Genomic DNA, 56,682 nt, shown 5'->3' with positions numbered 1-56,682 from the left:
GAGGCCGAGCAGGCGCTCGCCGATGCCCGCGCGGAGACCGACCGGCTGCGCAAGGAGGCCGGCGAGCAGGCCCGTACGGCGGCGGCCGAGGACACGGCGGCCCAGCTGGCGAAGGCGGCCCGCACCGCCGAGGAGGTCCTGAACAAGGCCTCGGAGGACGCCCGCGCCACCACCCGGGCGGCGTCCGAGGAGGCCGAGCGGATCCGCGGCGAGGCCGAGGCGGAGGCCGAGCGGCTGCGCGCCCAGGCCGCGGCCACGGCCGATGAGCTCAAGGGCGCCGCGAAGGACGACACGGAGGAGTACCGGGCCCGTACGGTCGAGCTCCAGGAGGAGGCCCGCCGGCTGCGCGGCGAGGCCGAGCAGCTGCGCGCGGAGGCCGTCGCCGAGGGCGAGCGGATCCGCGGCGAGGCCCGCCGCGAGGCGGTCCAGCAGATCGAGGAGGCGGCCCGCACCGCCGAGGAGCTGCTGGGCAAGTCCCGCGCCGACGCCGACGAGGTGCGCGCCGGGGCGAACGCCGAGAGCGAGCGGGTCCGCGGCGAAGCCGTCGAGCGGGCCACCACTCTGCGGAGGCAAGCCGAGGAGACCCTGGAGCGGACCCGCGCCGAGGCCGAGCGGCTGCGCGCGGAGGCCGAGGAGCAGGCGGAGTCGGTACGGGCCGAGGCGGACGCCGCGGCGGCCGTGCGGCGCGAGGAGACCGAGCGGGCCCTGTCGGCGAAGCGGGCGGAGGCCGACGAGGAGCTCGTCCGGCTGCACACCGACGCCGAGGCACGCCTGGGGACCGCCGAGCAGACGCTGCGCGATGCCCGGGCGGCCGCCGAGAACATCCGCAAGGAGACCACCGAGGAGAGCGACCGGCTCCGCGCGGAGTCCGCGGAGCGCATCCGCACGCTGCAGGCGCAGTCCGAGGCGGAGGCCGAGCAGCTGCGCACCGAGGCCGCCGAGGACGCCGGCCGGGCCCGCGCGGAGGCCGAGCAGGCCGCCGTACGGCTGACCGGCGAGGCCGAGGCGGAGGCGGAGCGGCTGCGCACCGAGGCGCAGGAGACCGCGGACCGGCTGCGCGCGGAGGCCAAGGCCGCCGCCGAGCGGGTCGCGCAGGAGGCCGCCGAGGCGCTGGCCGCCGCCCAGGAGGAGGCCGCGAGGCGCCGCCGGGAGTCCGAGGAGACCCTGGCTTCGGCGCGTACGGACGCGGAGAGCGAGCGGGCGCAGGCCCGCGAGGAGAGCGAGGAGCTCCTCGCCCAGGCCCGCAAGCGTTCCGAGGACGCCACGGCCGAGGCCGTCTGGCTCACCGAGGAGGCCGAGCGGCGCGCGTCCGAGGTGGTCGCGGCGGCCGAGGCCACCGCCCAGCAGGTGCGCGACGCCGTGGCCGGGCTGCACGAGCAGGCCGAGGAAGAGGTCGCGGGGCTGCGCAGCGCGGCCGAGCACGCGGCGGAGCGCACGAAGACGGAGGCCGAGGAGGAGTCCGGCCGGGTCCGCGCCGACGCGTACGCGGAGCGGGAGCGGGCCACCGAGGACGCCAACCGGATCCGCACCGAGGCGCGCACCGAGACGGACGCGGCGAAGGAACTGGCGGCGCGCACGGTCGGCGACGCCATCGCCGAGGCCGAGCGGCTGCGCACGGACACCGCGGCCGAGGCCGAGCAGCTGCGCACGGACACGGCGGAGTACGCGCAGCGGGTGCGTACGGAGGCCACCGACGCACTGGCCGCCTCCGAGCGCGATGCGGCCCGTACGAAGGCCGACGCCCGGGACGATGCCAACCGGATCCGCGGCGAGGCCGCGGAGTCCCTGGAGGCCGCCCGCGCCGAGGGCGGCCGGATCCTCGCGGAGGCCACGGCCGCGGCGGAGCTGCGCACCGAGGAGACCCGCGCGGCCAACGAGGCCACGGTCACCGCGGCCGCCGCGGAGGCGGAGCGGCTGACGGCCGAGGCAGAGGCCGCCGCCGAGGCGACCCGTACCGAGGCCGCGGGCACGCTGGACGAGGCCCGCTCCGAGGCGAACCGGCTGCGCACGGAGGCCGCCGAGCAGGCGGACCGCCTGATCACCGAGGCCGCCTCGGAGGCGGAGCGGCTCACCGAGGAGACCCGTGCGGCCAATGCGCTGACGGTCGGTGAGGCCGGGGCCGCGGCCGAGGCGCTGCGGGCCGAGGCGGCCGCCGCCCTGGACGCGGCGAAGGCGAAGGCGGAGCAGCTCACGGCGCAGGCCGCGCAGACGCTGGCCGGGGCCGAGCGGGACGCGACGGGGATCCTCGTCGATGCGCGCACCGAGGGCGACCGGCTCGTCGAGGAGACGCGCACGGCGAACGAGGCCACCGTCGGCGAAGCGGCGGCGGAGGCCGACCGGCTGCTTGCCGAGGCGGCGCGCACCCTGGACGACGCCCGCGCGGAGGGCGGCCGGATCATCGGCGAGGCCACCGCGGAGGCGGACCGGGTCACGGTCGCGGCGAACGAGACCCTGGCGGGCGCCGAGCGGGAGTCCGAGCGGACGCTGGACGAGGCGCGCGCCGAGGCGGGCCGGATCCGTACCGAGGCCGCCGAGCAGGCGGACCACCTGGTCGGCGAGGCCGTCGCGGAGGCGGACCGGCTCACCGAGCAGACCCGCAAGGACACCGAGCGCACGGTCGGCGAGGCGGCGAACGAGGCCGAGCGGCTGCGTGCCGAGGCCGCCGAGGCGCTGTCCTCGGCGCAGGAGCACGCGACCCGTACCCGGTCCGAGGCCGAGCGGGTCAAGGCCGAGGCCGCCACCGAGGCGGAGCGGATCCGCAGCGAGGCGCGCACCGAGTCGGAGCGGGTGCTGGACGAGGCCCGCGAAGAGGCCAACAAGCGCCGCAGCGAGGCCGCGACGCAGGTCGACCGGCTCATCACGGAGGCCTCCTCGGAGGCCGAGAAGCTCACCGGGGACGCCCAGAAGCAGGCCCTGGCCGCCACGACGGCGGCCGAGGAGCAGGCGGACGCGATGGTCGACGCGGCCCGCAAGGAGGCCGCGCGGATCAGCTCGGAGGCGACCGTGGAGGGCAACTCCCTGGTGGAGAAGGCCCGTACGGACGCCGATGAACTGCTGGTCGGGGCGCGCAGCGACGCGTCGGCCATAAGGGATCGGGCGGAGGAGCTGCGCGGCCGCGTCGAGGCGGAGGTCGAGGAGCTGCACGAGCGGGCCCGCCGGGAGTCGGCCGAGCAGATGAAGTCGGCCGGCGAGCGCGTGGACAAGCTGGTGCGGGCGGCGACCGAGCAGAGCGTCGAGGCCGACGCGAAGGCCAAGTCGCTGGTGTCGGACGCGAGCAGCGAGGCGAGCAAGGTCCGCATCGCGGCGGTGCGCAAGGCGGAGGCGCTGCTCAAGGAGGCCGAGCAGAAGAAGGCCGAACTGGTCCGGGCCGCCGAGGGCAAGCTCGCGGAGGCCACGGCGGAGGCCGAGCGGCTCGTCGACGAGGGCCGCCGCGAGCTGGAGGTGCTCGTGCGCAGGCGCGAGGACATTCAGGCGGAGATCTCCCGTGTCCAGGACGTTCTTGAGGCGTTGGAATCATTCGAGGCGCCTTCGGGTGGCGGAAAGACCGGGGTCGGCGGCCAGGGCGCGGGGGGCGTGAAGGCCGGTGCGACAGCGGGTTCCACTCGTTCGGGTGGCAAGACGTCAGAGGGCTAGTCAGCACGCTCGACTCTGTGCTCCTGATGGAGGTTCAGGCGAACGAGTGACAAGCATTCTGTCGCCTTGCCACTCAAAAGGGGTGTCATTGTCCAGATCAAACGCGGATTGACTCGATGACACGCCGTCCTGGCGCCTAGGATTCCCCTTAACACCTAACACCCCGCGTAGCACCTCATCGGTCTCATTCGACAGGAACCCCATGAGCGACACATCCTCCCCCTTCGGCTTCGAGCTCGTGCGGCGTGGTTACGACCGCGGTCAGGTGGACGACCGCATCACCAAGCTGGTCTCCGACCGTGACAGCGCCCTCGGACGTATCAACTCTCTGGAAAAGCGGATCGAGGAGTTGCACCTCGAGACGCAGAACGCCCAGGCTCAGGTGAACGACGCCGAGCCGTCGTACGCCGGTCTCGGCGCCCGGGTCGAGAAGATCCTGCGCCTGGCCGAGGAGGAGGCGAAGGACCTCCGTGAGGAGGCCCGTCGCGCGGCCGAGCAGCACCGCGAGCTCGCCGAGTCGGCCGCCCAGCAGGTGCGCAACGACGCCGAGTCGTTCGCCGCCGACCGGAAGTCGACGGCCGAGGACGAGGGTGTCCGGATCGTCGAGAAGGCCAAGGGCGACGCCGCTTCGCTGCGCACCGAGGCCCAGAAGGACGCGGCCTCCAAGCGCGAGGAGGCCGACGCGCTCTTCGAGGAGACCCGCGCCAAGGCCGCCCAGGCCGCCGCGGACTTCGAGACGAACCTGGCCAAGCGCCGCGAGCAGTCCGAGCGCGACCTGGCCGGCCGTCAGGCCAAGGCCGAGAAGCGTCTCGCGGAGATCGAGCACCGCGCGGAGCAGCTGCGCCTGGAGGCCGAGAAGCTCCGTACGGACGCCGAGCGCCGCGCCCGCCAGACCGTGGAGACCGCGCAGCGCCAGGCCGAGGACATCGTGGCCGACGCGAACGCCAAGGCCGACCGGATCCGCAGCGAGTCCGAGCGCGAGCTGGCGGCGCTCACCAACCGCCGCGACTCGATCAACGCGCAGCTCACCAACGTCCGCGAGATGCTGGCGACGCTGACGGGTGCCGCGGTCGCCGCCGCCTCCGCGCCGATCGACGACGAGCCGGTCACCCGCGGCGTTCCGGCGCAGCAGAGCCGCTAGTCGTCGGAAGGCTTCCGGCACCAGTACGCGGAAGCCAATAATCCGCTTCGACACCGAGGGCCCTTCGTCACCTGTGAGAGGTGGCGTAGGGCCCTCGGGCGTTCTAGCGTGGCGGAATGATCGAGCTCGAGGGCCTTACGAAACGATTCGGCGCGAAGACCGCCGTGGACAACCTCAGCTTCCAGGTCAGACCGGGGGTGGTCACGGGCTTCCTCGGCCCCAACGGGGCGGGCAAGTCCACGACCATGCGCATGATGCTCGACCTCGACAATCCGACCAGCGGTACGGTCCGGATCGACGGGAAGCACTACCGGGACCTGCCGGAGCCGCTGAAGTACATCGGGGCACTGCTGGACGCGAAGGCGATGAACGGCGGCCGCAGCGCCTACAACAACCTGCTCTGCCTCGCCCAGTCGAACCGGATCCCGCGCAGCCGGGTCTCCGAGGTGCTGGACCTGGTCGGTCTGACGGCCGTGGCGAACAAGAAGTCCAAGGGATTCTCGCTGGGTATGGGCCAGCGGCTCGGCATCGCCTCCGCGCTGCTCGGCGACCCGGAGATCCTGATGTTCGACGAACCCGTCAATGGTCTGGACCCGGAGGGAATTCTCTGGATCCGCAATCTGATGAAGGGGCTCGCGGCAGAGGGAAGGACGATCTTCGTTTCTTCTCACCTGATGAGCGAAATGGCCCTGACCGCCGAGCATTTGGTCGTCATCGGACAGGGAAAGCTGCTCGCCGACCTGTCCATGGCCGATTTCATCCAGCAGAACTCCCGCAGCTACGTGCGCGTGCGCACCCCGCAGCAGGAACGCCTCAAGGACGTCCTGCACGAGGCCGGGATCGACGCGATCAGCGTCCCGGCCACCGGCGCACTGGAGATCGACGGCGTGGAGTCGGAGCAGCTCGGCGAGCTGGCCGCCCAGCACCAGATCGTGCTGCACGAACTCAGCCCGCAGCGGGCTTCACTGGAGGAAGCGTTCATGCGCATGACGGCGGACTCCGTCGAGTACCACGCCCACGCACCGGGGGTGTCCGGGTTCCCGGCCGGTCCCGGCATGGCCGCGGACAACCCGGCACGCCCGGCCGACGTACCCGCCTGGGGCGCCGGATTCGATGCTCAGCGCAAGGGCGGTAAGTGACATGTCCGCCTTCCCCGCCGTCCTGCAGTCCGAGTGGACCAAGATCCGTTCGGTCGCCTCGACCGTCTGGACCCTGGCCTCGGCCGCCATCGTCACCGTCGGCATCAGCTCCCTGCTCTGCATCTTCATCAACTCCTCCTTCAAGGACATGCCCCCGCAGGAGCAGGCCACCTTCGACCCGACCCTGGCCAGCTTCGCCGGCATGTCCCTCGGCCAGCTCGCGATGATCGTGTTCGGCGTGCTGGTCGTGGGTACCGAGTACAGCTCGGGCATGATCCGCACCTCGCTCGCGGCCGTGCCCCGGCGCGGCGGCTTCCTGGCCGGCAAGCTCCTCGTCGCCACCGGGCTCGCGCTGATCGTGGGTCTGATCACCAGCTTCGCGTCCTTCTTCATCGGACAGGCGATCCTGGGCGAGCGCAGCATCGGCATCGACGAGCCGAACGTGCTGCGCGCCGTCTTCGGGGCCGGGCTGTACATGGCGATGCTCGCGCTGTTCTCCATGGGCGTGGCCACCATGCTGCGCAGCTCGATGCTCTCGCTCGGCATCCTGATGCCGTTCTTCCTCCTGGTCTCGAACATCCTCGGGGCGGTCCCGGCGACCCGGAAGGTGGCCCAGTACTTCCCCGACCAGGCCGGTTCCAAGATCATGCAGGTGATCCCGGGGGCGATGGGCAGCGAGAAGGTGCCCTACGGCCCCTGGGGCGGTTTCGGGATCATGGCCCTGTGGGTGCTGGCGGCCGTGCTCGGCGGCTACCTCGTCCTCAAGAAGAGGGACGCCTGACGGAAGGAAACGGCAGGAAGACGGACGTCTGACGTAGTACGGGAGATCCCCGGGTCGGTTCTCAGGGGTAGCTCAGGGTCGGGGACGACGTGGAACCGCAAGGGACTGGATATCCTCTTAACCCTTACGCGGGCGAGAGTCGTCCCGGCCTGGCAAGGGGCAGCAAGATGATCGAGGCAGTCGGCCTGACCAAGCGCTTCGGCGCGAAGACCGCTGTCGACGACCTTTCCTTCCAGGTCAAGCCCGGTCACGTGACGGGATTCCTGGGGCCCAACGGCTCCGGGAAGTCCACCACGATGCGCATGATCGTCGGCCTGGACCGGCCCACCGCCGGCCGGGTCACGATCAACGGCCAGCCCTTCCGGGAGCTGCCGAACGCCCAGCGGCACGTCGGAGCCCTGCTCGACGCCAAGGCCGTCCACGGCGGCCGCCGGGCCCGCACCCACCTGCTGTCGATCGCCCAGCTCTCCGGGATCCCCGAGAAGCGGGTGGACGAGGTCCTGGGCGTCGTGGGCCTGCAGGACGTGGCCCGGCAGCGCGCCAAGGGCTTCTCGCTCGGCATGGGCCAGCGGCTCGGCATCGCGACCGCCCTGCTCGGCGACCCCCAGGTGCTGCTCTTCGACGAGCCGGTCAACGGGCTCGACCCCGAGGGCATCCTCTGGGTCCGCAATCTGATGCGCCGGCTCGCCTCCGAGGGCCGCACCGTCTTCGTCTCCTCGCACCTCATGAGCGAGATGGCCCTGACCGCCGACCACCTGATCGTGATCGGCCGGGGCCGGCTGCTCGCCGACATGGGCACCCAGGACTTCATCACCCACAACTCGGCCGGATTCGCCCGGGTCCGCACGGCCGACACCGACCCGGGCGGCTGGGACACCCTCGGCTCGGTGCTCACCAAGGCCGGCGGACGGGTCCTGCGGGAGCCCGACGGGGCGCTGCGGGTGACCGGGCTGGAGCTGCCGCAGATCTCCGACCTCGCGCACGCGGCCGGCGTACGGCTGTGGGAGCTGTCGCCGCACCGGGCCTCGCTGGAGGAGGCGTACATGCGGATGACGCAGTCCTCCGTCGAGTACACCTCCACCGAGGACCCCCGTGCCGAGCTCTGGGAGCCCGAACCGCTGAGCGTCCCCAAATGGGAGGAAGAGGCGGCGGCCGAGGCCCTCCAGGTCCCGCAGGCGGGCTTCTTCGCGCCCCCGCCGCCCGGGACCGGCAGCCGGCCGTTCCTGATGCCCGGCAGCCCCGGCGAGCTGGCCGGGGCCGGACCCGAGGCCGAACCGGGCGCCACGCGCTCCCCCGACCCGGTGCGCTCCCCCGACCCCGTGCGCACCCCCGCCCAGAAGCCCGAGGACACCCGATGACCGCCCCGACGACCGCGACCGCCGGGGACCAGGGCCCGGTGGGCTACACCTCGCCCCTGCCGACCCCCAGGCCGCACCTGGGGCACGCGCTGGCCTCGGAGTGGACGAAGCTGATCTCGGTGCGCTCCACGATGTGGACGCTCGGCTCGCTGGTGCTGCTCGTCGTGGGCATCGGCGGCACGGTCATCGTGCAGACCGGGGACGTGGACTACGAGCAGATGCCGTTCATCGCTCCCGCCCTCTTCGGGCTGCTGGTCGGGCAGCTCGCGGTGATGGTGCTCGGGGTGCTGACGATCACCTCCGAGCACGGCACCGGCCTGGCCCGCACCACCTTCACGGCCGCCCCCGACCGGTACCGGGTGCTCACCGCGAAGTACCTCGTCTTCGGCCTCACCGCGTTCCTCACCACGGCCGGGTCGGTCTGCCTGGTCGGGCTCACCGCCTCGATCCTGCGCGACGGCCCCGGCGCCGGGCCGCATCCGGCTTCCGAATGGGCCTCCGGCCTGGTGGGCAGCTTCTACGTCACCCTGCTCGGCGTGCTGGCCCTGGCGATCGGGGCGCTGGTGCGGCATTCGGCGGGGGCGATCGCCGTGATGCTCGGCGTCGTCACGCTGCCGCCGGTGATAGGGGCGGTGCTCAGCATCTGGGAGGCCGTCGCCCCGGTCGGCCGGACCCTGCTCAAGTACAACGTGCCGGTGGCGATGATGGAGCTGTTCGGGATGCCGACCGACGCCGCCGACCCGGCGTCGGGCAGCAGCATGGCGCTCCCGGGCAGCCTGCACCACATGGTCCTGATCCTGCTGGTGACGGGCGCCGCGGTCGCCGCCTCGTACGTGGTGGTCGGCCGCCGGGACGTCTAGGCCGTCGCTACCGGGACGGCTAGTGCTTGGGAGCGTTGCGGGACCGCTGCACCTTGGAGGTGCGGCGGTCCTTCGCGTTCCAGCAGGCCTTGTGCCAGTGCCGGCGGTCGTCGACCCCGCCGTACTCGGGCCAGGCCACCAGGTGCGGGGTGCCCGAGGGAATCTCCTGGTCGCAGCCGGGGCAGCGGTAGCGCTTGCCCGCGGCGCTCGCGCCCGCGACGTGCCGGACCTTCCAGTCCTCGCCCTGGTACTCCTCCGTGCGCTCCAGGCCGTACCGGTCCAGGCCGCCGGGGCCCGAGCCCTGGTCCGAACGATCGGCTGGATTCTCGCCGCCCCTGGGGCGGTTGTGGCGCGGTGACACGTATACCTCACGGATGGGCGGACGGCAGTGACTTTCTCCCAGACTACGCGCAGCGAGAGCGGGTACCCGCAGGGTGGCCGAAGGACGACCACCGGACTCGGCAGCCGGTCGGCGCGACTGGCCTGACAATCCCAATAACTTTCCGGTCAGGCCGTGCCTTTGGCACGTGTCAGACGTTGTTGCCGATGAGGAAACCGGTCCACCTGGGGGAGGCCGCGTCAGCCGCGAGGAGGCTAAAGGCGATGCGCGTAGGAGCATTTGTACTGGCAGCCCAGTTCCCGGGCCAGGGACAGGGCGAGGCACTGCACCGGGCGGTGCGGACCGCCGAGGTGGCCGAGGAGGCCGGACTCGACTCGGTCTGGCTCGCCGAACACCACTTCGTCCCGTACGGGGTCTGCCCGTCGGCGGTGACCCTGGCGGCCCTGATGCTGGGCCGCACCCGGCGGCTGCGCGTGGGCACCGCGGTGAGCGTGCTGCCGAACACCCACCCGGTGGCCCTGGGCGAGCAGGCGGCCCTGCTGCACCTGGCCTCGGAGGGGCGGTTCACCCTGGGGGTCGGCCGGGGCGGTCCCTGGGTGGACCTGGAGGTCTTCGGCGGTGGGCTCGACGCGTACGAGAACCGCTTCCCGGAGGACCTGGACCTGCTGCGCCGCTGGCTGGCCGAGCCGCGCGTGGGGGCACCCGCGGCGACGGCCGGCGGCCGGGACGGCTTCCGCGAAGTGGCCGTCGTACCGCGTGCGTCGGAGGCGCTCGACGGGGACGGGACGGGGCCGGAACTGATCGTCGCCTGCACCTCCCCCCGCTCGGTACGGCTGGCCGCGGAGCGCGGACTGCCGATGCTGCTGGGCATGCACTGCGGGGACGAGGACAAGGCCGCCATGGTCGAGCTGTGGCGGCGTACGGCGCGGGCCGCGGGGCGCTCGCCGGAGGCGGGGCACGTGTCGGCCGGGGTCTGCCAGCTGGCGGACCGGACGGCGGACGCCCGCGAAACGCTGCTGAAGGCGATGCCGGGCTGGCTCAAGCAGGGCCTGGACGCGCACGTCACGGTGGACGGACGGCAGCGGGCGATGCGGGACCCGGTGGCGTACACCGAGCTCCTGTGCGACCTGCATCCCGTGGGCACGCCCGAGCTGGCGGCCGACCGGCTCGCGGCCACGTCGGAGCGTACGGGCATCACGCGGTTCGCCCTGCTGACGGAGGGATCGGGCGATCTCGCCTCCACCGAGGAGAACCTCCGGCGCCTCGGCGCCGAGGTGCTGCCCCGGCTCGGCTGAGACCAGGGCTGCCGCTCCGTTGGCACCGGAGCGGCAGCGAGGTACCGGTCGTGCGGCGATACGGTCGTACGGCCGTGCGGTGGTACGGCAGTGCGGTGGTACGGCAGTGCGGTGATGAGGTGGTGCGCAGTGCGGTGGTGCGGATCCTTCTGCTAACAGTCGCGCATTTCGGGCGACTGGTTGAGCAGCTGACCACGGATCGAAGTGAACTTGGCCAGCCGGTCGTCCACCGCGGAGTCCAGCGGGAAGACCGCTACCCGGTGGCAGTTCTGGAATGCCAGGCGCACTCCGAAGTGGCGCTGCAGCGCACCCCGTATCGCGTCACTCGCAAGGGCACGCAGCAGCTGGCCACGCGCCTGCTCGTCGGGCGGCGGCGTCTGGTTGTCGGCGAACTGTCCGCCGTCCACCTTGAGCTGGGCCACCAGCGAGCTGATCATCTCCCATGCGTAGGGCAGGGAGGTCCGGACGCAGTCGACGAAAGCGGCTTCGTCGACCTCGCCTCGCTCGGCCTGTTCGAGTAGGGCCGGTGAGACGTCGAGCGACATGGGTTCTCCTCTCGCGACTCCGGCCGATTGGGTTGCCGGAGCCTTACGGGCAGGGAGGGAGATCGCGACGCAGTGTGCACGCTTCGCAACCTCCCGCTCACCACGGTAGGCGCCCGCTGGGTACCGCACCAGGAGAATGCGCATACAACGCGCCATCCTCGAACGGGGCTTTCGGGGGCGAATCGCGTGCAGGCCTTCTCGTCGAGTAGCGTTGCCGACCATGCGTCTCGTCATTGCCCGCTGCTCCGTCGATTACGCGGGCCGGCTCACCGCCCATCTGCCCTCGGCACCCCGTCTGATCCTCGTGAAGGCCGACGGCAGTGTCTCGATCCACGCGGACGACCGAGCGTACAAACCGCTCAACTGGATGTCCCCGCCCTGCACCCTCAAGGAGGGGAGCGGCGACGACGCCGGCGTCTGGACCGTCGTCAACAAGGCGGGCGAGAAGCTCATCATCACCATGGAGGAAGTCCTCCACGACTCCTCGCACGAGCTGGGCACCGACCCGGGTCTGATCAAGGACGGGGTCGAGGCGCACCTGCAGGAGCTGCTGGCCGACCGGATCGAGACCCTCGGCGAGGGCTACACGCTGATCCGCCGCGAGTACATGACCGCGATCGGACCGGTCGACATCCTGTGCCGGGACGCCAACGGCGGGACGGTGGCGGTGGAGATCAAGCGCCGCGGCGAGATCGACGGCGTCGAACAGCTCACCCGGTACCTGGAGCTCCTGAACCGGGACCCGCACCTGGCACCCGTCAAGGGCATCTTCGCGGCCCAGGAGATCAAGCCCCAGGCCCGCGTCCTGGCGAACGACCGCGGCATGGACTGCGTCGTCCTCGACTACAACGCGATGCGCGGCATCGAGGACGACAAGCTCCGCCTGTTCTAGAGCACGACGTACGCCGCTCCGACGGCGGGCCCCGGAGGGCCTGCCGTCAGGGGGCGGCGTTCTGCGTTCCGCCCGTCTCCGCCACCGGGGGCTTCGGCTCGTCGGTCGGATCCGTCTTCGAGGGGCTCGGCGACGGGGTCGCGGACGGGCTCGGGGAAGCCGGCGGGGTGCTCACGGGCGGGGCCGAGCTCGACGCCGGCGGCGAGGTCGGGCTCGTCGGGGTCGACGACGAAGGAGTCGGCGTCGGAGTCGGCTTGCCCGAAGGGGACTTGCGCGGCGACGGGGTCGTGCCCGGTGCCTGCGCGGTCGGGGACGAGGCCTCCGGCTGCGGCGCGGGATCGCTTCCGCTCGGACCCGGAGTACTCGGCTGCGCCTCCTCCTCCGAGCTCGGGGTCGTGGAGACCGCCGGCGCCTGCGCCGGAGGCTTCTCGTCCGTGTTCATCGCCAGTGCGACCACCGTGCCCAGCACCACGGCGCCCACCGCCCCGGCCGCGGCCAGCAGCAACGGCTTGCGGCCCCGCCTCGGCTTCTGCGCGGGCAGCGGCTTGGGCGCGGGGGCCGGCTCGGGGGTGAGCGGGAAGGCGTCCTCGAACACCTCGGCCAGGGTCGCCGGCGCGACGGAGCCGGGCGGCGCCACCGCGGGCACGACCGTCGTGAAGGCCTCCGGGGGCCGCGGCGCGGCCCGCTCGGGCACGGGGCCCTCCCCGGGCAGGGCAGCGAGGGCCTTCGACAGGGTCGCCGGAGTCACCGGAGCCGCGGGAGCCACCGGAACCCCGGCAGCGGACGGCTTCCCGGGAGCACCCGGAACACCGGGAACACCGGGAACACCCGGAACCGACGGCACCCCCGCAGCACCAGCACCAGCACCAGCACCAGCACCAGCACCAGCACCAGCACCAGCACCAGCAGCCAACGAAGTCCCCGCAGCACCGGAAACGCCCGGACCGCTGCGCACCTCAGGGAACGGCATGGCCCCGGCAGGCCTGGCGGCCCCGGAAACTCCGGGTACGGGAGGAACCTGCGCAGCACCGGCGGCCCCGGGCAGTCCCGGAAGCCCGGGAGGCAGCGCGGCCCCCGCAGCCCCGGGGACCGGCGGAGCACCCGGACCGCCGAGAACCGGCGGGACGCCGGCCATGCCCGGCACGCCCGCACCACCCGGTGCCCCGGCAACCGGCGGAACACCCGCAGCAGCCACGGCACCCGCGATGCCCGACAGACCCGCCACACCCGGTATCCCCGCCACACCGGCGACACCCGCAGCCGGCCCGGCCGCCCGCGCCGCTCCCCCGGTCCCGCCACCGGCCTCGGCCGCGGTCGGCGGAGCCAGCCGCAGCGGCGGCGAGACCTGGGTCTCCGCCGCCTCCCGGTCGGTGACCAGGGCCAGCGCACGCCGTCCCGCGACGGTCCCCCGCTTGTCGGCCAGCGCACCGCGCAGCCCGGTCGAGGCCTCCAGCTCGGCCCGCGCCCGGTCGAGGCGGCCCTCGCACAGGGCCAGTACGCCCAGCTCGTGGTGGAAGTACGCCTGCTCCGCGACCTCGCCGGCCTTGCGTGCGGCCTCCGCGCCCGCGCGCAGCACCCGCTCCCAGGCCTCCCAGTGCAGGGAGGCCGCGAACGCCGGAGCCGCCGTCCGCGCCAGCAGTACCGCGGCCACCACATCGGCGCCGGCCAGCGCCGCGAGCACCGCGTCGGCCTCCGCCGCGACCCGCCCGGGGCTGACCGAGGTGTGGCCGGTCCACCAGGCGTAGTGCCGGGCGGCCGTACGGGCTTCCTCGGCCGCGGTGTCCCCGTAGCCGATGTCCTCCAGCTGTCGTGCGACCCCCGCGGCCAGCTGGTAGCGCGTCCCGACGGGGCTCAGCAGCCCGCATTCGAGGAGTTCCGCGAGGGCCGTGTCGGCGTGCGTGTCGCCGACCAGCGCGGGCAGGTGTGCGTGGTGCGGCACCTCTCCGCCCAGCGCGCAGGCGATCCGCAGCGCGGCCCGCGCCGACTCGCTGACCCGGGAGGCGAGCAGCTCCGCCGGGGCGGCGGCCTCGGCCAGCGTGGGCAGCGGCACGAAGACGGTGTCGCGCGGCTTCTCCTCGAAGACGCCGGGCTCTTCCCCGTCGTCGCCTTCGCCCTGGTCGGCGCGGTTGAGTTCGTCGCGCTGTCGCAGCAGTGCGGCCGCCTGGACGAAGCGCAGCGGCAGTCCCTCGGAGGCGAAGCTCAGGTCGCCCGCCCAGGCCGTTTCCTCGTCGGTCAGGGCCCGTCCGGTGCCCGCTTCGAGCAGGGCCACGCAGTCGGCGCGGGGCAGCCCGCCGAGGAAGACCTCTTCGAGGTGCGAGTCGTCGGAGGGGGCGCGGGTGTCGGGGGTGGCGGCCAGCAGGTAGGCGCACTCGGGCGTGGCCCGCAGCAGTTCGTCGAGGGCGGTGCCGCCCATTTCGAGGTCGTCGACGAGGACGACGGCGCCTATCTCCGCGACCCGGGCGAGGAGCCCGGAGCGGTCGGGGCGCTCGGCCGGGGCTTCGTACACGGTGGCGTACAGCGCCTGGAGCAGCTCGCCGGGCTGCTGGTGTCCTTGGGCGCAGAGCCGTACGACCCCGTCGGGGGCGAGGTCCGCGCAGGCGTCGGCGACCGCGTCGAGCAGCGCCGTGCGTCCGGATCCGGACGGTCCGGTCAGCCGTACGGAGCGGCCGCGCGCGAGGAGGCGTACGAGGCGGTCGCGCTCTTCCTCGCGGCCCAGCAGGGTCCGCGCACCGGCGGGGGCGCCCGGCGGTACGGGGGGCCGTGCGGCGGCCGCCGCGGAGGCGCGGGCGGCGGGGGTGCGCTTGACGGGGGTGGGGGCGGGCTCGCCGCCGGGGCGGTGCGTCCGGACGATCTCGCTGCCGTCGACGGGGTTCACGGTGAGGGTAAAGTCCCCGGACGTGAGCGTCACCACGCGCGCCGGCTGCTCCGCCGGCTCGGCCTGCCCCTGTGTGCTGCTCCGGTCCATGACCAAGTCCCCCGATCGCGCCGTGCGCCGTGCGCCGTCGTCCCGCCCGGCCTTCGCACGCCGCTGTCGCTACTGGTCCGGTTTCCGCCCGAACCCTAGACCGTGCCCGGCCGGAGGTGAACCGCAGGGGTGCCTTCACCACCGGACCGTTACGTTTGCGCAGGCCCTGCAAAGGAAACCGCCGCGCGTGAACCGCGTACGGGTGTCACGCGCGGGGCAGTGACTCCGCTTCCAGGCCGCCCTCGATCGCGAGGATCCGGTGCAGCCGGGTGGCCACGAGCAGCCGCTGCATCTGCGGCGGCACCCCGCGCAGGACGAGCCGCCGGCCGGTCCGGCCGGCCCGGCGGTGGGCGCCCATGATCACGCCGAGGCCCGTCGCGTCCCAGGAGTCGAGCCCGGTGAGGTCCAGCACGAGGTCGCCGTGACCGTCGTCGAGGGCGGTGTGCAGGACCGTACGGGCGTCCGCCGCGCTGCGCACGTCGAGGCGGCCCCCGACTGCGAGTTCGGCGTGGTCGCCCCTGATGTGCATGTGTACTCCCGGCAGCGCGGTACTGATTGCTTATGGTCCGACTGGTCCGTGGTCGGCAACTCTCACTGCAACTGACTGCCTCAGGGGCAGGGAAGTTGTCGACCGTGAGCGAACCGATACCTAATTCACCCCTGGGGGTGCAGGCCTTCGAACTGGTGCTCAGTGCTTGTAGAAGCCCTGACCGCTCTTGCGGCCGATGTCGCCCGCGTCGACCATGCGGCGCATCAGCTCCGGCGGCGCGAACTTCTCGTCCTGCGATTCGGTGTAGATGTTGCTGGTGGCGTGCAGCAGGATGTCGACGCCGGTGAGGTCCGCGGTGGCCAGCGGGCCCATCGCGTGCCCGAAGCCGAGCTTGCAGGCGATGTCGATGTCCTCGGCCGACGCGACGCCCGATTCGTACAGCTTCGCGGCTTCGACGACCAGGGCGGAGATGAGACGGGTCGTCACGAATCCGGCGACGTCGCGGTTGACGACGATGCAGGTCTTGCCGACGGACTCGGCGAACGCCCGGGTGGTGGCGAGGGTTTCGTCGCTCGTCTTGTAGCCGCGCACGAGCTCGCACAGCTGCATCATCGGGACCGGCGAGAAGAAGTGCGCGCCGACGACCCGCTCCGGACGCTCCGTCACGGCCGCGATCTTGGTGATCGGGATGGCGGAGGTGTTGGAGGCGAGGATCGCATCCTCGCGCACGAGCTTGTCGAGCGCGCGGAAGATCTCGTGCTTGACCTCGAGCTTCTCGAAGACGGCCTCGACGACGATGTCGGCGTCGGCGACCGCTTCCAGCTCGGTGCTCGTGGTGATGCGGGCGAGCGCCGCCTCGGCGTCCTCGGCCGTCAGCTTGCCCTTGGCGACGAACCGGTCGTAGGAGGCCTTGATCCCGTCGGTGCCGCGGGTCAGGGCGGCATCGGTGACATCGCGCAGTACGACGTCCCAACCCGCCTGAGCAGAGACCTGCGCGATTCCGGAACCCATCAGTCCGGCACCGATGACGGCGAGCTTCCCAGCCACTGCACACCCCACGTTCTTCTCTGGACACGGCCTCGGATACGGCACAGCCTCGTTCGTTCTCCGGCGGAGACTAGCGTCCACGAGGGGCCCAGTGACCGCGAAGTAACACGCGTCACGTCTCAGATGACGGACATCACACCGGGACGGCCCAGCAGTGCGCCGGGGGGCCGCAGTTGACCGCCACTAGGGTGGCGGCATGGTGAACCTCACGCGCATCTACACCCGCACCGGCGACAAGGGCACGACCGCGCTCGGCGACATGAGCCGCACGGCCAAGACCGATCTGCGGATCTCCGCGTACGCCGACGCCAACGAGGCCAACGCGGCCATCGGGACGGCCATCGCTCTCGGCTCGCTGCCCGCCGATGTCGTGAAGGTCCTGGTCCGTGTGCAGAACGACCTGTTCGACGTGGGCGCCGACCTCTGCACCCCGGTTGCCGAGAATCCCGAGTACCCGCCGCTGCGCGTCGAGCAGTTCTACGTGGACAAACTGGAGGCTGACTGCGACCTCTTCAACGGCGAACTGGAGAAGCTCCGCAGCTTCATCCTCCCCGGCGGCACCCCCGGCGCGGCCCTCCTGCACCAGGCCTGCACGGTGGTCCGGCGCGCCGAGCGCTCCACGTGGTCGGCCCTGGAGGCACACGGCGAGGTCATGAACCCGCTGACGGCCACCTACCTCAACCGCCTCTCCGACCTCCTCTTCATCCTGGCCCGCACGGCCAACAAGGAGATCGGCGACGTCCTGTGGGTCCCGGGCGGCGAGCGCTAGAGCCAGACCCGGGGGGCGGACGGCACTTTGACGACAGTTGCTAGGACGCGTCCACCGAGTCGCGCACGGCGGACTTCGCCGGTGCCCGCTTCGGCCACACCGTGTAGGTGACGGCGATCAGGGCGTGGATGCCGACCACCCGCAGGGCCGTGAGCTGCCATCCGCGCAGCACCGCGGTGTCGCCCGAGCCGCCGACGTACCAGATCGCGGCCTGGAGCAGGCCGGCCGCGACGGCCGCCGCGAGGAGGGTCCGCGCGACCAGCTTCCACTCGTGGAGGGCCCTCGCCCCGCCGTGACCGGCGCCGGCCGGCTTCGGACCCCCGGCCAGCCGGTACGCGGCGTGGCCGTCGAGCCAGCGCACGGTGTAGTGCCCGTAGGCGACGGTGTAGCCGAGGTACAGCGCGGCGAGTCCGTGCTTCCAGTCCGGCTCGGCGCCGCCGCGCAGGTCCACCGCGGTGGCCGCCAGCAGGGTCAGCTCCAGGAGCGGCTCGCACAGCAGGACGGCGGCGCCGGTCCTCGGCATCTTCGCGAGGTAGCGCAGGGCCAGGCCGCCGGCGAGCAGGACCCAGAAGCCGATTTCACAGGCGATGATCAGGGTGACGAGCACGGGAGTCTCCGTTCCTGCGGTGGGGAGGATGCCTCCAGCTTGCCGTCCGGTGCGCGCCGTTTCCTCGTCGCCAGTGACGAATGCCGCGGGGGCCGCCTGCATCCTTCGATGTACGGGCCGGTCCGAAAAGGCGGCCTCGATGGCGACGCCCGGCCCGGCCGCAGCCTGTTGGATGGGGCTCGTGACCTTGAAGATCCCGCCACCGCACCGCCACGACGTGCTGCTCGCCGTGATCAGCGTGGCCGCCGGCCTGCTCCTGTGGTCGCTCGGGGTGCACAGCTCCCCCACCCGGGACCTGCTCCCGGCTTGGGCCGCCCTGGTGCCGCTCCTCGCGCTGGGCGCGATGGAGCTGCTGCGCCGCAGCAGGCCCCGGGTGACCCTGGCGGTCGGTACGGCGGGGCTGATCGCCGACCAGTTCACCGTGGGGAACCTGGCCACCGTCCTGATCTTCACCGACCTGATGTACGCGGCCGTGGTCTACGGCACACCGGCCTTGGCCCGCCGCCTCCCGGTCCAGACCGGCCTGATCACCATCGCCGTGACCATCGCCTCCGTGGCCTGGCTGCGGACCCCGCAGGCCCTGTTGATCGGCGTGGTCACGGGCATCGTCAGCTTCGGCCCGGCGCTGACCGGGGCCACCCTGCGCAACCACCGCGAGGCCGCCATCGCCTCCCGGCTGCGCGCCGAGCAGACCGCGCTGCTGGCCGAAATGGACCGGTCGCAGGCGGTGGTCGCCGAGCGGGCGCGGATGGCCCGGGAGCTGCACGACATGGTGGCCAACCACCTCTCCGCCATCGCCATCCACTCCACCGCCGCGCTCTCCATCGACTCCCCCGCCACCAGCCGCGAGGCGCTCGGGGTGATCCGGGAGAACAGCGTCCAGGGACTGGCCGAGATGCGCCGCCTGATCGGGCTGCTGCGGGACGCGGGCGCCGGGCAGGAGGCCGTCGCCACGCCCTCGCTGGACGGGCTGGACGCCCTGCTGGAGCAGGCCCGGACGAACGGGGCCGCGAGCGGGCTGGACTTCGTGCTCCTCGACGACCGGCCGTCCGGGCAGCCCCTGCCCGCTCCGGTGGAGCTGGCGGCGTACCGGATCGTCCAGGAGTCGCTGACCAACGCCCTCAAGCACGCCGCTCCGGGCACGGTCACCGTCCGCCTGGCCCGGGACCGCGCCACGGGCGGCGGCCGGGGCGGGGCGCTGCACGTCGGGGTCGACTCCCCCTACGGGGAGCGCCCCGGCCCCCGCGCGCCCGGCTCCGGAGCCGGGCTGATCGGCATGCGCGAGCGGACGGAACTGCTGGGCGGGGCATTCGAAGCGGGCCGCGCGGACGCGGTCTGGCGGGTCCGGGCGACACTGCCCGTGGACGAGGAAGAAGGGGCGGTACGGGCATGACGATCAGGGTCGTGGTGGCGGAGGACCAGAGCGCGGTACGGGCCGGGCTGGTCCTGATCCTGCGCAGCGCCGGCGACATCGAGGTGGCGGGCGAGGCCGCGGACGGGGAGGAGGCCGTGCGCCTGGCCCGCGAGCTGCGGCCCGATCTGGTGCTCATGGACGTCCAGATGCCGCGCCTGGACGGGGTCTCGGCGACCCGTCAGGTGGTCGCGGAGGGTCTGGCCGACGTCCTCGTGCTCACCACCTTCGACCTGGACGAGTACGTCTTCGGCGCGCTGCGCGCGGGTGCGTCGGGCTTCCTCCTGAAGGACGCGGACGCGGCGCAGCTGATCGCGGCGGTACGGACCGTCGCGCGCGGGGAGGGCCTGATCGCCCCGGCGGTGACCCGCCGGCTGATCGCGGAGTTCGCGGATCCGCGGCCCGTACGGGTCCCGGTACCGGCGGCGGTGGAGTCGCTGACCCCGCGCGAGCGGGAGGTGCTGGGGTGCCTGGGCGAGGGGCTGTCGAACGCGGAGATCGCGGTGCGCCTGGAGATGGCGGAGGCGACGGCGAAGACCCACGTCAGCCGGGTGCTGGCCAAACTGGAGCTGCGCAGCCGGGTTCAAGCCGCAGTGCTGGCACAGGAGTTGGGGCTCTAGCCGGATCCGGCCGGAAATTCATCAGAGGTTGCTATGGGAGGTCTGGACCTCTTGACGGTTGGTCCAGACCTTTCTACTCTCACGCACAACTGTGGTGAGCGTGCCATGACAAAACGTCATACGGCGCACTCACGGGCGGCGCAGGTCCCACCCCCATGCAGCGGCCGGCCCCACGGCCGCTGCGGACCTCGGAGGAGCACCCTTGAGCACAGCACCCCCACGACGCGCACCGCTGTTTCGAAGAGTGGCGGCCGCACTGGCCGTCCTCACCCTGCCCCTCGCCGGACTGGTCGCCATCGCCGGTCCCGCCGAGGCGGCCGCCTCGGCCACCGCGACGTACACCAAGGTCTCCGACTGGGGCTCCGGCTTCGAGGGCAAGTGGACGGTGAAGAACACCGGCACGACCACCCTCAGCAGCTGGGCCGTGGAGTGGGACTACCCGGCCGGCACCGCCGTCACCTCCGCCTGGGACGCCACCGTCACCAGCTCGGGCACCCACTGGACCGGCAAGAACCTCGGCTGGAACGGCACCCTCGCCCCGGGCGCCACCGTCAGCTTCGGCTTCAACGGCACCGGCTCGGGCGCCCCCAGCGGCTGCAAGATCAACGGCGGCACCTGCGACGGCGGCACCACCCCCACCGACAACCCGCCCACCGCCCCCGGCACCCCCACGGCCAGCGGCGTCACGGACACCGGGCTGACCCTCGGCTGGGCCGCGGCCACCGACGACAAGGGCATCAAGAACTACGACGTCTTCCGCGGCGGCGCCAAGATCGCCACCGTGACCGGCACCTCGTACACCGACTCGGGCCTGACCAAGGGCACGTCCTACAGCTACACGGTCACCGCCCGCGACACCATCGACCAGACCGGCCCCTCCTCCGGCGCCCTCTCGGTGACCACCACCGGCGGCGGCGGTACGGATCCCGGCGACCCCGGCACCCCGGGCTCCGCGGTCAAGCTCGGCTACTTCACGAACTGGGGCGTCTACCAGCGCAACTACCACGTGAAGAACCTGGTCACCTCCGGCACCGCCGCGAAGATCACGCACATCAACTACGCCTTCGGCAACGTCCAGGGCGGCAAGTGCACGATCGGTGACGCCTACGCCGACTACCAGAAGACCTACGACGCCGGCTCCAGCGTCTCCGGCACCGCCGACACCTGGGACCAGCCCGTCGCGGGCAACTTCAACCAGCTGCGCCAGCTGAAGAAGAAGTACCCGAACATCAAGGTCCTCTACTCCTTCGGCGGCTGGACCTGGTCCGGCGGCTTCGGCCAGGCCGCGGCCAACCCCGCCGCCTTCGCCCAGTCCTGCTACGACCTGGTCGAGGACCCGCGCTGGGCCGACGTCTTCGACGGCATCGACATCGACTGGGAGTACCCGAACGCCTGCGGCCTGTCCTGCGACACCAGCGGGGCCGCCTCCCTGAAGAACGTCCTGTCCGCGCTGCGCACCAAGTTCGGCAGCAGCAACCTGGTCACCGCCGCCATCTCCGCCGACGGCTCCAACGGCGGCAAGCTCGACCTCGCCGACTACGCGGGCGCCGCCCAGTACGTCGACTTCTACAACGTCATGACGTACGACTTCTTCGGCGCGTGGGACGCCAAGGGCCCGACCGCCCCGCACTCCCCGCTCACCTCGTACACCGGCATCCCGATCGCCGGCTTCAACTCCGAGGCCGCCATCACCAAGCTCAAGGGCAAGGGCATCGCCGGTTCGAAGCTCAACCTCGGCATCGGCTTCTACGGCCGCGGCTGGACCGGCGTCACCCAGGCCACCCCCGGCGGCACCGCCACCGGCCCGGCCCCGGGCACCTACGAGCAGGGCATCGAGGACTACAAGGTCCTCAAGGGCAGCTGCCCGTCGACCGGCACCATCGCCGGCACGGCGTACGCCAAGTGCGGCAGCAACTGGTGGAGCTACGACACCCCCGCCACCATCGCCTCGAAGATGACCTGGACCAAGCAGCAGGGTCTCCGGGGAGCCTTCTACTGGGAGTTCAGCGGCGACACCGCGAACGGCGAACTGGCCCAGGCGGTCCACGCCGGCCTCTCGTAACCGCTGACCGCACCGCCCGGTGAAAGACGAAGCCGGGGAGACGGGGTCCGCCCCCCGTCTCCCCGGCTTCCTCATGTCCTACGAGGCCTGCGGCCCTCAGGCCACGTTCACCCGTTGCCCGGGCGGAGCCGCCTCCAGCCAGGCCAGGAAACCGGTCAGCGCGTCATCGCTCATCGCCAGCTCCAGGCGGGTACCGCGGTGCGCACAGCAGAGCACGACGGCGTCGGAGAGCAGGGCCAGCTCCTCCTCGCCCTCGGGCGCACGGCGGGCGATGACCTCGATGGAGGACCGCTCCAGCAGCCGGCGCGGCCGCGGGGAGTAGCTGAAGACGCGGAACCAGTCGATGCGGTCACCGCTGTAGCGCGCGACCCCGTACACCCAGCCCTTGCCGGAGACGTCCGGTTCCTCGGACACCCCCCAGCGCATGCTGCAGTCGAAGGTGCCGCCGGAGCGCTGGATCAGCCTGCGGCGCAGACCGAACACGAACAGCCCGATCACCACCACGGCGACTACGACCAGGCCGCTCACAAGCAGAGCGAGGAGCATCTTTCACCGACCTCCTCGCTCATCGAATACCAACTACGAAAAACGACCTGCATCGCCTCAGCCGCGACCCGGTCCGGAAAATTCCGGAACAGGCCGCGGCTGAGGTTTGAAACTCTTACCAGTACCGGGACTCAGCGCCCCGAAACCGCGCGCAGCCGGACATCGGCGCGACGCTCGGAGACCGAATCGGTATCCGCCTTCGCGCGCTCCAGTGCCCGCTCCGCCCGCTCGACATCGATCTCGTCGGCAAGCTCGGCGATCTCGGCCAGCAGCGACAACTTGTTGTCCGCGAACGAGATGAATCCGCCGTGCACCGCGGCGACAACAGTGTTGCCCCCGACGGTACGGATGGTCACCGGGCCCGATTCCAGCACACCGAGAAGCGGCTGGTGACCGGGCATGACGCCGATGTCGCCGGACGTGGTGCGGGCGACAACCAGGGTGGCCTCGCCGGACCAGACATTCCGGTCCGCCGCGACCAGCTCGACGTGCAGCTCAGCAGCCATGGTGGCTCCTCGGGTCACCACCCGGCGGGATGGCCGCCGGGTGTTGGGTCAAATTCTAATGGGCGTGAGGAGAGGGACGGGACACACCCGCCCCTCTCCGTCAGTCAGCTGTGCTCACGGATGAGCGCGGCTTCAGGAGACGCCCAGCTCCTTGGCGTTGGCCTTGAGGTCCTCAATGCCACCGCACAGGAAGAACGCCTGCTCGGGGAAGTGGTCGTAGTCTCCGTCGCAGATCGCGTTGAAGGCCACGATCGACTCGTCGAGCGGAACGTCCGAACCGTCGACGCCGGTGAACTGCTTGGCGACGTGCGTGTTCTGCGACAGGAAGCGCTCGACACGACGGGCACGGTGGACAACGAGCTTGTCCTCCTCGCCCAGCTCGTCGATACCGAGGATCGCGATGATGTCCTGGAGGTCCTTGTACTTCTGCAGGATCCCCTTGACGCGCATCGCCGTGGCGTAGTGGTCCGCCGCGATGTACCGCGGGTCGAGGATGCGGGACGTCGAGTCCAGCGGGTCCACGGCCGGGTAGATGCCCTTCTCGGAGATCGGACGGGAAAGAACCGTCGTCGCGTCGAGGTGGGCGAAGGTGGTGGCCGGCGCCGGGTCGGTCAGGTCGTCCGCGGGGACGTAGATCGCCTGCATCGAGGTGATCGAGTGACCACGGGTCGAGGTGATGCGCTCCTGCAGCAGACCCATCTCGTCAGCCAGGTTCGGCTGGTAACCCACGGCGGACGGCATGCGGCCCAGAAGGGTCGACACCTCCGAACCGGCCTGGGTGTAACGGAAGATGTTGTCGATGAAGAAGAGCACGTCCTGCTTCTGCACATCGCGGAAGTACTCCGCCATGGTCAGACCGGCCAGCGCGACGCGAAGACGCGTGCCCGGGGGCTCGTCCATCTGACCGAAGACGAGCGCCGTCTTGTCGATGACGCCGGACTCGGCCATTTCCTCGATGAGGTCGTTGCCCTCACGGGTACGCTCACCGACGCCCGCGAAGACCGACACACCGTCGTGGTTGTTGGCGACGCGGTAGATCATTTCCTGGATCAGAACGGTCTTGCCGACACCGGCACCACCGAACAGACCGATCTTTCCACCCTTGACGTACGGGGTGAGAAGGTCGATGACCTTGACGCCGGTCTCGAACATCTCGGTCTTCGACTCGAGCTCGTCGAAGCGGGGCGCCTTGCGGTGGATCGGCCAGCGCTCGGTGACGTTGGCGTTCTCCTCCGGGTAGTTCAGCACCTCACCGAGGGTGTTGAACACCTTGCCCTTGGTGAAGTCACCGACGGGGACGGTGATGCCCTCGCCCGTGTTGACCACCGTGGCCTGGCGGACCAGACCGTCGGTGGGCTGCATGGAGATGGTGCGGACCAGGCCGTCACCCAGGTGCTGGGCGACTTCCAGGGTCAGCGTCTTCAGCTCGCCGTCCTGGGCCGGGTCGGCCACCTGGACCTTCAGCGCGTTGTAGATCTCGGGCATGGCGTCGACGGGGAACTCCACGTCGACGACCGGGCCGATGACCCGGGCGACGCGGCCCGTGGCGGCGGCCGTCTCAACAGTGGTCGTCATTACTTGTCACTCCCCGCGGTCGCGTCTGCCATGGCGCTGGCGCCACCGACGATCTCGCTGATTTCCTGGGTGATTTCGGCCTGGCGGGCCGCGTTGGCAAGCCGGGAGAGGCTCTTGATGAGATCCCCGGCGTTGTCGGTGGCCGACTTCATCGCGCGGCGGCGGGCGGCGTGCTCGGAAGCGGCCGACTGCAGCAGTGCGTTGTAGATGCGGCTCTCGACGTAGCGCGGCAGGAGGGCGTCGAGGACGTCCTCCGCCGACGGCTCGAAGTCGAACAGCGGAAGGATCTCGCCCTTCGCGCCGGTCTCCTCTTCCACCTTGTCGAGGCTGAGCGGCAGCATCCGGCCGTCCACCGCGTTCTGCGTCATCATCGACACGAATTCCGTGTAGACGATGTGCAGCTCGTCGACGCCGCCCTCGGCCGTAACCGTCTGGATGGCCTCGATCAGCGGCGCCGCGACGCGCTTGGCGTCGGCGTAGGCCGGGCTGTCGGTGAAGCCGGTCCACGACTCCGCGACCTTGCGCTCACGGAAGCCGTAGTAGGCGACACCCTTGCGGCCGACGATGTACGTGTCGACCTCCTTGCCCTCGCCGCGCAGCCGCTCGGTGAGCCGCTCCGCCTGCTTGAGGGCGTTCGAGGAGTAGCCGCCGGCCAGACCGCGGTCGCTCGTGATGAGCAGGACCGCGGCACGCGCCGGTGCCTCGACCTCGGTGGTCAGGGCGTGCTTGGTGTTCGAGCCGGTCGCCACCGCGGTCACCGCACGGGTGAGCTCGGTCGCGTAGGGCATCGATGCCGCCACCTTGCGCTGCGCCTTGACGATGCGCGAGGCGGCGATCATTTCCATCGCCTTAGTGATCTTCTTGGTCGCCGTGACGGCACGGATGCGACGCTTGTAGACCCGGAGCTGCGCTCCCATGAGTCAGGTCCCTTCCGTCGTCACTTGGAGACGTTGACGGCCGGCGCGTCCTCGCCCAGGAGCTTGCCGTCCGAGGTCTCGAAGCCGCGCTTGAAGTCGGCAATGGCGTCACCGATGGAGGTGAGCGTGTCGTCCGACATCTTGCCGCCGTCCGCGATGGAGGTGAGGAGGTCCTTGCGCGAAACGCGCAGGTGCTCCAGCAGCTCCGACTCGAAGCGACGGATGTCGTTGACCGGGACGTCGTCCATCTTGCCGGTGGTGCCGGCCCAGACGGAGATGACCTGCTCCTCGACGGGCATCGGCTGGTACTGGCCCTGCTTCAGCAGTTCCACCAGACGCTTGCCGCGCTCCAGCGAGGACTTCGAAGCGGCGTCCAGGTCCGAACCGAAGGCGGCGAACGCCTCCAGCTCACGGTACTGGGCGAGGTCCAGGCGCAGACGGCCGGAAACCTGCTTCATGGCCTTGTGCTGGGCCGAGCCACCGACGCGGGAGACCGAGATACCGACGTTCAGCGCCGGGCGCTGGCCCGCGTTGAACAGGTCGGACTCAAGGAAGCACTGGCCGTCGGTGATGGAGATGACGTTGGTCGGGATGAACGCCGACACGTCGTTCGCCTTGGTCTCGACGATCGGCAGACCGGTCATCGAACCGGCACCCATGGCGTCGGAGAGCTTGGCGCAACGCTCCAGCAGACGCGAGTGCAGGTAGAAGACGTCGCCCGGGTAGGCCTCGCGGCCCGGCGGACGGCGCAGCAGCAGCGACACGGCGCGGTAGGCGTCGGCCTGCTTCGACAGGTCATCGAAGATGATCAGGACGTGCTTGCCGGCGTACATCCAGTGCTGGCCGATGGCCGAACCGGTGTACGGGGCCAGGTACTTGAAGCCGGCCGGGTCGGACGCCGGGGCGGCGACGATCGTCGTGTACTCGAGCGCACCGGCGTCTTCCAGGGCGCCGCGAACGGACGCGATGGTCGAGCCCTTCTGGCCGATGGCGACGTAGATGCAGCGAACCTGCTTGTTCACGTCGCCCGAGCGCCAGTTGTCGCGCTGGTTGATGATCGTGTCGACGGCAAGAGCGGTCTTGCCGGTCTGACGGTCACCGATGATCAGCTGACGCTGACCACGGCCGACCGGCACCATCGCGTCGATGGCCTTGTAGCCGGTCTGCATCGGCTCGTGGACCGACTTGCGGACCATGACGCCGGGGGCCTGCAGCTCGAGGGCGCGGCGGCCCTCGGTCGCGATCTCGCCGAGGCCGTCGATCGGGTTGCCGAGCGGGTCGACAACGCGGCCGAGGTAACCCTCGCCGACGCCGACGGAGAGCACCTCACCGGTGCGCTGCACCGGCTGGCCCTCCTCGATACCGCTGAACTCGCCGAGGACGACCGCACCGATCTCGCGCTCGTCGAGGTTCAGGGCGAGACCGAGGGTTCCGTCCTCGAACTTCAGCAGTTCGTTCGCCATGGCGGAGGGCAGGCCCTCCACCTTCGCGATGCCGTCGCCGGCAACGCTGACCGTTCCGACCTCCTCGCGCGAGGCCGCGTCCGGCTGGTACGACTGGACAAAGTTCTCCAGTGCGTCCCGGATCTCCTCCGGCCGGATCGTGAGCTCCGCCATCTGGGTTCCCTGCTCTCCTTGTTGGGCCTGAAGCTTCTTAGGGGTCTGGGGGCGACCCCCAGGAATCTTCTGCAAGTTCTGCACGGCCCAACCGGGCCGCTAGGAATGCTTCGTACTAATTTGTGGCTGGTCAGCCGGCCATGCGGCGCGACGCCTCGGCGATGCGGTCCGCGATGGTGCCGTCGATGACCTCGTCGCCGACCCGCACCGAGATCCCGCCGAGGACCGTGGGGTCCACGTCGAGGTTCAGGTGCATCGGGCGGCCGTACAGCTTGGCCAGCACCGCGCCGAGACGCTGCTTCTGGACGTCGCTGAGCGGAACCGCGGTGGTCACGGTGGCGACCATGCGGCCACGACGCTCGGCGGCGACCTTGGAAAGGGACTCGAGGCCCGCTTCCAGGCTACGTCCACGCGGGTGCGTGACGAGACGCGTGACCAGCCGCTCGGTGACGGCGTTCGCCTTGCCGCCGAGCAGGCTGCGGAGCAGCTGGCTCTTGGCGGCGACGGTGGCCGACCGGTCGGTCAGTGCTGCGCGCAGCTCGGTGTTCGAGGTGACGATCCGGCCGAAGCGGAACAGCTCGTCCTCGACGTCGTCGAGTCCGCCGGCGGCCTGGGCCGCCGTGAGGTCGGCGGTGGCCGCCAGGACCTCGAGCGAGTCCACCAGGTCACGGGACTGCGACCAGCGGGACCGGACCATGCCGGACACCAGGTCGAGGGTTTCCCCGCCCACCTGGCCGCCGAGCAGACGGCCGGCCAGCTCGGCCTTGGCCTCGCCGGACTGCGCCGGGTCCGTGATGACCCGACGCAGCGAGACCTCACGGTCGAGCAGCGCGGTGACGGCCGCCAGCTCGCCGGCGAGCTTCGCCGCGTCGACGGACGTGTTGTCCGTCAGCGCGTCGAGACGCTCGCGGGCGGTGGCCAGCGCGTCGCGGCTCGCTCCGTTCATCGGGCGGCCTCGGCCTTCTCCTCAAGCTCGCTGAGGAAGCGGTCGATCGTGCGGCTCTGCCGGGCGTGGTCCTCGAGGGACTCGCCTACGAGCTTTCCGGCCAGGTCGGTGGCAAGCTTGCCGACGTCCTGACGGAGCGCCGAAGAGGCTGCCTTGCGGTCGGCCGCAATCTGGGCGTGACCGGCAGCGATGATCTCCTCACGCTGCCGCTGGCCCTCTGCGCGCAGTTCTTCCTTGAGCGCAGTGCCCTGCTCCAGAGCGTCCTGGCGCAGGCGAGCGGCCTCGTGCCGGGCTTCGGCGAGCTGAGCCTTGTACTGCTCCAGCACGCTCTGAGCCTCGGTCTGAGCGGCCTCAGCCTTTTCGATACCGCCTTCGATCGCCTCGCGGCGCTCGTCCAGAACCTTGTTGATGTTCGGGAGGAGCTTCTTCGCGAGGAAACCGAAGACGATGACGAAGGCGATCAGACCGATGACGAGCTCGGGGATCGGCGGAATGAGGGGGTTTTCCCCGCCCTCAGCCGCGAGAACCAGGAGGTTCACATCAGTGCCTTTCGTCGATTCGGACTAGTCGTGGAGTTCGTCTTAGTAGACGAACGGCATGACGAGACCGATGAGGGCGAGCGCCTCACAGAACGCGAAGCCGAGGATCTGGTTGGCGCGGATCAGACCGGCAGCCTCGGGCTGACGGGCAAGAGCCTGCGTGCCGTTACCGAAGATGATGCCGACGCCGACACCCGGGCCGATGGCCGCGAGACCGTAGCCGACAGAGCTGAGGGAACCGGTGACGCCTTCGGCGGCAGCGAGGATCTGGGACATGCCAGTTCTTCCTTCTCTTTCATGGACCGGTGGGGGTTGGCCACCGGACGATTCGGGGGGATTGCAGGAACGAGCGGTCGCTCAGTGGTGCTCGGCGAGCGCGCCCTGCAGGAAGCTGCAGGCCAGGAGGACGAAGACGTACGCCTGGACAGCCTGGATAAAGAGTTCGAACGCGGTCATCACGATGACCATGACGAACGAGACGCCCGCGTAAGCGATGCCGATCCCGTTCAGCAGGTACCAGCTGGCGATGGTGAACAGCAGCAGCAGGGTGTGGCCGGCGAACATGTTCGCGAACAGTCGGACCGCGTGGGTGAAGGGGCGGACGATGACGTTCGAGAAGAACTCGATGACCATGACCAGCGGGAGAACCGGGCCGAGCGACTTGTCGTAGCCCGTCAGGTTCTTGAAACCGCCGACGAAGCCGTGACGCTTGAACGTCACGCTCATCCAGATCACGTAGACGATCAGCGCGAGGCCGACCGGGTACGAGAAGATCGCCGTCACCGGGAACTGGGCGATCGGAATGATCGACCAGAGGTTCAGGATCCAGACGAAGAAGAACAGCGAGACCATGAAGGGGACGTACTTCTCGCCCTCCTTCTTGCCGAGCGTCTCGTAGACGATGCCGCGGCGCACGAAGTCGTAGCCGGCTTCAGCGACCATCTGCAGCTTGCCCGGGACGACCTTCGGCTTGCGGAAGGCTGCCCAGAAGAAGGCGACGATGACGACCGTGCCGAGCAGGGCGAGCAGCATCGTCTTGTTGAAGTACGCGTTGCTGTCACCGTCCCCGAAGATCGGCTGGAACAGGAACGAGTGCAGGCCGGGAGCCGGGAATCCACAACCGTCGAAGATGTGGCAATCGGTCTCGAAGGCGAGCACCGTCGTCGGGTCAGCACTCACCGCGGGCTCCTTCAGCGTGGCGCATAGGTACGGCAACCTCGTTGTGTCGGCGCGGCGGACAGCCGCTGTTCGGCACTGGACTGGTGTAACGGGTGTGGTGGCGGCGGTCGAGTATCGAGCCTCGCGATGGGACAGGCGTCAGCTCTGATACCCGCGCCCGCATTGCCACAGTTGAAACCGGACGATAGCAGCATCCCGAACGCGTACTTATTCCGCCCCTACCCCTCACGGCTTCTGGCCCGAATTTCCGGGCTTGTCGCCCTTCATCGAGTCAGGTTCGACGTAGAGGATCTTGGCCTTCATATGAGCACGCGCCTGTGCGGCGATCCACACCAGGGTGGCGACGACGAGCGTGATGGCGAAGGCCCGGGGATTGAACAGGGTCGTGTTCTTGAACACGGCGAGAAAGACGAAGAGCAGCAGGATCTGGACCGTGTAGAGCATGAGCCCCATGGCCTGGAACAGGTGCGGAAGCGATTTCGCCGTGCGCTGCAGTACGAGGAATCCGATGCCCATGAACAGCATCACCACCAGCGTTGCGACGACGGCGCCCAGGGCCCCCTTGCCACCGGCGACGATCCCACTGATGACGGCGGCGAGAGCGCCGGCGGCAGCCGTGGGAACGGCGGATTGCAGGAGGGATCGGACGTCATCTGACCGCATGGCGGTTTGCTCCGCGTGATGGTGGGGGCACAGGGACTCGTACATGACGAGCGTAGACCCGGTCCGAGAGGGAACCTCGGGCCAATGGACCGTCGCACTACGGTCCTTCGGCTCTGTCGCCGGGTTTAGTGAACGGTATCACAAAGTATTTGATGAGAGCTTTACTCGGAGGGTGTGCCGACTGTCACACATGAGAGTGACCCTGCGCGTGTGTGCGCGACAGCCAAGTGGGTTGTCTGGTAAAGGGGGTTCATGTCCGACATGTGTGCGGGACGTCAGCGCGAGGAGCCGGCCTTACGCCGGTCGGGGAAGCGCGAACGGGGGCCAATGGCGGTCGCCCCGTTGACGCCGGACACACCCGCCGCGATCGGGCGGACGGGCTCCGGCTCCGCGGCGGCATCGTCCTGCAGGGCTGCCTCGGCGGCCCGTTCGGCGTGCCGGTAGCGCGGCGGGACCAGTCGCTCCGCCCACTGCGGGGCCCTCGGGGTGAAGCGCGGCAGCAGGAGCAGCAGTAGGCCCACGGCGCTCAGCCCGGAGATGGCGAGCACGATCCACATCGAGGCGGAATGCACGGAATACGTCACCGTGCCGAAGGCGATCAACCCTGACCAGAAGTACATGATGAGCACGGCCCGGCTGTGCGAATGCCCGAGTTCCAGAAGCCGGTGGTGGAGGTGTCCGCGGTCGGCGGCGAAGGGCGACTGGCCCTTCCAGGTGCGCCGCACGATGGCGAGGACCAGGTCCGTCATCGGGATCGCGATGATCGTGAGCGGCAGGATCAGCGGGATGAAGACCGGCAGCATCGCGTGGGTCGCGTTGCGCTCGCCGCCGACGAACAGCGCCATCGCGTCCGGGTCCACCTGTCCGGTGACGGAGATGGCGGAAGCGGCCAGCACCAGGCCGATGAGCATCGAGCCGGAGTCGCCCATGAAGATCCGGGCGGGGTGCATGTTGTGCGGCAGGAACCCGAGGCACATGCCCATCAGGATGGCGGCGAAGAGGGTGGCGGGCGCGGCCGCCTCGATCCCGTAGCCGAACCAGATCCGGTACGCGTAGAGGAAGAACGCACAGGTCGCGATGCAGACCATGCCGGCGGCGAGGCCGTCGAGGCCGTCCACGAAGTTCACCGCGTTGATGGTGATCACCACGAGGGCCACGGTCAGCAGGTTGCCCTGCCAGGGGGTGAGCGAGACCGAGCCGATGCCGGGGACCGGGATCCACAGGATGGTCAGGCCCTGCATGCACATCACGCCGGCGGAGATCATCTGGGCGCCGAGCTTGATCAGGGCGTCGAGCTCGAACTTGTCGTCGAGCACGCCGACCAGCCAGATCAGGGCCGCCCCGGAGAGCAGGGCCCGGGGCTCGTTCGACAGCTCGAAGACCCCGTTGAGGTTCTTCAGGTGGTCCGCGACGAGCAGGCCCGCGCACAGTCCGCCGAACATCGCGATGCCGCCGAGCCGCGGCGTGGGCTCCCGGTGCACGTCGCGGGCACGGATCTCCGGCATCGCGCCCACGGCGATCGCGAACTTCCGCACGGGCCCGGTGAGTAGATAAGTCACCGCGACCGTGACGCAAAGCGTCAGCAGATATTCACGCACGGGCTGCCCCAGATGTTTCGCCGGCCATCTCAGCCCCACACACTAGCTGCGATGTACTCACTGTCGGGGACGCGCAGGGGCGGTATCCCGGTTGCGGTACGTCGCACTTGCCCCGCTTAAACCCCATACGGCGGAAAACTGACCACCAGCTCGTTGACTTCGCTACGGATCTTCGCGGGCTCCCCGCCGCTCAGCGCGGCCGTGAACAGCGCGGCGATCCGGCCCATCTCCGCCTCCCCCATGCCCTGCGTGGACACCGCCGCGGTACCCAGGCGGATCCCGCGCTGGTCACCGTAGGGCAGGGCGCAGGTGTCCAGCACGATGCCGGCGGCGGCCAGCCGGCCGCGGGCGCCCGCGCCGTCGAGGCCCAGCGGCGCCGGGTCGGCGGTGATCAGGTGGGTGTCGGTCCCGCCGGTCGTGATCCCGAACCCGCGGGCGGCGAGCGCGTCGGCCAGGGCGCGGCCGTTGGCGACCACCCGGTGCGCGTAGGAGGTGAAGGCGGGCCCGGCCGCCTCGCCGAAGGCCACGGCCTTGGCGGCGATGCTGTGCATCTGCGGGCCGCCCTGGGTGAAGGGGAACACCGCCCGGTCGATCCGCTCCGCGAACTCGGCCCCGCACAGGATCATGCCGCCGCGCGGACCCCGGAGCACCTTGTGGGTGGTGGCCACGACGATGTCGGCGTAGGGCACGGGGCTGGGGGCGGCCCCGCCGGCCACGAGGCCGATGGGGTGGGCGGCGTCGGCGATCAGGAAGGCCCCGACCTCGTCGGCGATCTCCCGGAACACCGAGTACTCGGGGTGCCGCGGATAGGAGATGGACCCGCACACGATGGCCTTGGGCCGGTGCTCGTGCGCGAGCCGCTGCACCTCGGCGTAGTCGATGAGCCCCGTCCCCGCGTCCACTCCGTACCCGACGAAGTCGAACCAGCGCCCGGAGAAATTGGCGGGCGACCCGTGGGTGAGGTGTCCCCCGGAGGTGAGCGCCATGGCCAGCACGGTGTCCCCGGGGCGCAGCAGCGCGGCGTACGCGGCGAGCACGGCGGCGGATCCGGAGTGCGGCTGGACGTTCGCGTGCTCGGCGCCGAAGAGGGCGCGGGCCCGCTCGACGGCGATCTGCTCGGCGAGGTCGGCGTACTCGCAGCCGCCGTGGTGGCGGGCTCCGGGGTACCCCTCGGCGTACTTGTTGGCGAGCGCCGAGCCGAGTGCGGTGAGCACGGCGGCCGAGGTGAAGTTCTCGGCGGCGATCAGCTGCAGCCCGGTCGCCTGGCGCTGCCGTTCCCCGTCGAGGACGTCGGCCATCTGCGGGTCCTGCTGCCGCAGCAGGTCAGCGTGCGCGGCGGGCGGGGTGATGACGCTCATGGCGCGACTCCAGGGGGGTACCGCATACCGGGTACCAGCCACTGTAGGCCGCCCCTGCGCATCCCGCCCTGCGGCGCCGATCCGGCCTCGCCGGCGTGTGCGGCACGGGGGTTCGGGAGCCGCGCCCCCGACGACAGCACCGCAGGTCAGCGGGAGGTCTTGACCCCGGTCAGTGCGGTGACCACCGGCTCCAGCGCCTGGTTGATCTCGTCGCCGATCGACCGGAAGAAGGTGATCGGCGCCCCGTACGGGTCGTACACCTCATCGGCGTCGGGGGACGGCGCGAGGAGCCACCCGCGCAGGGCCGCGGCCGCACGGACCAGCGCCCGGGCCCGCTCGACCATCCCGTCCTCCAGCGGCGGCAGGGTCGCCGGGTCTATCGCCCGCACCAGCCGGGTGAACTCCTTCAGCGTGAAGGTGCGCAGCCCCGCCGAGTGCCCCATCGAGATCACCTGGGCGCGGTGGTCGCGGGTGGCGGTCAGGACCAGGTCCGCGCGTATGACGTGCTCGTCCAGGAGTTCCCGGCCGGTGAATCCGGAGGCGTCCGCCCCGAAGTCGGCCAGCACGGCGGCCGCGTTGGCCTCCATGGGCGCGCCCTCGTGGCCCCAGGTGCCCGCGCTCTCCACGATCAGGTCGCCGGTGACGGGCCCGCCGAGCCGGTGGGACAGCGCGTGCCGCGTCAGCCGCTCGGTGATGGGCGAGCGGCACACGTTGCCGGTGCTGACGTGGAGTATGCGGAAGGTGCTGTCCCCGGCTATGCCACGCCCCTCAGGGCTCACGGGGCCACCTCGAGGTCGGGTACGACCTCCCGCAGCTGCTCGGCGGTCAGGGCGCCCGCGCGCAGCAGGACGGGGACCTTCCCGGTGACGTCGACGATCGACGAGGGCTGCATGCCCGGGGTCGGGCCGCCGTCCAGGTACACGGACACGGAGTCGCCGAGCATCTCGCGCGCCGCGTCGCAGTCCTCCGGCGCCGGGTGTCCGGTCAGGTTCGCCGAGGACACCGCCATCGGGCCGACCTCGGTCAGCAGCTCGATCGCTACGGGGTGCAGGGGCATGCGTACGGCCACGGTGCCGCCGGTCTCGCCCAGGTCCCAGGCCAGCGAGGGCTGGTGCTTGGCGACGAGCGTCAGCGCACCCGGCCAGAAGGCGTCGACGAGCTCCCACGCCTGCTCGGAGAAGTCGGTGACCAGGCCGTGCAGGGTGTTCGGGGAGCCGATGAGGACGGGGGTGGGCATGTTGCGGCCGCGCCCCTTGGCGGCGAGCAGGTCGCCGACGGCCTCGACGCTGAAGGCGTCGGCGCCGATCCCGTACAGGGTGTCCGTGGGCAGCACGACGAGCTCGCCGCGGCGTACGGCGGAGGCGGCTTCGCGCAGACCCGTCTTGCGGTCCGTCGCGTCGTTGCAGTCGTATCGCCGGGCCATCAGCGGGCCTCCTCGTGCAGCAGGGGGGTGGCGGGAATGCGCGCGGTGACTGCGCCGGTCGGGGCGGGGCCGGTCACGGCAGGGCCGGTCACGGCAGGGCCTTGCGGGCGGTCGCGAAGCGCGGGCGCTTGTTGAGGTCGGGGTGGTCGGCGGCGTCGGCCCAGCCCCGCTCCTCGGCGAAGATCCACGGGACCTGTCCGCCCTGGGTGTCGGCGTGCTCGATGACGACGATGCCGCCGGGGCGCAGCAGCCGGTGGGCGGTGCGCTCGATGCCGCGGATGGTGTCCAGGCCGTCCTCGCCGGAGAACAGCGCCATCTCGGGGTCGTGGTCGCGGGCCTCGGGCGCCACGTACTCCCACTCGGTGAGCGGGATGTACGGCGGGTTGGAGATGACCAGGTCGACCTGTCCGTCCAGCTCGGGCAGGGCGCTGAGCGCGTTGCCCTGGTGGACGGTGACCCGGGAGCCCTCGGCGTTCTTACGGGTCCACTGGAGGGCGTCCTCGGACAGCTCGACGGCGTGCACGCGCGAGCGCGGCACCTCCTGCGCCATGGCGAGCGCGATGGCGCCGGAGCCGGTGCAGAGGTCCACGATCAGCGGCTCGACCACGTCCATCGCCCGGACGGCCTGTATGGCCCAGTCCACGACCGACTCGGTCTCGGGCCGGGGCACGAAGACCCCGGGCCCGACCTGGAGCTCCAGGTACCGGAAGAAGGCGCGGCCGGTGATGTGCTGGAGCGGCTCGCGCGCCTCGCGGCGGGCGATGGCCTCCCAGTAGCGGGCGTCGAAGTCCGCGTCCTTGACGTGGTGGAGTTCCCCCCGCTTGACGCCGTGCACGAAGGCCGCGAGCTCCTCCGCGTCGAAACGCGGTGAGGGCACGCCGGCGGCGGCCAGCCGCTGGGTGGCCTGGGCCACCTCGGCAAGCAGCAAGTTCACGCTGGTCCTCCGGGCTGCTGTCGTACGGGGGGTGGTGCGGGGTCCTGCGGGTCCTGCGGGACGGCTCAGTGCGCGGACGCGAGCTTGGCGGCCGAGTCCGTGTCGACGCAGGCCTGGATGACCGGGTCGAGGTCTCCGTCGAGCACCTGGTCCAAGTTGTACGCCTTGAAGCCCGTCCGGTGGTCCGAGATCCGGTTTTCCGGGTAGTTGTACGTACGGATCTTCTCGGAGCGGTCCACGGAGCGCACCTGGCTGCGGCGCACGTCGGAGGCCTCCTGCTCGGCGGCTTCCTGGGCGGCGGCCAGCAGGCGCGAGCGCAGGATGCGCATCGCCTGCTCCTTGTTCTGGAGCTGGCTCTTCTCGTTCTGGCAGGAGGCGACCACACCGGTCGGAAGGTGCGTGATGCGCACGGCCGAGTCGGTGGTGTTGACGGACTGGCCGCCGGGGCCCGAGGAGCGGTACACGTCGATGCGGAGGTCGTTCATGTTGACCTCGACCTCCACCTCCTCGGCTTCCGGGGTGACGAGCACGCCGGCGGCGGAGGTGTGGATGCGGCCCTGGGACTCGGTGGCCGGCACGCGCTGGACGCGGTGCACGCCGCCCTCGTACTTCAGGCGGGCCCAGACGCCCTGGCCGGGCTCGGTGGCGCCGTTGCCGCCCTTGGTGCGGACGGAGACCTGGACGTCCTTGTAACCGCCGAGCTCGGACTCGGTGGCGTCGATGATCTCGGTCTTCCAGCCCACGCGCTCGGCGTAGCGCAGGTACATGCGGAGCAGGTCACCGGCGAACAGGGCCGACTCGTCGCCGCCCGCACCCGCCTTGACCTCCAGGAGCACGTCCTTGTCGTCGCTGGGGTCACGCGGAACGAGCAGCAGGCGGAGCTTCTCGGTGAGCTCTTCGCGCTGTGCGGTCAGTTCCTTGACCTCGGCGATGAAGTCCGGGTCGTCGGCCGCGAACTCCTTCGCCGTCTCGATGTCCTCGGCGGACTGCTTCCAGGCTCGGAAGGTCGCGACGATCGGGGTCAGCTCCGCGTAGCGCTTGTTCAGCTTGCGCGCGTTGGCCTGATCCGAGTGGACCGAAGGGTCGGCGAGCTTCTTCTCAAGATCGGCGTGCTCGCCGATCAGTTCCTCGACCGCCTCGAACATCGGGGGCTCCTGAAGATGGTGAATGTGAAGAAAAGGGCTGCGGGACGAGAAAGGCGCCGGTCCGGCTGCCCCCGTGCGAACAGGGTGCAGCCGGTACCCGGCGCCTGAGGCTCGCTACTTCTGTGCAGCCTTGCCGAAGCGGGCCTCGAAGCGGGCCACGCGGCCACCGGTGTCGAGGATCTTCTGCTTGCCCGTGTAGAACGGGTGGCACTCGGAGCAGACCTCGGCACGAATGTTGCCTTCGGTCAGGGTGCTACGGGTGGTGAACGACGCGCCACAGGTGCAGCTGACCTGGGTCTCGACGTACTGGGGGTGAACATCGCGCTTCAAGGTGTCTCCTAGATTCGGGAGGGCGCCGGGTCGCAGGAGCCGAATTGCGCGCTGCGTGAACCGGGGCCGACAGACCAGTCTGCCAGGACCGGGCTGCCTGTCAAAATTCTGAGGACGCCTCCCTCAACGGAGGAGGGCCGGCATCTATTCCACCGCCCGGCGGAACCGGTCCGACCGGGCGGTTCGGGCGGCTGGACCTGCCGGGCCCGAAGGGCCTGCGGGGCCCAAGGGGCCTGCGGGGCCCAGGGGCCGGACCTACTGGACGACCGTGCCGGCGGTGCCCTTGTCGCCGGCCGAGTTCGCGGTGGCCTCGGCGGGGACCTGCCGGTCGGCCAGCAGGGCGTCCCAGACCATCGTGGACTCCTTGGTGAGCGGCACGACCCGGTTGGGGTCACGGGTGTCGCCGGTCACCGGCAGCGTGATCATCTGCATGTTCTCGGGGCTGATGCCCTCCAGGCCCTGGGCGAAGCCCATGAGGGACTTCACGTCACCGAGGGCCTTGTCCGTGGTGATGGCCTTGGTGGCGGTGTCGGCCACGTCGAGCAGCTTCTTCGGGTTGTCGAAGACGCCGATGCTCTTGACCTGCTTGATCAGCGCCTTGATGAAGGCCTGCTGGAGCTGTATTCGGCCCAGGTCGCCGCCGTCGCCGACGCCGTGGCGGGTACGGACGAGGCCGAGGGCCTGCTCGCCGTTCAGCCGGTTGGTCCCGGCGGGCAGGTCGAGGTGGCTGTAGTCGTCCTTGATCGGCTTGGTGGTCGTCACCTCGACGCCGCCGAGCTTGTCGATGATCTCCTTGAAGCCCGTGAAGTCGACTTCCAGGTAGTGATCCATGCGGATCCCCGACATCTTCTCCACGGTCGCGACGGCGCAGGCGGCCCCGCCGACGGTGAACGACTCGTTGAACATCTTGCGCGGGCCGCCCAGGTCGCTCTTGCCGTTCGGGAGCTTGCAGGAGGGCCTGGTCACGAGGGTGTCGCGGGGTATCGACACGACGGTGGCCTTGGTGTGGCCCTCGTTGAGGTGGACGATCATCGCCGTGTCGGAGCGTGCGGAGCCGCCGTCGTCCTGGCCGTACTCCCCGTTGGCGCCGCCGCGGGAGTCGGAGCCGAGGACGAGGATGTCCATCGAGCCGTTGTCCACGTTCTGCGGGCGGTTCGAGCCGAGGGCCGCGTCGATGTCGACCGTCTTGAGGTTGCCGTTGAACTTGAAGTAGAAGTAGCCGAGCCCCGCCCCGCCCAGGAGGACCACACCGGCGGCGGTCCACGCGGCGATGACGACGGCCCTGCGGCCCGTGGCCGGCTTCCGTCGGCGTCTGCCCGCACCGGCCCTGCGGCCGTGACCCCTGTTGTCCTGGCTCATGCTCTCCTCTGCCGCCTGTCTGTGCTCGGTTCGACTCCCCGATCCCTCTGACAGAGACGGTCGGACGCTGCCCAGGGTTCCACGGCAGCCTGTGCGTCCGGTGTGCGTCCCGGGTGCGGCCCGCCCCGTGCGCCCGCCGCGTCCGGCCGGGGCGGACCCCCCGCGCCCCCGCGCCTACCTGCGGTTTCCCCGTACGCGCGGGGGGAGGCACCCGGGGCCTGGCGGGGTACGGAGTGTGGCAAAGGTCGCACCCGCGCACGAAGCCCCGTAGACGGCCCGGACCACCCGCCTACGACGCGACCGCCCCCGTCGCTGGTGCGGCGGGGGCGGTCGGGGTCACGCAGGTGGTGCTACGGGGAGACGTCAGTCGTCGTTCTTGCCCGACGGGGTCGTCTTCGCGATCTGCATGAGGAACTCGGCGTTCGACTTCGTCTGCTTCATCTTGTCGAGGAGCAGCTCGATGGCCTGCTGCGAGTCGAGCGCGTGCAGCACCCGGCGCAGCTTCCAGACGATGGCGAGCTCCTCGCTGTTGAGGAGGATCTCCTCCTTGCGGGTGCCCGAGGGGTCCACGTCCACGGCCGGGAAGATGCGCTTGTCGGCGAGCTTCCGGTCGAGCTTGAGCTCCATGTTGCCGGTGCCCTTGAACTCCTCGAAGATCACCTCGTCCATGCGCGAGCCGGTGTCGACCAGCGCGGTGGCCAGGATGGTCAGCGAGCCGCCGTCCTCGATGTTGCGCGCGGCACCGAAGAAGCGCTTCGGCGGGTACAGCGCGGTCGAGTCGACACCACCGGACAGGATGCGGCCGGAGGCGGGGGCGGCGAGGTTGTACGCGCGTCCCAGGCGGGTGATGGAGTCCAGCAGGACGACCACGTCGTGGCCGAGCTCGACGAGACGCTTGGCGCGCTCGATGGCCAGCTCGGCGACGGTGGTGTGGTCCTCGGCCGGGCGGTCGAAGGTCGAGGAGATGACCTCGCCCTTCACCGACCGCTGCATGTCGGTGACCTCTTCCGGACGCTCGTCGACCAGGACGACCATCAGGTGGCACTCGGGGTTGTTGACCGTGATCGCGTTGGCGATCGCCTGCATGATCATGGTCTTACCGGTCTTCGGCGGGGCCACGATCAGACCGCGCTGGCCCTTACCGATCGGCGACACGAGGTCGATGATGCGGGTGGTCAGCACGCCCGGGTCGGTCTCCAGGCGGAGCCGGTCCTGCGGGTACAGCGGGGTCAGCTTCTGGAACTCCGGTCGGCCGCGGCCGGATTCGGGCGCCATGCCGTTGACGGAGTCCAGGCGCACGAGCGCGTTGAACTTCTCGCGGCGCTCGCCGTCCTTGGGCTGCCGGACGGCGCCGGTGGTGTGGTCGCCCTTGCGCAGACCCGCCTTGCGGACCTGGGCGAGGGAGACGTACACGTCGTTCGGGCCGGGCAGGTAGCCCGAGGTCCGGATGAACGCGTAGTTGTCGAGGATGTCGAGGATGCCCGCGACGGGGATCAGGACGTCGTCGTCGGCGACCGGGGTCTCCACCGGGGCGAACTCGTCGCGTCCGCGACGGCCACGGCGGTCGCGGTAGCGACCACGGCGGCCGCGACGGCCGTCCTCGTCGAAGTCGTCCTGGGGGCCGTTGTCCTGACGGTCCCGGTCCTGACGGCCGCCCTGCTGACCCTGACCCTGGCCCTGACCCTGACCCTGACCGCGGCCGCCCTGCTGGCGGTCCTGACGGTCGGTCCGGTCCTGACGGCCGCCCTGCTGGCCCTGGCCCTGGCTCTGGCCCTGGCCACCCTGACCGGCCTGGCTCTGGCTCTGGCCCTGGCTCTGACCCTGGGCGCCCTGGCCCTGGTCGTCGGCCTTGGCACCGCGGTCACGGCGCTCGCGACGGCCGTCGGCGCGGTCGTTGCCCCGCTCGCGGCGGTCGCGACGGCCGCGGCCCTCGCCTTCCTGGCCCTGGGCCTGGGCGGCGGGAGCGGTGGCGGCCTCGGCCTTCGCCTCGGCCTGGGCGGCCGGAGCGACGGTCTCGGGCTTCTGCTCCACCTGCACGGCGGCGGCGGGGGCCGAACCCTCGGGGCTGCCGGAGGGGGCGGTGGCACGCCGGCGGCGGCGCTCGCCGACCGGGGCGTCCTCTCCCCCACGCTCGGCTTCGCTCGCGCGGGAGGGGCCCCCTGCGGGCTGGCCCGGGATGTCGATCTGGGCCTGCGTGGCCGTCTTCTCGGCGGGCGCCTCGGCGGCGGCCTCGCCCGTACGGGCCTTGCTGGTGGCGCGGCGCTTCGGCTTGGTCTCGCCGCTTTCGGCGGGCGCGGCGGCCGGCGCGGAGGCCGCGGCCTTGGGGGCGCTGCTTCCCGCCTGCGCCTCCTTGATGACCTCGATCAGCTGGCCCTTGCGCATCCGCGCGGTGCCCCTGATGCCGAGGCCCGACGCGACCTGCTGGAGCTCGGCCAGGACCATGCCGTCAAGGCCGGTGCCGGAGCGGCGGCGCTTGGTCGGCGCTGCGCCCTCGGCGGGGGCACTGGTGTCGACGTTGGTGTCGGCAGCGCCCATCAGATCGGTGGTGTCGCTCACGAAGGGTCCTTCCCTGGAGCGGACGTCGGCCTGTCTGGCTCGGCGACCGGTTGTGCTGTCCGACGGCAGTCTGCGACTTGATGAGGCAGGGGTTGCAGCCGGGGCGGTGGTCCGCCGATAGAGATACGGCGGAGAGAAACGTGCATGTGCATGGGTGGTTCCGGCGAGAAGCCCCCGAGCTGAAAGCGTGGGAATGTCACGCCGATTCCGGAGCGTGCTCGAAACTGCTGGCAGCGATCAAAGCAGTCGGGGAGGCTCCCGGAAGAAAGGTGGTCCCTGATAGGGACACTGAGCACCAAGCCATGGCGGCTTCGGATGCGCACTTGAGACTAACACTACCGGATCCAACAGACATTCCCCCTCTCCATCACCGGCTGTAGAGCCCATCCGCGCAAGTTCGCGCGGGCTCCGCGCGGGCGGCCTGCCCTGGCCGCCCGCCCCTGGCCGGCTGTGTCCTCTACTGAACGGATCAGCCGCCCTGGGTTCCCAGCGGAAGTACGCTCGCGCCCGCTGCGTCGAGTGCGAGCCGGTTGGCCGCCCACCCCTCGCCCGCGAGCCGTGCGACCTTGTCGGCCGCACCGTTGTCGACCAGCGCGAGGACCGTGGGGCCCGCGCCGGAGATCACCGCAGGGATGCCGTCCGCCCGCAGTCGGGCCACGAGCGCCACGCTCTCGGGCATCGCCGGGGACCGGTACTCCTGGTGGAGACGGTCCTCGGTGGCCGGCAGCAGGAACTCGGGACGCCTGGTCAGGGCCTCTACGAGCAGGCCTGCGCGGCCGGCGTTGACGGCCGCGTCCACGTGCGGGACGGTGCGCGGCAGCAGGCCGCGCGCCGTCTCCGTCAGGACCGGCTTGGAGGGGACGAAGACCACCGGAACGATGGAATCGGCGGGCTCCATGCGGATCGCCTTGGCGCTGCCGCCGTCCATCCACGCGAGGGTGAAACCGCCGAGGAGACAGGCGGCGACGTTGTCGGGGTGGCCCTCGATCTCGGTGGCGAGCTCCAGCAGCGCGGTGTCGTCGAGCTTGGCCTCTCCGCCTATGGTCACGGCGCGGGCGGCCACGATGCCCGCGCAGATGGCGGCGGAGGAGGAGCCGAGGCCGCGGCCGTGCGGGATGCGGTTGGCGCAGACGACCTCGAGGCCGCGCGGCTGGCCGCCCAGCAGGTCGAAGGCGGTGCGCATGGAACGTACGAGGAGGTGGCTCTCGTCCCGGGGAAGGGTGTCGGCACCTTCGCCCGCGATGTCGATGTTCAGGCCTGAATCGGCCACGCGTACGACGACATCGTCGTAGAGCCCCAAGGCCAGGCCGAAGGCGTCGAAGCCCGGGCCGAGGTTGGCACTGCTGGCGGGAACGCGCACCCGTACGGCGGCGGCGCGGAAGGCGGGACCGGCCATCTTCCGATGACACTCCTTGTGACTGTGCGAGACGGGATCTTCGCTGGCTCGCTGTGAATGTACTGGAGAACGTACGACACCCGAAGGCCCTGTGGGCAGCACCGCGGTCATATGCGCGGCGGCGGATGTAAGTACAGCCTATCGAAGGAAGGTTCTTCTCCGACATAGGGCGCACAGCAGGCGCACGATGCGTGTCGCGGGCTCCCGCGGATCCTGCCGGGTTTCCGCGGGAATATCCACCGGCTTTCCGTGCGCTTTTGTGCCGTACGGCCCGAGTTGCCGGATTCTTCAGCCTTCGAAAGACTTCCGGAATCCGGCAACTCGGTTACTGCGGTACTGCTGGCCCACCGGCCGGCCTACGTCCGGGACGGCCGGCCCGCGGCTCCCGGTCAGACGAGACCGAGGCGGATGGCGGCGGCCTCGGCGTCGACCGGAATGGTGACCGGCTGCGGAGCTCCGGCGACCGCCCAGTCGGGGTCCTTCAGGCCGTTGCCGGTGACGGTGCACACGATCTTCTGGCCGGGGTCGACCAGACCGAGCTCGGCGGCCTTGAGCAGGCCTGCCACGGACGCGGCCGAGGCGGGCTCGACGAAGACGCCCTCCTGAGCGGCCAACAGGCGGTAGGCCGCCAGGATCTGGCGGTCCGTCACCTCGTCGATGAAGCCGCCCGACTCGTCCCGGGCCTGCAGGGCGTAGTCCCACGAGGCCGGGTTGCCGATGCGGATCGCGGTGGCGATGGTGTGCGGCTCCTTGACGATCTCCCCGCGCACGATCGGCGCGGAGCCGGAAGCCTGGAAACCCCACACGCGGGGCGTACGGGAGGCCAGGCCGTCGGCCTTGTACTCCTTGAAGCCCTTCCAGTACGCCGTGATGTTGCCGGCGTTGCCGACGGGCAGCACGTGGATGTCGGGGGCGTCGCCGAGCGCGTCCACGATCTCGAACGCGGCCGTCTTCTGGCCCTCGATGCGTACCGGGTTGACGGAATTGACCAGCGCCACCGGGTAGTTGTCGGACAGCGCGCGGGCCAGGTCCAGGCAGTCGTCGAAGTTGCCGTCGACCTGAAGGATCTTGGCGCCGTGCACGAGCGCCTGGCCCATCTTGCCGAGCGCGATCTTGCCGCGGGGCACGAGGACCGCGCAGACCATCCCGGCGCGCACCGCGTAGGCGGCGGCGGAGGCCGAGGTGTTGCCCGTGGAGGCGCAGATGACGGCCTTGGCGCCGTCCTCCTTCGCCTTCGTGATCGCCATGGTCATGCCGCGGTCCTTGAAGGACCCGGTGGGGTTGGCCCCCTCGACCTTGAGGTGTACCTCGCAGCCGGTGCGCTCGGAGAGCACCTGGGCGGGGACGAGGGGAGTGCCGCCCTCACGGAGCGAGACCACCGGAGTCGTGGCCGTGACCGGCAGGCGGTCCCGGTACTCCTCGATGATGCCGCGCCACTGGTGGGTGCGATTGCTGCTCATGGGTCCTTACTCCCCTTCAACACGCATGATGCTGGCGACACCGCGGACGGTGTCCAGCTTCCGCAGCGCCTCGACGGTCCCCGAGAGGGCCGCGTCGGGCGCACGGTGGGTGACGACGACGAGGGAGGCCTCGCCGTCCTTTCCCTGCTGGCGGACGGTGTCGATGGAGACACCGTGCTCCGCGAAGGTGGTCGCCACCTGGGCGAGGACGCCCGGCTTGTCCGCCACATCGAGGCTGATGTGGTAGCGGGTGACGACATCCCCCATGGGGCTGACCGGCAGCTGGGTGTACGCCGACTCGCCCGGCCCCTTTGCCTCGGCGAGCTTGTTGCGGCAGACGGCGACGAGGTCGCCGAGCACCGCCGACGCGGTGGGCGCGCCGCCCGCGCCGGGACCGTAGAACATGAGCCGCCCGGCGGCCTCCGCCTCGACGAAGACCGCGTTGTACGCCTCGCGGACGGAGGCGAGCGGGTGGGTCAGCGGGATCATCGCCGGGTGGACGCGCGCGGTGACGGACTCGCCGTCGGCGGCGCGCTCCAGGATGGCGAGGAGCTTGATGGTGCAGCCCATGCGCTTGGCGGACGCGAAGTCCGCGGCGCTGACCTCGGTCATGCCCTCGCGGTAGACGTCGTCGAGGCGGACCCGGGTGTGGAAGGCGATGCCGGCCAGGATCGCGGCCTTGGCGGCGGCGTCGTAGCCCTCCACGTCGGCCGTGGGGTCGGCCTCGGCGTACCCGAGGGCGGTGGCCTCGTCGAGGGCCTCCTGGTACCCGGCGCCGGTGGAGTCCATCTTGTCGAGGATGAAGTTCGTCGTGCCGTTGACGATGCCCATCACCCGGTTGATCTTGTCGCCCGCGAGGGACTCGCGCATGGGGCGGACCAGCGGGATGGCGCCGGCGACGGCGGCCTCGTAGTACAGGTCCAGCCCGGCGGCCTCGGCGGCGGCGTGCAGCGCGGCGCCGTCCTGGGCGAGCAGCGCCTTGTTCGCCGAGACCACGGAGATGCCGTGCTCGAAAGCGGTGGTGATCAGGGTGCGGGCGGGCTCGATGCCGCCGATGACCTCGATCGCGATGTCGATGTCACCGCGTTTGAGCAGGGCGGTCGCATCCGTGGTGACCAGGGCCGGGTCGATGCCCTCGCGCACCTTGGAGGGGCGGCGCACGGCCACGCCCGCGAGCTCCACGGGCGCGCCGATCCTGGCCGTCAGGTCGTCGGCGTGCGTCGTCATGATGCGGGCAACTTCCGAGCCGACCACTCCACAGCCCAGCAGCGCCACCTTCAGCGGACGCGTACGCATCATTCGACCTACGCCTTTCGATCTTCACATCAGTACCTGTTGCGCGGTTTGCACCCCAGGTGTGAACCAGTCTCACTCAATGGACAACAGTTTCCACCCTCGGTCCATTGAGTGAGACACCTATTCGGGGGTCCGGGGGCCGTCCCCCAGAAGAATGCGTGTCACCCGACGTCGAGACGCAGGAGATCCTCCTCCGTCTCGCGGCGGACGATGACGCGGGCCTCTCCGTCGCGCACGGCGACGACCGGCGGGCGGAGCACGTGGTTGTAGTTGCTCGCCATGGAACGGCAGTACGCGCCGGTCGCCGGGACCGCGAGGAGGTCCCCGGGGGCGATGTCGGCGGGCAGGAAGGCGTCCTTGACCACGATGTCGCCGCTCTCGCAGTGCTTGCCCACGACGCGCACGAGCAGGGGCTCGGCGTCCGAGGTGCGGGAGACGAGGCTGACCGAGTACTCGGCGTCGTAGAGGGCCGTCCGGATGTTGTCGGACATCCCGCCGTCGACCGAGACGTACGTCCGCAGGCCCTCCAGCGGCTTGACCGTGCCCACCTCGTACAGGGTGAAGGCCGTCGGGCCGACGATCGCCCGTCCGGGTTCCACGGAGATCCGCGGGGCGCGCAGACCGGAGGCCTCGCACTCGCGGGCGACGATCTCGTGCAGGGCCTTGGCGATCTCGTGCGGCTCGCGCGGGTCGTCGGCGGAGGTGTAGGCGATGCCCAGCCCGCCGCCGAGGTCGATCTCGGGCAGCTCCACCCCGTGCTCGTCGCGCACGGCGGCGAGGAGCCGTACGACGCGCTTGGCGGAGACCTCGAAGCCGGCCATGTCGAAGATCTGCGAGCCGATGTGCGAGTGGACGCCGAGCAGCTCCAGGCTGTCGTGCCCCAGCGCGCGCCGGACGGCCTCGGCGGCCGACCCGTCGGCGACGGCGATCCCGAACTTCTGGTCCTCGTGCGCGGTGGCGATGAACTCGTGGGTGTGCGCCTCCACGCCCACGGTGACGCGGATCTGCACGGGCTGGCGCACGCCGAGCTCGCGGGCGATGTGCGCGACGCGGGCGATCTCCTGGAAGGAGTCGAGCACGATCCGGCCGACGCCGGCCTCGATGGCGCGGGTGATCTCGCTCGTCGACTTGTTGTTGCCGTGGAAGGCGATGCGCCCGGCCGGCATGTCGGCGGCGAGCGCGGTGGCGAGTTCCCCGCCGGAGCACACGTCGAGGTTGAGCCCCTCCTCCTTGAGCCACTTCACGACGGCCTTGGAGAGGAACGCCTTGCCGGCGTAGAAGACGTCGGCGTCCGGCCCGAAGGCGTGCGCCCAGGCGCGGCAGCGCGCCCGGAAGTCCTCCTCGTCGAGGAAGTAGGCGGGCGTCCCGAACTCCTCGGCGAGCTTGGTCACTTCGATCCCGCCGACGGAGACGACACCGTCCACGCCCCGGCTGACCGTACGGGCCCAGACCTTCTCGTCGAGCACGTTGAGGTCGGCGGGCGGCGGGGAGTAGTGCCCCTCGGGCAGGACGTCGGCGTGGCGGGGCCCGGCGGGGTGTGCGGAACGGCTCATCTCTGCATTCTCTCTTCGCAAATCATCCGGATCGCAGGCGAATCACATCGGATCACATACGTATCTCGGGCATCACAGGTGGTTGGGCGCGTCTATGCCGAGCAGGGCCAGGCCGCCGGCCAGCACCGTCCCGGCGGCTTCGGCAAGGGCCAGCCGGGCACGGTGGGCGGCCGAGGGTTTCTCGTCCCCCTTGGGCAGGACGTGGTACTGGAAGTCGAGCAGGGCGTCGGCGATGACGACGAGCTGCCGGACGAGCCGCTCGGGCGCACGGTGGTGCGCGGCGGCTTCGAGCACGAGGGGGTGATCGCGGAGCGCGCGGAACAGGACGTCGGCGCCGTGCGCCCCTCCCGGCTCCCCGGGCTCGCCGCGGAACCCCAACTCCCCGGCGTTGCGGGTCAGGGCCCGCGCCCGGGCGTGGGCGTACCGCACCCGGAAGAACTCGCTCGACTCGTCCTGGACGAGCAGCCACGCGGGAAACACGGGGGTCTCGTGCCCGGGCACGGACAACATCGCCCAGGCGGCGGCGCCGGCCCCGTACGCGACGACGACGTCCCCGTCGCGCTTGGCCACGGGCGCGATACGGCCGTCGCCGACGCCCTCTCCCGCCGGCCCCTGGCTGCTCACGATCCGCAGCACGGCCGCACGGACGACGCGCTCGCGCAGGGCCCCGACGGGCACACCGGCGAACTCGGCGGGACCGGTACTACCGGCCGCCCCGCCGGCTCGAATGCTCCGTACGTACTCCCCCACCGAACTCTCGGCGAGCACGAAGTTCAGGAACCCGGCGCCGGTGATCTCCACACGCTCGATCCCGGGCAATTCCGCCAGCCGCGGGGCCAGTACCTCGGCCACTCCACGGGGCGCGACTCCGGCACCCTTCGCCACCCCGAACGCGACGGGCGAGGCGTAGTCCCCCACTCCCCCGGGCCGGGTCCGCTCGACCACGACCCGCTCGGGCACGACCAGCCCTGCGGGCAGTTCCCCGTCCTCGACGGCACGGCGCAGGGCGCGCACGACGGAGCGGGAGAGGTCGACGGGGGTCACGTGACCAGCCTAGGGGAGAAGCCCCCAGGTCACGGATACGGTTTCGCCATGTGAACAGCGGACCCCAACGGGGAGGTCAGCAGGGAAGTCAGCAGGGGGGAACTCATCCCCTCCCTCTCCCGGCGGGAGCACCCTTCCGCTCTCTCCGGTCGCGGCGCTCGATGAGCCGACGCACGACCCGCACCAGCTCCGCGGGCTCGAAGGGCTTGGCGAGGAAGGCGTCCACACCGGCGGCGATCCCGGCCTCGACCTCGTGCTGCGTACAGGCACTCACGATCGCAACGGGCAGATGCCGCGTCCTCGGATCGGCCCGCAACTGCGCGGCGGCCCCGAACCCGTCCAGCCGGGGCATGACCACATCAAGAGTGATCACATCGGGCATCACGCGATGGACGACGTCCAGGCACTCGACGCCATCGTTCGCGGTCACGACCTCGAAGCCCTCCAGCTCGAGATTGACCTTGATCAGCTGCCGGATGACCTTGTTGTCGTCGACAACAAGCACCCGGCCCGAGGCGCCCGACACAACTCGAGAGTAGGTCGACCCCGGCCCCCGCGTCCGGGTTTTTGCCACTTCCACCCCCTCCGAGCGACCCGGCCCTCCCTCCCCCTCAATCCGTTCCTGATCACCGTCCGGAAGCTGGTAGTGTTCAACCCGTCGCCGCAACACCAGCGACAGCGCCCCCGTAGCTCAGGGGATAGAGCAACGGCCTCCGGAGCCGTGTGCGCAGGTTCGAATCCTGCCGGGGGCACTTCGCAGGAAGTGCCCAAAGACCCCGCCATCAGCGAGTTCGCTGAGACGGGGTCTTCGCGTTTGTGCGGCCGAGTGCGGTTCTGTGCAGCCGTACGTCGGCGGCTGCGGAAGCGGCGGCCGACGGGCCTCCTCGGGCTCTGCCGGCGCACGGCGGACAGCGGGGGTTCCGGGAACTCGCCGAGATCAGCGGCGTGGTGCGTGGCGTTGACCAGGGTCCGCCGGCTTCGGTGAGCCGTCTCCATGCGATGCGTTGGCCAGCTCGTCCGGGCAGGGCGCAGGTCATCCCGTGAAGAGGGTGGCGTCGGAGGGGATGCCGGTTCGGGGTTCGTCGGTGCCGAGGTGGTAGTGCCAAGTGAAGGGGATGCCTTGGGCGGTGGTGGGGTCGGGGGTGGTCATGAGCTGGAAGTGGAGGTGGGGTTCGGAAGAGTTTCCGGAGTTGCCGCAGTCCGCCAGGTGCTGGCCGGCCCGGACGTGGTCTCCGGGGCGTACGCGCAGGGAGCCGCGGCGGAGGTGGGCGAAGCCGGCGACGACGTTGTCGCCGGTGTCCAGAAGGATGTAGTTGCCCCAGAGGTGGCAGGGCCAGCCGAGGCTGCGGACGAAGCCTTCGAGGTAGAGGTACGCGAAGGACGGGAGTGAGGAGCGGGTCCAGTGGTCGCGCATGCGGTGCGCGGTGGCGACGACCACCCCGTCGGCGGGGGCCAGGACCGGCTGGCCGAAGGTCGGGTAGTGCTCGGGGCGGCGGGCCAGCGGCCAGAGGTTGGTGAACGGGGGTGCCTCGGGGCCCTCGGCGGGGTGGTGGATCAGGTCGATGGCGTAGGTCTGGGCGTGGCTGTGGGTGTGGCTGGGGACCTTGTCGGCGGGGCTGTTGTGTGCGGTCCAGGGGCCTTCGACGGGGATGCGCATCGGGACCGGGGGGTGGTCGCCGGTCGGGCGCTGGCGGCGGGTCAGGGTCCAGCGCATGGTGCCGCCGACGGCGAGGAGGAACAGGCCGGTGAACCACAGGGGGCTCAGGCCGTCGGTGTTGGCGAGGACGCAGAGGGTGCCGGCGGCGAAGAGGAGGCCGTGGCGCTTCCAGAGGGTCGTCCGCAGGGGCGTCCGGACGGTCGGCCGAAGGGTCATGGGGTGGGCCTCGGGGGGGAGAGGGACGGGGCGGTGCGCAGGCCGTGGTGGCGGCGGAGGGCTGCCCGGGCGGCGAGGTGGCCGCACATGCCGTGCACCGAGGGGCCGGGCGGGGTGGCGGCCGAGCAGAGGTAGACCCCGGGGAGCGGGGTGCGGTAGGGGTCGGCCTGGAGGGTGGGGCGGGCCAGGGACTGTTTGAGGGTGAGGGCTCCGGCGGCGATGTCGCCGCCCACGTAGTTCGGGTTGTACGCCTCCCAGTCCGCGGCGGCCCGGCCGCGGGACGCCAGGACGGTGTCGGTGAAGCCCGGGGCGTACTCCTCGATGCGGTGGCGGATCAGGTCGACCGGGTCGCGGGTGTCGCCGTTGGGTACGTGGGCGTACGCCCAGACCGGGCGGCGGTCGCCGCAGGCGCGTCCCGGGTCGGTGACCGAGGGGTCCACGACGAGGGTGAAGGGGGCGGTGCCGGGCCGGCCGGCCGCCACCTCCCGTTCCTGGCGGGTGACGGCCTCGGCGCTGCCGCCCAGGTGTACGGTGCCGGCCCGGCCGGTCAGGGGGTCCGCCCAGGGGATGGGGCCGGACACCAGGAAGTCGGCCTTCGCGGCGCCCGGTCCGTACCGGTAGCGGGTGAGGGCACGCCGGTAGCGGGCGGGGAGCCGGTCGCCGGCCAGGCTGAGGAACTCGGTGGGGCCCACGTCCAGGAGGACCAGCGGGATGCCGGTCAGCTCGGCGAGGTCGCGGACGCGGTGGCCGGTGACGAACTCGCCGCCGTGCGCGGTGATGTCCTCCGCGAGGGCGTGGGCGATGCGGTCGCTGCCGCCTTCGGGGAGGGGCCAGCCGGTGCTGTGCGCGGTGTGGCCGAGCAGCATGGCGACGGCGGCGGAGGCGAGTGAGGGCAGCGGTCCGACGGCGTGCGCGGCCACGCCGGCGAGGAGGGCGCGGGCCTCCGGGGTGGTGAAGGGGCTGCGCGGGAGGGCGTGGGTGAGGACCCGGGTGGCCAGGCGGACCGCCGCCACGGGGTCGCGGGGCGGATGGCGGAGATCGGAGAGGAGGAGTTCGACGACCGCGGCGGAGCGTTGCACCAAGGGGCCCATCAGCCGGGTCCAGCGGGGGCCGTCCGGGCCGAGCTGTTCGGCGGTCCGGGTGATGCTCCGCCAGGCGGCGACGGAGCGGCCGCCGGCCAGCGGGTGGGCGTACGGGATCTCGGGCTGGAGCAGCCGGACGCCTCTGGCGGGGAGGTCGAAGGCGGTGAAGAAGGGGGAGGCGGCGGCCATCGGGTGGACGGCCGAGCAGGTGTCGTGGCGGATGTCGCTGTCGAACAGGGACCGGGTCCGCAGGCCGCCGCCGATGGTGTCGGCCTGTTCGTACAGGACCACTCGCAGGCCGGCGCGGGCCAGGGTGACGGCGGCCGCCAGGCCGTTGGGGCCGGTGCCGACGACGGCCGCGTCGGGGTGGCGGCTCAACGGGCCGGTCCTTCGGCTGCGGGGGCCAGTTGGCGGGTGGCGAGGCGGCGGTAGGTGGGATCCCGGTCCATCAGATCGGTGTGTGAGCCGCGGGCGCGGAGGCGGCCGTCCTCGACCACCAGGATGCGGTCCGCGTCGATGGTGGCGGAGAGCCGGTGCGCGATGGTGAGGACGTGGCAGCGGGTGCCGACCTCGGCGATGGTCTGCCGGAGGGCGGCTTCGGCGTCGGCGTCCAGGTGGGCGGTGGCCTCGTCGAGGAGGAGCAGGTCGGGGCGGGTGAGCAGGGCGCGGGCGATCGCCAGCCTCTGGCGCTGGCCGCCGGACAGTCCGGTGCCGCCTTCGCCGAGGGGGGTGTCCAGGCCCTGGGGGAGGGCTTCGACGACCTGGTCGAGGTGGGCGGCGCGTATCGCATCGGCCGTCTCGGCCTCGGTGGCATCGGGGCGGGCGTAGGTGAGGTTCTCCCGTACGGTGCCGCGCATCAGCGGGGACTCCTGCTCCACCAGGCCGATCCTGGCGCGGAGTTCGTCCAGGGGGAGGGTCGCGGTGTCGGTGCCGCCGAGGTGGATGCTGCCCCGGTCGGGGGCGTGGAACCGTTCGATCAGCTGGAAGAGGGTGGTCTTGCCGGCTCCGGAGGGGCCGACGACCGCGGTGACGCCGGTCGGGGGGAGGCTGAAGGAGATGCCGTCGAGGGTGGGGGCGGCCGCCCCGTGGTGCCGGAACGACACCTCCCTGAATTCGATGGCTCCGGCCTTTTCCCGGCGCTGTCCCGGCAGCGGCCCCGGCACCGATCCCTGTTCCTGTGCCGAGCCCTGCTCCTGCTCCTGCTCCTGCTCCTGCTCCTGCTCCTGCTCTATGGCAGCCAGTTCCCGGACGCGGTCCACCGCGGCGCGGCCCTGCTGGAGTTCGCCCAGCGACATGAAGAGCATGACCAGCGGGCTGACCAGGTAGAAGAGGTACATGATGAAGGCCGTGAGGTCTTCGATGGGGAGTTCGCCGGTGGCGGTGCGGGCCATGCCCCAGGCGATGACCACGGCCAGGGAGACCTGGGTGCCCACGTTCATCGAGGGCATCAGCAGGGCCGTCAGCCGGGTCACCCGGATGCCGCTGCGGCGGGCGGCGTCGGCCAGTTCGCCGATGTGTTCGGCTTCGCGGGCTTCGGCGCGGGATGCCTTCACCGTGGTCAGGGCGCCCAGGACGCGCAGCAGACCGGAGCCGAAGTCGCTGGTGTCCTCCCGGTTGGTGACGGCGGCGGCCCGGACCGCGCGGGCCAGGCAGAGGGCGACGGCGGAGGCGGCGCCGAGGCAGCCGGCCGTGACCAGGAGCATCTGCCAGTCGATCCAGGCCATGACGGCGATGCAGCCGATGGTGGTGAGGGCCGAGGTGATGATCTGGGAGAGCGAGGAGGACAGCGCGATCCGGGCCACCGAGGTGTCGGCGACGGTACGGGTGAACACGTCGCCGTGTTCGAGCCGGTGGAAGGCTCCCAGCCGGGAGTGCAGCAGCCGGCCGGTGAGGGTGGTCCGCATGTCGAGAACCATGTTCTCGCCGGCCCGCCCGATCAGGTAGAAGTGCCCGGCGGCCAGGGCCGCGTCGGCCGCGAACAGGCCGGCGATGAGGACGATCGGCCAGAGCGGCGAGCGGTCCAGGGCGACGGCCTCGATCAGGTCGCCGATGAGCAGGGGCTGGAGCAGGGTGGCGGCGGTGCCGGCCACGCCCAGCAGGATGCCGGTGCCCAGGAGCGTACGGTGCCGGGCCGCGATCGCCGCGGTGTTCACTGCCGGGCCCGGCCCGCGGCGATGGCGGCGACGACCGCGACGGCGGTGCCGAAGATCAGCCCCTTGGTCCAGGACTGGCTGGTGAAACGGCCGTCCTCGCGGAACATCACGGCCATGACGGGTACCGCCACGGCGAGGGCGGTGACGAACCAGACGGCCCGCTGGGTGCTCATCTCAGGCCCCTTTCAGATAGGTGGTGAGGAAGAGCGGGAACCGCTCGTCGTACGGGGAGAGGTCCCAGCCGCTATGGCGGCCCTCCGGGACCAGTCCGACGGCCAGGGCCTGGGCGTCCGCTTCGTCGGGGGTGATCGGCCGGGACAGTTCGGTGCCGACCCGGGTGCTTCCGTCGGATTCGTACCAGATGTGGGAGCACTGCCAGAGGTCGGATCCGGGGGGCAGGGTGGAGTGGGTCTGCAGTCCGGTACCCGGCTCGGGGTACGGGGTGAAGAGGGAGATGCGTGACCGGCCCTCGTGGAGGGCTTCGACGGCCGGGCGGTTGCCCGTCTCGACGACCAGCCGGCCGCCGGGGGTGAGCAGGTCGGCCGCCCGGCGGAACATGGCCTGCTGGTCCTGGGGGGTCAGCAGCATCGACAGGACTCCGCACACGGCGTAGACGAGGCCGTACCGGCGGTCGTCGGTGTAGGTGCGGATGTCCCCGTGGATTCCCGTGACTTCGGCACGGTTGCCGCCGGGGCCGGGGCCGGGGGTGCGGGCCAGCAGGTCGAGCATCTCCGGGGAGGAGTCCACCCCGGTGACCGGCCCGGTGCGGGCAGCCAGCGGGAGGGCGATCCGGCCGGTGCCCACGCCGAGTTCGAGGGTGCCGGACCCGGGGTCGGGGTGGAGGGCGGCGAGGGTGTCGGCGACGGCTGCCACGCTCGCGTCCGTGGGGAATATGCGGTGGTACCAGGACGCGAACTGCGTTCCGTAGCCGATGTCCTCGACTGCGCCGGCCATGGGTGGGCACCTCTCTGTCGGTGGGTCGGACGGTGGGGTCGGACGGGGGGTCAGACCGCGGTCGGGTGGCCGGCCTTCGCCGGCCGGTCCAGGGGGGTGTACGGGGAGAGGAACAGGGGTTCCGGATCCTCGCTGGTGTCGTGGCCGGAGGCGCGGACCACGGAGAACTGGAAGCCCTGGACGGTGCCTTCGGGGTGCCGTTCACGGATGGTGTGCCGGATGAAGCCGAGCAGCACCTGGTACGCCGAGTTGGTCTGGGCGGCGCCGGCACCGCCCTTGGCGGCGAGCTGGAGCACGGCGGTGCAGATGTCGAAGACGGCCTTCTCGGGGCGGCGCGAGGCGAACCAGAACGCCTGGTGCAGCCGGCGCGGTTCGATCATCTCGATCTCCTGCCAGTCGCCGGTCACACCGGCCGGGTCGAGGGTCCGGTACACGTAGTGGAAGTCGTGGACCGCCGGGTTCGGGGCGAAGAACTTCCAGTTGGGGACGAGCGAGTACACGTCCCTGGTGCGGGGCCGGTCGAAGGCCGGGTGCGGGTGCTGCGCGGCGACGGTGGCCACCAGCATTCCGGCGCCGAGCACCCGGGCCCAGGCGCCCTCGCCGGTGAAGGCCGACTTCAGCAGGGTGCCGGGGTTCATCGGGCGGTTCCTTCCGTACGGGCCGCGTCCTGCGGCTGGTCCTGCAGCTCGCCCTGCTCGGCATCGGCCGGGACACGGGCGGCCGGGACCTCGGCCAGGAAGGTGGCGATCAGGTCGGCGGCGCGGTGGGCGTGGGCGGCGTTGGTGAGCAGGGAGTCGTGGTCGGAGCCCTCGACCACCTCGATGCCGCCGGTCTCGCCGTGGCCGGAGTGGGCGTGGGAGAGCTCGTTGTAGAGGAGCAGCTGCTCGGGGTCCTGGTCGACGGTCTGCTGCGCCGCGATGATCAGACCGGGGACGGGCAGCGGCGCGATGGTGCCGTCGAAGGCGCGGAAGTCCTTCTCGACGGCTTCCCATTCGCGTTTGCCGGCGGTCCACAGCCGGGCGTCGGTGTACTGGGCGAACACCCGCCGCCGGTATTCCTTGGGCAGCCGGTCCAGCCATTCGGGGCGGCTCATCAGGATTCCGCTACCCAGGCGGAGGTATCGGGATGCCTGCGCGATGGTCTCGCTGAGGGCCTTGGAGCCCTCGCTCTGCCGTTCCGAGCGCTGGAGTTCGGCGGGGTGGGCGGGGTCCAGGTAGACCAGGCCGGCCAGCCGGTCCGACAGCCGGTCGGCGGCCCGGCGGATGATCTCGCCGCCGAGGGAGTGGCCGACCAGGACCACCTTGCGGCCGGCCGGCAGGACCCCGCGGACCAGGTCCTCCAGGTCGTCCACGGACTCGGCCAGTTCGTACGGGGCGGTGGTGCGGCGGAGGCTGCCGCCGTAGCCGGCCCGCGCGTAGGAGACCACCGGGTGGTCGGTCTCGTTGACGAAGCGCTCGGTGATCCAGGCGAAGTGCTCGGAGGTGGAGGCCAGTCCGGCGGCGAAGACGAGGACGGGCTCGTCGCTGTGGCCGGTGTCGAAGGTGTCGCCGGTGTCGAAGGTGTCGCCGGTGTCGCCGCCGGTCTCGTAGAGCAGTTCGTTGCCGTGCCGGGTGACGAACCTGCGGGAGGTGGGCCAGCCCTCCAGGACGGTGGAGCGGCGCTGCACGGCCAGCGCTGCGCTCGCCGCGACCCCGGCGGCCAGCAGCAGTCCGGCGGCCTTCACGGCCCGGTCGTCGCGGCCGGCGACGGCGGGGTGAGAGGCGGGGGTGGTGGTGTAGGCGACCATCGGGTGCATGGAGGGGAAGGCCGTCATGAAGCGGCCGAGGCCCATGACGAACCCGTTGGCCACGTGGAAGCTCGCGGCGGAGGCAAGGACGGGCCGGGTGAGCCGGCCGCCCGCGAGGTGGACCAGGGGGAAGAGGCATTCCAGGGCGAGCACGCCGTGCTGGACGTACTTGGAGGTCTTCGGGTGGCTCTGGGTCAGCTGGTAGATCTTCTCGGAGCCGTAGGTCCGTGTCCGCATGACTCCGGGGAGCGCGGAGGCGTCGCGCCAGCGTTCGCCGAGGAGCTTGACCCAGCCGGAGGCCGCGTACGAGAGGTTGGCCTGCAGGGCCACGTACCAGAGGAGGGCGTCCTGGGTCTGGGTGCTGCGGGAGAGCCGGGCGAGGCCGGTGGCGCCCTGGACGAGGGTGGCGACCTGGTCGGAGCCGTCGGTGCCGTAGCGGTGGCGGGCGGCCAGCAGGCAGGTGGTGCCGCCGAGGAAGAGGCTGCCGGCGCCGCGCCAACGGCTGTTGCCCGGCAGCAGCATGCCGACACCGACGGCCGCGCGGGCGGCGTGCAGTGCGAGGGTGACCTCGCGGTGCGCGACGGCATTGCTGATTTTCCGGATGACCGGGTTGGCGGATTCCGGGGACTTCTTCATGATGTCCCAGTCATTGAGCCCGCCGGGCTCCAGGTGTTTCCGCTGGTGCAGGTATTCCAGGGAGGAGGAGAGCGTGGTGAGGGCGGACAGCCGCTCCGAAATCCCCAGGGCCCGGTCCCGGGAAACCGGAACGGGCGAGAAAACCGCCGAGGCTAGTTTCCTTATGTACCGCAAAACGCGCCTACCTCTCGGCTCGGCAAATGGCTTCGATTGGCGTTCGGTTAGCATGGACGGGGGGTGGGGGCCCCGGTCGACACCCGCCCGCCCCCCCAGGGTTTGCCCCCGGGTGGGGCGCGGGTAGAAA

General features: G+C 71.2%; 50 protein-coding genes and 1 tRNA gene (1 of these 51 only partly in view). 13 read left to right on the top strand and 38 right to left on the bottom strand.

Features of this window, described 5'->3' with window-relative positions; translation table 11 throughout:
• The 6 genes from scy to ACFWNV_RS17370 form a co-directional block, all read left to right on the top strand.
• Positions 1–3,633 carry the 3' portion of a polarized growth protein Scy gene (gene scy / locus ACFWNV_RS17395; protein ID WP_383947158.1) on the top strand. 990 nt of this gene lie to the left of the window's left edge, so 3,633 of the gene's 4,623 nt are visible here — the last part of the coding sequence; the start codon falls outside the window, past its left edge; it ends in the stop codon at positions 3,631–3,633.
• Positions 3,634–3,835: 202 nt separating this feature from the next.
• Complete coding sequence (locus ACFWNV_RS17390; protein ID WP_243336252.1) at positions 3,836–4,774, top strand: cellulose-binding protein; 939 nt, start codon at positions 3,836–3,838, stop codon at positions 4,772–4,774.
• 116 nt (positions 4,775–4,890) lie between these two features.
• Positions 4,891–5,913 (top strand): ABC transporter ATP-binding protein, encoded by a 1,023-nt coding sequence (locus ACFWNV_RS17385; RefSeq protein WP_383947154.1) that lies wholly within the window; start codon positions 4,891–4,893, stop codon positions 5,911–5,913.
• 1 nt (position 5,914) lies between these two features.
• Positions 5,915–6,694, top strand: coding sequence for an ABC transporter permease (locus ACFWNV_RS17380; RefSeq protein ID WP_383947150.1), 780 nt, complete (start codon positions 5,915–5,917; stop codon positions 6,692–6,694).
• Between the two features lie 167 nt (positions 6,695–6,861).
• Positions 6,862–8,052, top strand: a complete 1,191-nt coding sequence (locus ACFWNV_RS17375; RefSeq protein ID WP_383947147.1) for an ABC transporter ATP-binding protein — start codon at positions 6,862–6,864, stop codon at positions 8,050–8,052.
• On the top strand, positions 8,049–8,912 hold the full coding sequence (locus tag ACFWNV_RS17370) for an ABC transporter permease (RefSeq protein ID WP_383947144.1): 864 nt from the start codon (positions 8,049–8,051) through the stop codon (positions 8,910–8,912). The genes ACFWNV_RS17375 and ACFWNV_RS17370 overlap by 4 nt, the downstream gene beginning before the upstream one ends.
• A 19-nt stretch (positions 8,913–8,931) precedes the next feature.
• Here the strand turns inward: ACFWNV_RS17370 and ACFWNV_RS17365 are convergent, their stop codons facing one another.
• A complete protein-coding gene (locus ACFWNV_RS17365) occupies positions 8,932–9,273 on the bottom strand; it encodes an ATP/GTP-binding protein (RefSeq protein WP_383947141.1) in 342 nt (113 codons plus the stop codon).
• A 242-nt stretch (positions 9,274–9,515) separates the two neighbouring features.
• On the opposite strand from ACFWNV_RS17365, the gene ACFWNV_RS17360 reads away from it, so the two are divergent.
• A complete protein-coding gene (locus ACFWNV_RS17360; RefSeq protein ID WP_383947138.1) occupies positions 9,516–10,547 on the top strand; it encodes an LLM class flavin-dependent oxidoreductase in 1,032 nt (343 codons plus the stop codon).
• 152 nt (positions 10,548–10,699) lie between these two features.
• Here ACFWNV_RS17360 and ACFWNV_RS17355 read toward each other — a convergent pair whose 3' ends face one another.
• Positions 10,700–11,092 carry an SCO5389 family protein gene (locus ACFWNV_RS17355; protein WP_327254974.1) on the bottom strand — a complete coding sequence of 131 codons (393 nt, stop codon included), beginning with the start codon at positions 11,090–11,092 and terminating at the stop codon, positions 10,700–10,702.
• Between the two features lie 220 nt (positions 11,093–11,312).
• Here ACFWNV_RS17355 and nucS point away from each other — a divergent pair, with 220 nt between their 5' ends.
• A complete protein-coding gene (gene nucS / locus ACFWNV_RS17350) occupies positions 11,313–11,984 on the top strand; it encodes an endonuclease NucS (protein WP_383947135.1) in 672 nt (223 codons plus the stop codon).
• 46 nt (positions 11,985–12,030) lie between these two features.
• On the opposite strand, the gene ACFWNV_RS17345 is transcribed toward nucS, so the two are convergent.
• The 3 genes from ACFWNV_RS17345 to ACFWNV_RS17335 form a co-directional block, all read right to left on the bottom strand.
• Positions 12,031–14,949, bottom strand: a complete 2,919-nt coding sequence (locus ACFWNV_RS17345; protein ID WP_383947132.1) for an ATP-binding protein — start codon at positions 14,947–14,949, stop codon at positions 12,031–12,033.
• Positions 14,950–15,154: 205 nt separating this feature from the next.
• Positions 15,155–15,478: an STAS domain-containing protein gene (locus ACFWNV_RS17340; protein ID WP_243336243.1), complete on the bottom strand. Its 324-nt coding sequence runs from the start codon at positions 15,476–15,478 to the stop codon at positions 15,155–15,157.
• Positions 15,479–15,637: 159 nt separating this feature from the next.
• The gene (locus ACFWNV_RS17335; protein ID WP_383947130.1) at positions 15,638–16,486 is read right to left on the bottom strand and encodes a 3-hydroxyacyl-CoA dehydrogenase family protein; all 849 of its coding nucleotides are present in this window, start codon (positions 16,484–16,486) and stop codon (positions 15,638–15,640) included.
• Positions 16,487–16,682: 196 nt separating this feature from the next.
• Here ACFWNV_RS17335 and ACFWNV_RS17330 point away from each other — a divergent pair, with 196 nt between their 5' ends.
• Complete coding sequence (locus ACFWNV_RS17330) at positions 16,683–17,255, top strand: cob(I)yrinic acid a,c-diamide adenosyltransferase (protein WP_383947128.1); 573 nt, start codon at positions 16,683–16,685, stop codon at positions 17,253–17,255.
• A gap of 40 nt (positions 17,256–17,295) precedes the next feature.
• On the opposite strand, the gene ACFWNV_RS17325 is transcribed toward ACFWNV_RS17330, so the two are convergent.
• Entirely contained in the window at positions 17,296–17,862 is a 567-nt protein-coding gene (locus ACFWNV_RS17325) for a hypothetical protein (RefSeq protein ID WP_383947125.1), read from the bottom strand.
• Between the two features lie 172 nt (positions 17,863–18,034).
• On the opposite strand from ACFWNV_RS17325, the gene ACFWNV_RS17320 reads away from it, so the two are divergent.
• From ACFWNV_RS17320 to ACFWNV_RS17310, 3 genes are all read left to right on the top strand, one after another.
• Positions 18,035–19,255, top strand: coding sequence for a sensor histidine kinase (locus ACFWNV_RS17320; RefSeq protein ID WP_383947122.1), 1,221 nt, complete (start codon positions 18,035–18,037; stop codon positions 19,253–19,255).
• The gene (locus tag ACFWNV_RS17315; protein WP_383947119.1) at positions 19,252–19,893 is read left to right on the top strand and encodes a response regulator; all 642 of its coding nucleotides are present in this window, start codon (positions 19,252–19,254) and stop codon (positions 19,891–19,893) included. The genes ACFWNV_RS17320 and ACFWNV_RS17315 overlap by 4 nt, the downstream gene beginning before the upstream one ends.
• A 202-nt stretch (positions 19,894–20,095) precedes the next feature.
• Complete coding sequence (locus ACFWNV_RS17310; RefSeq protein ID WP_383947116.1) at positions 20,096–21,955, top strand: glycosyl hydrolase family 18 protein; 1,860 nt, start codon at positions 20,096–20,098, stop codon at positions 21,953–21,955.
• 96 nt (positions 21,956–22,051) lie between these two features.
• Here ACFWNV_RS17310 and ACFWNV_RS17305 read toward each other — a convergent pair whose 3' ends face one another.
• The 25 genes from ACFWNV_RS17305 to ACFWNV_RS17185 form a co-directional block, all read right to left on the bottom strand.
• Positions 22,052–22,501, bottom strand: a complete 450-nt coding sequence (locus tag ACFWNV_RS17305; protein ID WP_327254967.1) for a DUF2550 domain-containing protein — start codon at positions 22,499–22,501, stop codon at positions 22,052–22,054.
• Positions 22,502–22,632: 131 nt separating this feature from the next.
• Positions 22,633–23,007, bottom strand: a complete 375-nt coding sequence (locus ACFWNV_RS17300) for a F0F1 ATP synthase subunit epsilon (RefSeq protein ID WP_383947112.1) — start codon at positions 23,005–23,007, stop codon at positions 22,633–22,635.
• Positions 23,008–23,139: 132 nt separating this feature from the next.
• Complete coding sequence (atpD, locus tag ACFWNV_RS17295; protein ID WP_383947109.1) at positions 23,140–24,582, bottom strand: F0F1 ATP synthase subunit beta; 1,443 nt, start codon at positions 24,580–24,582, stop codon at positions 23,140–23,142.
• Positions 24,582–25,499, bottom strand: coding sequence for a F0F1 ATP synthase subunit gamma (locus ACFWNV_RS17290; RefSeq protein WP_383947106.1), 918 nt, complete (start codon positions 25,497–25,499; stop codon positions 24,582–24,584). The genes atpD and ACFWNV_RS17290 overlap by 1 nt, the downstream gene beginning before the upstream one ends.
• 20 nt (positions 25,500–25,519) lie before the next feature.
• Positions 25,520–27,115 carry a F0F1 ATP synthase subunit alpha gene (gene atpA, locus ACFWNV_RS17285; RefSeq protein WP_383947103.1) on the bottom strand — a complete coding sequence of 532 codons (1,596 nt, stop codon included), beginning with the start codon at positions 27,113–27,115 and terminating at the stop codon, positions 25,520–25,522.
• A gap of 130 nt (positions 27,116–27,245) precedes the next feature.
• A complete protein-coding gene (locus ACFWNV_RS17280; protein WP_383947101.1) occupies positions 27,246–28,061 on the bottom strand; it encodes a F0F1 ATP synthase subunit delta in 816 nt (271 codons plus the stop codon).
• Positions 28,058–28,600, bottom strand: coding sequence for a F0F1 ATP synthase subunit B (locus ACFWNV_RS17275; RefSeq protein ID WP_254384247.1), 543 nt, complete (start codon positions 28,598–28,600; stop codon positions 28,058–28,060). Before ACFWNV_RS17275 ends, ACFWNV_RS17280 begins: the two co-directional genes overlap by 4 nt.
• A 42-nt stretch (positions 28,601–28,642) precedes the next feature.
• Positions 28,643–28,876 (bottom strand): ATP synthase F0 subunit C, encoded by a 234-nt coding sequence (gene atpE, locus ACFWNV_RS17270; RefSeq protein WP_030857147.1) that lies wholly within the window; start codon positions 28,874–28,876, stop codon positions 28,643–28,645.
• Positions 28,877–28,957: 81 nt separating this feature from the next.
• Complete coding sequence (gene atpB, locus ACFWNV_RS17265) at positions 28,958–29,794, bottom strand: F0F1 ATP synthase subunit A (RefSeq protein ID WP_266882222.1); 837 nt, start codon at positions 29,792–29,794, stop codon at positions 28,958–28,960.
• Positions 29,795–30,004: 210 nt separating this feature from the next.
• A complete protein-coding gene (locus ACFWNV_RS17260) occupies positions 30,005–30,442 on the bottom strand; it encodes a hypothetical protein (protein ID WP_383947097.1) in 438 nt (145 codons plus the stop codon).
• Positions 30,443–30,717: 275 nt separating this feature from the next.
• On the bottom strand, positions 30,718–32,052 hold the full coding sequence (locus tag ACFWNV_RS17255; protein WP_383947180.1) for an MraY family glycosyltransferase: 1,335 nt from the start codon (positions 32,050–32,052) through the stop codon (positions 30,718–30,720).
• A 104-nt stretch (positions 32,053–32,156) separates the two neighbouring features.
• Positions 32,157–33,398 (bottom strand): serine hydroxymethyltransferase, encoded by a 1,242-nt coding sequence (gene glyA / locus ACFWNV_RS17250; protein WP_383947094.1) that lies wholly within the window; start codon positions 33,396–33,398, stop codon positions 32,157–32,159.
• Between the two features lie 146 nt (positions 33,399–33,544).
• Positions 33,545–34,177, bottom strand: a complete 633-nt coding sequence (locus ACFWNV_RS17245; protein ID WP_327254960.1) for a protein-tyrosine-phosphatase — start codon at positions 34,175–34,177, stop codon at positions 33,545–33,547.
• On the bottom strand, positions 34,174–34,821 hold the full coding sequence (locus ACFWNV_RS17240) for an L-threonylcarbamoyladenylate synthase (RefSeq protein ID WP_383947091.1): 648 nt from the start codon (positions 34,819–34,821) through the stop codon (positions 34,174–34,176). Before ACFWNV_RS17240 ends, ACFWNV_RS17245 begins: the two co-directional genes overlap by 4 nt.
• Positions 34,822–34,909: 88 nt before the next feature.
• Positions 34,910–35,755 (bottom strand): peptide chain release factor N(5)-glutamine methyltransferase, encoded by an 846-nt coding sequence (prmC, locus tag ACFWNV_RS17235; RefSeq protein WP_383947088.1) that lies wholly within the window; start codon positions 35,753–35,755, stop codon positions 34,910–34,912.
• A gap of 65 nt (positions 35,756–35,820) precedes the next feature.
• A complete protein-coding gene (gene prfA, locus ACFWNV_RS17230) occupies positions 35,821–36,900 on the bottom strand; it encodes a peptide chain release factor 1 (protein ID WP_383947085.1) in 1,080 nt (359 codons plus the stop codon).
• Positions 36,901–37,014: 114 nt separating this feature from the next.
• Positions 37,015–37,230, bottom strand: coding sequence for a 50S ribosomal protein L31 (rpmE, locus tag ACFWNV_RS17225; protein WP_383947082.1), 216 nt, complete (start codon positions 37,228–37,230; stop codon positions 37,015–37,017).
• A 255-nt stretch (positions 37,231–37,485) separates the two neighbouring features.
• Positions 37,486–38,589 carry an LCP family protein gene (locus ACFWNV_RS17220; protein WP_383947079.1) on the bottom strand — a complete coding sequence of 368 codons (1,104 nt, stop codon included), beginning with the start codon at positions 38,587–38,589 and terminating at the stop codon, positions 37,486–37,488.
• 363 nt (positions 38,590–38,952) lie between these two features.
• Positions 38,953–41,145: a transcription termination factor Rho gene (rho, locus tag ACFWNV_RS17215; RefSeq protein WP_383947076.1), complete on the bottom strand. Its 2,193-nt coding sequence runs from the start codon at positions 41,143–41,145 to the stop codon at positions 38,953–38,955.
• Between the two features lie 469 nt (positions 41,146–41,614).
• Positions 41,615–42,541 carry a homoserine kinase gene (gene thrB, locus ACFWNV_RS17210; protein ID WP_243336217.1) on the bottom strand — a complete coding sequence of 309 codons (927 nt, stop codon included), beginning with the start codon at positions 42,539–42,541 and terminating at the stop codon, positions 41,615–41,617.
• A 389-nt stretch (positions 42,542–42,930) separates the two neighbouring features.
• Positions 42,931–44,001 carry a threonine synthase gene (thrC, locus tag ACFWNV_RS17205; RefSeq protein WP_383947072.1) on the bottom strand — a complete coding sequence of 357 codons (1,071 nt, stop codon included), beginning with the start codon at positions 43,999–44,001 and terminating at the stop codon, positions 42,931–42,933.
• Between the two features lie 6 nt (positions 44,002–44,007).
• Positions 44,008–45,297 (bottom strand): homoserine dehydrogenase, encoded by a 1,290-nt coding sequence (locus ACFWNV_RS17200; protein ID WP_383947177.1) that lies wholly within the window; start codon positions 45,295–45,297, stop codon positions 44,008–44,010.
• Between the two features lie 161 nt (positions 45,298–45,458).
• Positions 45,459–46,850, bottom strand: a complete 1,392-nt coding sequence (gene lysA / locus ACFWNV_RS17195) for a diaminopimelate decarboxylase (RefSeq protein ID WP_383947069.1) — start codon at positions 46,848–46,850, stop codon at positions 45,459–45,461.
• A 72-nt stretch (positions 46,851–46,922) separates the two neighbouring features.
• Positions 46,923–47,894: an ArgS-related anticodon-binding protein NrtL gene (gene nrtL / locus ACFWNV_RS17190; protein ID WP_383947067.1), complete on the bottom strand. Its 972-nt coding sequence runs from the start codon at positions 47,892–47,894 to the stop codon at positions 46,923–46,925.
• Between the two features lie 103 nt (positions 47,895–47,997).
• On the bottom strand, positions 47,998–48,474 hold the full coding sequence (locus tag ACFWNV_RS17185) for a response regulator (RefSeq protein ID WP_383947064.1): 477 nt from the start codon (positions 48,472–48,474) through the stop codon (positions 47,998–48,000).
• Between the two features lie 100 nt (positions 48,475–48,574).
• Here ACFWNV_RS17185 and ACFWNV_RS17180 point away from each other — a divergent pair.
• A tRNA-Arg gene (locus ACFWNV_RS17180) sits at positions 48,575–48,646 on the top strand.
• 281 nt (positions 48,647–48,927) lie between these two features.
• Here ACFWNV_RS17180 and ACFWNV_RS17175 read toward each other — a convergent pair.
• Genes ACFWNV_RS17175 through ACFWNV_RS17145 form a run of 7 tightly spaced genes read right to left on the bottom strand, consistent with a single transcriptional unit; the run spans position 48,928 to position 56,378 of the window.
• Positions 48,928–49,767 (bottom strand): M23 family metallopeptidase, encoded by an 840-nt coding sequence (locus ACFWNV_RS17175; RefSeq protein ID WP_383947061.1) that lies wholly within the window; start codon positions 49,765–49,767, stop codon positions 48,928–48,930.
• Positions 49,764–51,227, bottom strand: coding sequence for a phytoene desaturase family protein (locus ACFWNV_RS17170; protein ID WP_383947059.1), 1,464 nt, complete (start codon positions 51,225–51,227; stop codon positions 49,764–49,766). The genes ACFWNV_RS17175 and ACFWNV_RS17170 overlap by 4 nt, the downstream gene beginning before the upstream one ends.
• Entirely contained in the window at positions 51,224–53,002 is a 1,779-nt protein-coding gene (locus ACFWNV_RS17165; protein WP_383947056.1) for an ABC transporter ATP-binding protein, read from the bottom strand. Before ACFWNV_RS17165 ends, ACFWNV_RS17170 begins: the two co-directional genes overlap by 4 nt.
• A complete protein-coding gene (locus tag ACFWNV_RS17160) occupies positions 52,999–53,175 on the bottom strand; it encodes a hypothetical protein (protein ID WP_180290999.1) in 177 nt (58 codons plus the stop codon). Before ACFWNV_RS17160 ends, ACFWNV_RS17165 begins: the two co-directional genes overlap by 4 nt.
• A 1-nt stretch (position 53,176) precedes the next feature.
• The gene (locus ACFWNV_RS17155) at positions 53,177–53,956 is read right to left on the bottom strand and encodes a class I SAM-dependent DNA methyltransferase (RefSeq protein WP_383947052.1); all 780 of its coding nucleotides are present in this window, start codon (positions 53,954–53,956) and stop codon (positions 53,177–53,179) included.
• 50 nt (positions 53,957–54,006) lie between these two features.
• Positions 54,007–54,594: a hypothetical protein gene (locus ACFWNV_RS17150; protein WP_383947049.1), complete on the bottom strand. Its 588-nt coding sequence runs from the start codon at positions 54,592–54,594 to the stop codon at positions 54,007–54,009.
• Positions 54,591–56,378 (bottom strand): alpha/beta fold hydrolase, encoded by a 1,788-nt coding sequence (locus ACFWNV_RS17145; RefSeq protein WP_383947046.1) that lies wholly within the window; start codon positions 56,376–56,378, stop codon positions 54,591–54,593. The genes ACFWNV_RS17150 and ACFWNV_RS17145 overlap by 4 nt, the downstream gene beginning before the upstream one ends.
• Positions 56,379–56,682 lie beyond the last annotated feature (304 nt).

This window comes from Streptomyces sp. NPDC058401, assembly GCF_042722885.1.
Lineage (GTDB): Bacteria > Actinomycetota > Actinomycetes > Streptomycetales > Streptomycetaceae > Streptomyces.
This window is presented reverse-complemented; position numbering and strand designations above follow the sequence as displayed.

Excerpts from the sequence above, each read along its gene's own strand:
- ACFWNV_RS17390 (WP_243336252.1), top strand. The coding sequence starts at position 3,836 with ATGAGCGACACATCCTCCCCCTTCGGCTTCGAGCTCGTGCGGCGTGGT.
- ACFWNV_RS17385 (WP_383947154.1), top strand. The coding sequence starts at position 4,891 with ATGATCGAGCTCGAGGGCCTTACGAAACGATTCGGCGCGAAGACCGCC.
- ACFWNV_RS17380 (WP_383947150.1), top strand. The coding sequence starts at position 5,915 with ATGTCCGCCTTCCCCGCCGTCCTGCAGTCCGAGTGGACCAAGATCCGT.
- ACFWNV_RS17375 (WP_383947147.1), top strand. The coding sequence starts at position 6,862 with ATGATCGAGGCAGTCGGCCTGACCAAGCGCTTCGGCGCGAAGACCGCT.
- ACFWNV_RS17370 (WP_383947144.1), top strand. The coding sequence starts at position 8,049 with ATGACCGCCCCGACGACCGCGACCGCCGGGGACCAGGGCCCGGTGGGC.
- ACFWNV_RS17360 (WP_383947138.1), top strand. The coding sequence starts at position 9,516 with ATGCGCGTAGGAGCATTTGTACTGGCAGCCCAGTTCCCGGGCCAGGGA.
- ACFWNV_RS17355 (WP_327254974.1), bottom strand. The coding sequence starts at position 11,092 with ATGTCGCTCGACGTCTCACCGGCCCTACTCGAACAGGCCGAGCGAGGC.
- nucS (WP_383947135.1), top strand. The coding sequence starts at position 11,313 with ATGCGTCTCGTCATTGCCCGCTGCTCCGTCGATTACGCGGGCCGGCTC.
- ACFWNV_RS17345 (WP_383947132.1), bottom strand. The coding sequence starts at position 14,949 with ATGGACCGGAGCAGCACACAGGGGCAGGCCGAGCCGGCGGAGCAGCCG.
- ACFWNV_RS17340 (WP_243336243.1), bottom strand. The coding sequence starts at position 15,478 with ATGCACATCAGGGGCGACCACGCCGAACTCGCAGTCGGGGGCCGCCTC.
- ACFWNV_RS17330 (WP_383947128.1), top strand. The coding sequence starts at position 16,683 with ATGGTGAACCTCACGCGCATCTACACCCGCACCGGCGACAAGGGCACG.
- ACFWNV_RS17320 (WP_383947122.1), top strand. The coding sequence starts at position 18,035 with ATGGGGCTCGTGACCTTGAAGATCCCGCCACCGCACCGCCACGACGTG.
- ACFWNV_RS17315 (WP_383947119.1), top strand. The coding sequence starts at position 19,252 with ATGACGATCAGGGTCGTGGTGGCGGAGGACCAGAGCGCGGTACGGGCC.
- ACFWNV_RS17305 (WP_327254967.1), bottom strand. The coding sequence starts at position 22,501 with ATGCTCCTCGCTCTGCTTGTGAGCGGCCTGGTCGTAGTCGCCGTGGTG.
- ACFWNV_RS17300 (WP_383947112.1), bottom strand. The coding sequence starts at position 23,007 with ATGGCTGCTGAGCTGCACGTCGAGCTGGTCGCGGCGGACCGGAATGTC.
- atpD (WP_383947109.1), bottom strand. The coding sequence starts at position 24,582 with ATGACGACCACTGTTGAGACGGCCGCCGCCACGGGCCGCGTCGCCCGG.
- ACFWNV_RS17290 (WP_383947106.1), bottom strand. The coding sequence starts at position 25,499 with ATGGGAGCGCAGCTCCGGGTCTACAAGCGTCGCATCCGTGCCGTCACG.
- atpA (WP_383947103.1), bottom strand. The coding sequence starts at position 27,115 with ATGGCGGAGCTCACGATCCGGCCGGAGGAGATCCGGGACGCACTGGAG.
- ACFWNV_RS17280 (WP_383947101.1), bottom strand. The coding sequence starts at position 28,061 with ATGAACGGAGCGAGCCGCGACGCGCTGGCCACCGCCCGCGAGCGTCTC.
- atpE (WP_030857147.1), bottom strand. The coding sequence starts at position 28,876 with ATGTCCCAGATCCTCGCTGCCGCCGAAGGCGTCACCGGTTCCCTCAGC.
- ACFWNV_RS17260 (WP_383947097.1), bottom strand. The coding sequence starts at position 30,442 with ATGCGGTCAGATGACGTCCGATCCCTCCTGCAATCCGCCGTTCCCACG.
- glyA (WP_383947094.1), bottom strand. The coding sequence starts at position 33,398 with ATGAGCGTCATCACCCCGCCCGCCGCGCACGCTGACCTGCTGCGGCAG.
- ACFWNV_RS17240 (WP_383947091.1), bottom strand. The coding sequence starts at position 34,821 with ATGGCCCGGCGATACGACTGCAACGACGCGACGGACCGCAAGACGGGT.
- prfA (WP_383947085.1), bottom strand. The coding sequence starts at position 36,900 with ATGTTCGAGGCGGTCGAGGAACTGATCGGCGAGCACGCCGATCTTGAG.
- ACFWNV_RS17220 (WP_383947079.1), bottom strand. The coding sequence starts at position 38,589 with ATGAGCCAGGACAACAGGGGTCACGGCCGCAGGGCCGGTGCGGGCAGA.
- thrB (WP_243336217.1), bottom strand. The coding sequence starts at position 42,541 with ATGGCCGGTCCCGCCTTCCGCGCCGCCGCCGTACGGGTGCGCGTTCCC.
- thrC (WP_383947072.1), bottom strand. The coding sequence starts at position 44,001 with ATGAGCAGCAATCGCACCCACCAGTGGCGCGGCATCATCGAGGAGTAC.
- ACFWNV_RS17200 (WP_383947177.1), bottom strand. The coding sequence starts at position 45,297 with ATGCGTACGCGTCCGCTGAAGGTGGCGCTGCTGGGCTGTGGAGTGGTC.
- lysA (WP_383947069.1), bottom strand. The coding sequence starts at position 46,850 with ATGAGCCGTTCCGCACACCCCGCCGGGCCCCGCCACGCCGACGTCCTG.
- ACFWNV_RS17175 (WP_383947061.1), bottom strand. The coding sequence starts at position 49,767 with ATGACCCTTCGGCCGACCGTCCGGACGCCCCTGCGGACGACCCTCTGG.
- ACFWNV_RS17160 (WP_180290999.1), bottom strand. The coding sequence starts at position 53,175 with ATGAGCACCCAGCGGGCCGTCTGGTTCGTCACCGCCCTCGCCGTGGCG.
- ACFWNV_RS17155 (WP_383947052.1), bottom strand. The coding sequence starts at position 53,956 with ATGGCCGGCGCAGTCGAGGACATCGGCTACGGAACGCAGTTCGCGTCC.
- ACFWNV_RS17150 (WP_383947049.1), bottom strand. The coding sequence starts at position 54,594 with ATGAACCCCGGCACCCTGCTGAAGTCGGCCTTCACCGGCGAGGGCGCC.
- ACFWNV_RS17145 (WP_383947046.1), bottom strand. The coding sequence starts at position 56,378 with ATGAAGAAGTCCCCGGAATCCGCCAACCCGGTCATCCGGAAAATCAGC.